Genomic DNA, 40,921 nt, shown 5'->3' with positions numbered 1-40,921 from the left:
CTAATATTCAAAGTTATTGACTCGCTGTTATTACTTATATATCCTATATATCCTATTTCCACTCAAGAATGATGCTAAACTCCATCATTAAAATAGAGCTAATCTTATAAACTTTTAAAATATGTAGGTTATAGCAGCAACTTAGTAATCAAGAAGTGCTTTTTAGTTGATAATAAAATTGATTTCTATGTTACTAAAAACTAATGATATTATGAGTTACAACATGGAAAATACACAAGAAAAACAAATAACAATATCTGAATTTAAAATTGACGAATATGAAGAAGAAAAAAGGCTAAAAGCTGAAGATTCACGAAAGCAACTTAAAGCAATATTAATAGCATTTGGTATTACTTTGACCGGTTTTTTAACTTTTACTTATTTCTTTTTTAATTATATAGAAGAAAAAGCAGAAGAATATAAAAAACAACAACAAGAAGCTCAAAATGCTAATAAAACTGAATAAAAAACCTAAATTGAGCATCTTAATTAAAGTAGATGTTGTTTCTCGAAACATCAACGATGCTGTAGCAATCTAGAAAATAACAAATTATACATCAGTTTTAGTTCTTTTTTATAGATATTACTAAGCCGATACTGCATTTCTCCTAGAAGAGCATTATTGTGTTAATTTTAAAATAGTTTTAAATACTATGCCGTAGCTTGACCTAGTATTGTATGAGCTTATTACTTACATGTTTAAAAAGGCAATTGATGTTATGCCTACGCCGCGGTAAGTAGCAGAAATAACATACAAGATTAGTATAATAACATGCTTGACCATGGTATCTCAAAAATAACTTATAGTAATATATTCTATAATGTTTTAGTTTCAGGTTGTTTGAAATTAGCTTTATCAAAATAATAGATAAAATCTTTAATGATAGGTACTATAAACTGTTTAAATTTACTTCCACTAAATACACCGTAATGTCCTACTCCTTTTTGTAAATGATATCTCTTCATTGATTCAGGTATATTTGGACAAAGTGTTAAAGCAGCTTTTGTTTGTCCTACGGCTGCAATATCATCTAATTCTCCTTCAATACCAAGGAGAGCACAATTGGTAATATTTTTTAAATTAATAGGACGCTGTTCAGAAACTAATTTACCTTTTGCTAACGCAAATTGTTGGAATACTTCATCAATAGTTTGTAGATAGAACTCTGCCGGCATATCCATACCTGCTAAATACTCATCATAAAATTTAATAGTATGATCAGCCTTTTTATAATCACAATTTAACAAGCTTTGCCATAATTCTAAATGTGAATCTATATGACGAAATAGATTTAAACTTATAAAACTGGCAAGTTGAAGAAAACCAGGATATACCTTTCTACCATGACCAGGATAGTTAGGCGGTACTTGCATTGTAAACATTTTACAGAACCATTCTAAACTTTTACTTAAGGCGAATTCATTAACTAGAGTAGGATTTTTTCTAGCATCAATAGGACCACCTATCAAAACCATTGAACTTGGCACATTAGGATTATTGGTTTCTGACATTAAACTAATAGCAGCAAGTAATGGAACGGTAGGTTGACAAACTGCCATAGTATGAACATTTTGTCCTATAAAATTGATAAATTCTATTATATAATCAATATAATTATCCATATCAAAGGACCCTGCTTCAAGCGGTACATAGCTTGCTTCTATCCAGTCCGTAATATAAACATCCGTATATGGCAATAATTCTTGTACGGTTGACCTAAGTAATGTAGCGTGATGCCCTGCCATAGGTGCTACTATTAATAACTTAGGTAATTCTTCCTTAAAACTTGTTTTAACAAAATGTCGTAATTCACAAAAAGGCTTTTTTAATATAACTTCTTCATTGATATTATAGGTTTTATTATCAACAATTGTTTCAAGAATATTAAATTTCGGTTTTTCATATTTTCTAGTCATACGCTCACAAAGCGTTAAATAAGCATGCATAATCCTTGCAAAACCATTATCTTCTAATGGCTCACGTTCACATGCTTCTTTTAAAATCTTTATGCCTAAATGCATTGGAGCGACTTGCGCTCTAAGCCCCTCTAACATATAATATGTATAATTAGTATTTAAATTACAATTAATCATAACTTATTCCTAAAATTTTAAATAATGAATCATGTACTTAATGTTTAACATTAAAAAAATTTCTATTCTATCTATTTTTAGAATTGATAACTTAAGTTTTTATAACCACGTGACAATAATAATATACTAAGAGCTGTTAAAAAAATTATTTTTTGTAGAACAATTATATAATGGGCTGTTAATCAAAGATATCCATAAAACTAAAAACATAAAATATTTTTTACTTTCTGCTTTTTAGGTAATTTAAAAAATTTTATTAATATAAAATTAAGTATAAGCAAAAACATCACTATTTTTTAGAACTCTAAAACAAACTTCATATAACTTTTAAAATTCTGTATTTTCTTTTGCTAGTCTATTAGAAATTCTATTCTACTTGCGGTCTCACTCCTATAGAAAAATAGAATGTTTTATATTTGCTAAAATAAAACCTATACAATGCCTTGCACATAGCATTTCAAGTTCATGTCTAGTATCATGTTCTCTACTTTCAGTTAAATCAGCAGCGACTAAATGACTATAATGTGCCTCTGGTGTTATAAAGCTTAGAAAAAATATTCTCGTAAATTGATACAATTAATACTTATTTTTACTTCAAAAGATTAAAGTTTAGCTTGCTTACACAATATATAGTAGCACATTCTTTTATTACCTATCCCCTCCATACTACCCAATTAGGATGTAACCACCTATTACTGTTTGTTCTTCCCTTGTTTTAAATTATGATTAATAGATATGTTATGAATTTCCAATTCATTTTCAAGGAATTCTAAAAAAATAAGAATATTCTCATTCAGTTATTTTTTTATGTTTATCTCATTTAATTTTACTATTCTAGAATGCTCTATTAATTTTTAATTATCTAGTTGACAATTAGTCTTTTGAGTATAGTAAAATCTTTTAGATTCTTGTTTTGACCCAGCAAAAAGCGTATTATTAATACACCTGTAAATATCTATATCTTCTTATCTTTATATTCTTCTTGAGTTTTTGCTTCTATCCACCTCTTATTTCTACTTGCATTTGTTTTTCTCCTAGACCATACTCAAGATAATTTGCTATAAGCTGTTTAGTTACTTTGAAAGGCGTGATTTTTTATTCTTCATATTATTTTAAAAACCTGATAATTGCACTTTTACTATCAAATTTCATATTGTGTTACTAATAATAATTGAAATCTTTTACACAATTTACACCTTATTTTAAAAATTTCAATCATGAATTATTAGCTGAGATAATTATATACTTATGTTATATATTTTTTGAATTTAGAAAACAGAACTTCAAAATTCTGAGTAGTAACATTTGCCACTTTTTTTAAAGTAATATTTTTTAATTCAGCAATTTTCTTGGCAACATATATAATAAAAGCTGGTTCGTTTTGCTTACCACGCATAGGAGCGGGAGTTAAATAAGGCGAGTCAGTTTCAATTAATAGCCTATCAAGCGGTACATATTTGACTATTTCTTGTAAATCTAGCACTTTTTTAAAAGTTAAAATACCAGAGATTGAAATATATAAACCAATATCTATCATTCTCTCTGCTAACTTTTTTGAAGATGTAAAGCAATGTATTAATCCAGAAAACTGTGCGTTTCTTATTTCTGAGGCTAAAATATCTATTGTATCTTCATCTGCATTTCTTGTATGAACTATAAGAGGTAGTTTTGTAAAAGCAGCTGTATGTATATGCTCTACAAATAAATCTTTCTGTAACTTTTTATCATATGGCTGATGATAGTAATCAAGACCTGTCTCTCCGATTCCTATAACTTTCGGATGAGCAGTAAGAGCTATAATTTCTGAAGCAATAATTAGTTTTTTGTCCATATTTATTTCGCATGGATGTACACCAACCGAAGCAAAAACATTTTCATATTTTTCAGCTATTTCTAAAATAGTTGGTAAATCGTCAAGCTTAGTACAGATAGTTTGCATATATTGCACATTATTCGCCATAGCTCTTTCAATTATGAAATCTAAATTCATAAATTCTGCAAGCAGATTAAGATGACAATGTGAATCTATTAAAATATTATTCATTTTCATATTTTGGAAATATTATAGCAGGCTTTAAAATATTAGATCCTGTAGTTAAAGCATAATTACGCGATAGATACTTAAATAATCTTTCTGCTTTACTTACTCCAAGCTGATCAAGCATTTTATTTGCTGACGTCGGCATAAAAGGCTGCAGCATTATAGCAATGTAGCGTAAAACCTCTAATAAAGCATATAGTACCTCTAGCATTTTAACAGGATCTGTTTTCTTCAAGTTCCAAGGAGCTTCACTATCAATATAAATATTTGCCTCTTCAGTTAAATTAATAATGTTCTCAAGAATTTTATTAATCTCAATTTTTTCTATTAACAAGTTATTCTGCTCAGCAAATTTAACTGCCATTTTCAGAATCGGTGACTCATATATTTTATCTATAATATTTTGCTCAATTAATGGTACTTCACCATTATTATTTTTATAAACAAAAGTAGTAGTACGTTGCAGTAGATTACCTATTTTATTCGATAGCTCACTATTAATACGGGCAATTAGATTACTAAATGCAAAATTACCATCTGCACCGAATGTTACTTCACGCATTAAAAAATATCTAACTTGATCAACCCCGAATTCATCTATCAATTTAATTGGATCAATAGTATTACCAAGTGATTTAGAAATTTTCTGTCCTTCATTAGTCCACCAACCATGAGCCATAATGGTTTTAGGTAATGGAATTTCTGCAGCCATTAAAAAAGCAGGCCAATAAACAGCATGGAAACGTAATATATCTTTACCTACTACATGCAAATCTGCTGGCCAAAACTTACTGTATTTATCAGTTTTATCAGGATAATTTAAAGCAGAAATATAATTAGTAAGTGCATCAAGCCAAACATAAATTATATGTTTTTCATCATTTGGGACTTTTATTCCCCAATTAAAAGTAGTACGCGATACGGATAAATCTTTTAAGCCTGATTTAACAAAGCTAATTACCTCATTACGCCTAGATACAGGTCTGATAAAATCAGGATTTATTTCATAAAACTCAAGTAATTTATCCTGCCATTTTGAAAGATTAAAAAAATAGCTAGGCTCTTTAACCCATTCAACTGGTGCACCAGTAGGTGCTAAATGATCACTTGTTAACTCTGATTCATCATAGAAAGCTTCATCTCGCACTGCATACCAACCTTCATAGACCCCTTTGTAAATAGACCCACTATCTAATAACTTCTTCCAAAAAATAGCAACTGCTTTTTTATGCTTATTTTGCGTTGTTCTAATAAAATCATCATTAGAAATATTCATAACAGCAATAAGATGACGGAAACTTTCTGATGTTTGATCAGTAAATTTTTGTGGATCAATATTTTTGCTAATAGCCGCTTTTTCTACTTTCTGTCCATGTTCATCAGTGCCTGTCAGAAACATCACTTCCTTACCACTAAGACGCATAAAACGAGCAATGACATCACTTGCAACACTGGTATAAGCATGACCAATATGAGGAGTATCGTTAACGTAATATATAGGAGTCGTAATGTAGTAAGTATTCTTCATGTTAATGTTAAATGTTTTTTTATTATTTCATGCACCCTAGTAGAATCAAGGTTTGATGCCTTAATTGTTACTATTCTCTCAGAAAATCTATTACTTAATTCCTTAAAACAATCATAAATTTTTTTATAAAAATCCAACCCTTTTACATCAAATTTATTATTCATATTTCGTAGATTTACCCTTTTAATTGCAATTTCTGGCTCTACATCAATAAAAAATGTAATATTAGGCATAAGAGATGGCATTAAAGTTTTGTGCAGATTATAAACTAAATCTATGCCGTTTTCTAGCTCCAATCCTTGGTAGCATGTAGTTGAATCAAGAAATCTATCGCATATTACAATATATCCTTCTTGAATAGCAGGAATAATCTTCTTAACCATATGATCATAACGTGCTGCCATAGCTTGTAATAACTCAGACATTGGCAGTAATTCCTTACACATTAGAATTTCACGCATATGTTCAGCTATTGCAGTACCACCGACTTCTCGAGTTAACATAACAGGAATATTTTTAGATTTCAAATACTCATACAACATTTGACATTGAGTCGATTTACCAACCCCTTCTCCGCCTTCAAAAGTAATAAATTTAATAGATTTTGAATTATTCATTTAATTAATAGTCACTGTTAAAACCTCATAAATTCTGTATAATCTCTATGTCATCATGTCATTCCTGCGAACGCTGGAATCCAGAATAAATAAACTTAATGTAGTTCAAATAATTACAAGTTTTGATGGAATTAAATTATTTTTTATATTTTCTACTAGATTTTCACGGGAATGACATACTAACACTCTACTTCCATAGTAATAATACACTTAAGGAAATATCAAATTATTTGTACAATAATACCTTTAAAAAAAATATTTACAAGGAGGATTACATACTTATAATCCATTATAAAATTTCCAACGATTGGCATATGAGCAACTTATTAAATAAAAGGGATATTTCTATTCTGATCGGTAATGCGATGGATCATTTTGATACTGCGCTTTATGGGTTTCTTGCACCGCTACTTGCCAGTATTTTCTTTCCAAACCATGATACAATAGTTAGCCTAATACTTACCTATAGTATTCTTGCAACCTCTTTATTTACTCGTCTCATAGGTTCTTATTTTTTTGGAGTGATTGCTAAAAAATATGGTAGGGTTTTTGCTTTGTCACATTCTTTAATCTATGTTGCTTTAAGTACTGCTCTCATCGGAGCAATACCTTCATATGCACAAATAGGATGGCTTGCGCCGCTATTATTATTGGTCATAAGAACATTGCAAGGTATATATTCTGAAGGCGAGTGCTCTATTGCTAAATTATATATTTTAGAAAATAAAGAGGAGCAAAAGGCACTTAAAGCTTCTTACCTTTATCAGACTTCTACTATGCTTGGTATTATTCTTGCTTCATTTATTAGCACTGTAGTTTTAAATGCAGATTATAATCAATATTGGCGTTTATGTTTTATATTTGGCGGATTTACTATGCTTGTTGGTTATTTTTTAAGAAAAAGTGATTCTATTATTAGTATAGAGCTATCTCAATCAAATAAATCAATATTTAGACCGTTAGTACATGATTTAAATACAATTTGGAATAATAAACTAAATATCTCACGAGTTAGTTTTGCAGTTGGCTTCTCTTATATGACTTATATTATACCTTTTGTATTTATGAATAGCTTTATTCCGCTTATCACTGATATATCCTTAGAAACAATGATGGAGTTTAATACTGAGTTTTTAATTTTTGATACAATCATGATTCTAATAATTGGGCATCTAACAAGAAAACTACATTATCTTAAAATATTAAGCATTACTCTTATTCTAATAAGTTTAACTATACTTCCCTTATGGATATTCTTAAATAATTCATCTATATGGTATGTTAATTTCATACGTATTTGGATTATAGTGCTAGGGGTTACTTTTTTAGTACCTTTAAATTGCTGGCTGAATGATTTATTTAAAACTGCTGATAAATATATATTGGTAGGTATTGGCAGTAGTATAGGCTCTTCACTAATTGGACATTCTACTCCTTCCATTTGCTTAACACTTTGGCATATAACTGGTAGTTCCTTATCAATTGCAATATATATAACTGCAATATCAATGCTAACACTTTGGGCTGTTAAAATGAAAAATTAACTATGTGTTTTAGCTAAGAACTAATCAGGTGCCATTCCTAAAATTTTTGTTAATGCTGTATAACAACCTTAATTTAAAGTATCACTAAAATAATGTTCTTGTAAAGAATGGTTACACATAAATAATATATGTTCTTGAAATATATCTTTTATCTTTAATTATAAAATTTATATTTTTTTACTAATTCATAAAAAATTCAGCTACTAATATCTTTCATTTTAATACCTATACTTTTATCTTCTAGGAAACTATATAAATATGGATTTATGATAAGGAAGAAAGGAATAAGAGATTTACAAGGATAGAGTGTTGGGTTACATAGTATTTTAATTTTAAAATATGTACTCAGCAATGAAGAAATATATATCAAGTATACTTGATACTTTTTGCAAAGTATATAAAAAATAAGAGTAACAAAATTAGTACTAACATATAGACAGCCTTAGAGAAAATTAACGCTTTATGAGTTACTGACTAAAGGTATATATCTAAAAACTTATTTAATAACTTAATATATTCTCATGTGTTACCTGATATCTACATAGGATACCGCAAAAGATGACAATCATTTGTTATATAAGTTTTATTATAAAATTGAATCTATATTTAATGTTCTAAAAAAGTCGATAAATCTTAGATACATTCAAAGCACAGATTATCTATAAACTTTTTAGTATATATCATACTTGTGTTAATACTTATAATATTAAAACTAATATTTTTAATCTCTCTATTCCTAACTTCTATCTATTTTTACCCTTAACTAACGTTAATATTCATCATCTAAGGTAAAATTTCTTATTGACTTTCACGTAGAAAAGTATAGCTTTTTTATAATTTAATTTTTTGCAAAGAGATTATGCTAGGTTATAAAAAAGAGCAAAGAAGTTTAACACGTAAGCAAAAGGAAGCAATTGGATTAGTATCTATAGGTACATTTCTTGAATATTTTGATCTTATGCTATATGTGCATATGGCAGTACTACTTAATGAGTTATTTTTCCCCAAAATTGCCCCTCAGACTGCTGCTATATATTCAGCTACTGCTTTTTGTTCAACATTTATTTTTAGACCAATAGGAGCTTTAATATTTGGTTGGCTTGGTGATAATATCGGTCGTAAGTCTACAGTTGTTATAACAACTTTTATGATGGCAGCTACATGTGTAGTTATGGCGATAATTCCAACTTACGCAGAAAAAGGCATAATTGCAACTTTATTAGTTACAATGTGTCGTATTATTCAAGGCATGGCTTCTATGGGAGAAGCCATAGGAGCAGAACTTTATTTAACTGAAACTATTTTGCCACCAGCTCAATACCCAGCAGTAACAATGGTTTCCGTTTTCGTAGCTTTTGGTATGATGGGAGCAGTAGGTTTTGCTACTTTTATAACTTCTCATGGAATTAATTGGCGTTATGCTTTTTGGATAGGAGCAATAATTGCCATAATTGGTATGGCTGCAAGAACTGCATTACAAGAAACAGCAGATTTTTCAAATGCTAAACGTCGAATAAAATTAGCCCTTGAAAAAGTAAATTATGATACTAAGATAGTAGAAAATAGCTTAGTATGGAATAAGAAGGTAAGTAAAAAAACTATTCTATCTTTGTTTTTAATACAATGTTCATGGCCTGCATGTTTTTATTTTGCATATTTTTATTGCGGTAGTATTCTCATAGATACTTTTGGTTATAGTTCAGAGCAAGTTATAAAACATAATTTTATTCTTTCAATAGTACAATTAATAAGCGTTTTATTACTAGCTTATTTAAGCTATTATATACATCCGTTAAAAATTGTTAGAACAAAATTAATAATATTTTCAATATTAACTTTAGTGTGTCCATATGTGTTAGATAATATTACTAGTGTTCATAATTTATTAATATTTCAAGCAATTTTTATTCTACTTATCTCTAGCAGTGTTCCAGCTGTACCAATATTTTTTAAGCATTTTCCAGTTTTTAAACGCTTTACTTATACTAGTGTCTCTCATGCTTTGTCACGAGCATTAATATATATTATTACTTCTTTTGGTTTTGTTTATGTAGTACAGTACTTAGGAAATTGGGGGATGCTTACTATTTTAATGCCTATAAATTTAGGATTTGCTTTTGGATTAAATCATTTTGAAAAGCTAGAAAAGAAAGCTCAAAATCATGCATAATTCTAAATTCTTGTAATCAAAGTGTTATTTATAACATTTATGCAAAGTTAAGTTAACTTATTATTTATTCCAAGATATGTAGTAAGTGTTCAAAACTTTTTAATATTTCTCTAATAGTCTTTTTAGCTTTTCTAAATAACTTATCATCTAAAGCTGTATGGTTTAAAGTATGTATATGATAAGTAAGTGAAGAAAGAAGAGGAAAAATCATGAGATTTATAAAGAAATGTATATCAAAATATATTTGATATACTTGATACTTTTTATAAAGTACATGAGAAATGAAAGTAACAAAATTAGTATCAACATATAGGAAGCCTTAGAGAAAAGGAAATTAAATGCTTTACGCGTTACTAACTATAGCATTATATTTTTATTTATCATCATACTAAAGAGCTTAAGATTACCATTTACATTTATCTATATAAATATAAAATTCTATGAATCTTAGAGCATTAAAAGTGCATCACCTATGAAATTTTTAGCCCATATCATTCTTGCATTAATGCTTATAATATTAAAACTAGTATTTTTACCTCGATTTTTCACTTCTATTTATTTTTATCATTTATTTGGAATTATAGATATACTACCTCAATATTTGACAGTAACTAAACTTTTTTTCTGAGTAATGCAATAAAAAAGCCACATGCAGTAAGAATAACTCCAAGCCAAATAAAGCTCATCATTGGTCTATAATATATTTTAGCATGAATTACATCATCGTCTATATTACTTAAAACTGCATAAAGATCGTATAATAAATAAGAATATATATTGCTTTCTTGTGATAAACTCTTCTCAACTATATATAGCCTATTCTCTGGTTTCAATATAGTTATATTATAGTTATTATCTTCAATCCAAAACTCAGTAATTTGTCTATAATAATTTTTACCTTGCGCAAACTTAACATTTTGCAATGTGACTTTAAATTTATCAAAAGTTTTACTTGTTCCAATTTTACCAGTAAAATCTAGTTCGCTTTGTAATAGCCCATTCATTGTAATACTAAATGCAATAAGTGCAAAACCAAAATGCCCAAGAATCATGCTGGCATTACTTACTTCAAGTCTATTTTTTAAAAAATCAGTTTCTACTAAAAAATAGTAAATATTATGTAGCATTAGAAATATAGAAGAGATTGTAGTCAAAATTGATATAATTCTAAATCTTACTTTAAACGATATTAAATAAGTTATTATTAAAGATAATATTAAAATGATAATATGTTTTTTTAAAGAGCTTTTAGTAGTAAAAATCCCTATAGCGAAAAGAATAGGGATAGCAAAAATAACGAAATTATTAATGAAAAATGTTTCATTAATAATAATTGGTTTATCGTTAAATAAAGAGTAGATTGGTGGATAAAGTGTAGCACATATTAATACGATAAGACTAAAAAGGAAAAGTATATTGCCAAGGAGTATACTATTTTTTTTTGTGCAGTAACAGCAGACATATGGAAAATAACTACAATAAAAGTTTTGTATATTATTTTTCTGGATGCCTGTTTTCATATGCATAATAGCAGCATGATAAGATTTGTTTTTTCTAACACTACTATATAACCCGATTGAACCAAGTGACATAATCAAAAATATAGCAAACAGATATATACCTCTCTCAGGTGAGAACGCAAAAGAATGGATAGAAGTAATACAACCTGAGCGCACTAAAAAAGTGCTAAATATTACTAATAAAAAAGTAATAATTGAGAAAATTATTGTCCAGTTTTGCATACGTTGCGTTTTTATAGTAACTATTATAAAATGATGTAGCATAATTCCTGATAGCCAAGGAAATAATGAAATATTCTCTACCGGATCAAAAAACCAAAATCCTCCCCACCCGAGTTCTCTATATGCCCACCAAGAACCAAGGCTAATTCCAATAGTAGTAAATAAAATACCGACACCAGCAAATATTCTGAGTAAATGTAAATTTTCTGATTTAAAATTCTCAGTGATTAAAATAATACAACTACAAGTAAAGGGTACTACATAACTAACATAGCCTAAGTAAAGTAGAGGGGGATGAATGCTAAGAGCAATATCTTGTAGCATTGGATTTAGTCCTAAACCTTCTTTAGGTCTGAGTAAAAAAATATTAAATGGATTAGACGTAAAATAAATAAAACTGCTAAAAAATAATTGTATTATTGATAGAATCATAATAGATAGAATTTTATCATTTTGATTTTTAAGTAGAAATGTATAACAACCACTAATGATCTGTAATAAAGAAAACCATAATAACATAGAACCTTCATGACTTGACCAGCTACCTGCTATTTTATATATTAATGGCTTTAAAGTACTAGAATTTAAGAAAACATTTTGTAATGAAAAATCAGAAATAATGAAAACATAAATTAGAATGAAAAAAGCAAATAATGTGCATAAAGTACTCAGATAAAATGTCAAAGTAATGAAGCAATGTTGATTAACATGTTTGCTGTAATTCCTGTAGAAGCGAGAACCCAGTAAATAAATAACAATAAGTGAAAAAAATTTTTTATGGATTCCCACTTTTGTATTAGCGAAATAAAAGATTACAGATAGAACAATAATTGATAAGCTACTTAAACACATTGTAGCTAGCAGTAAAAAATTGCCTATCTCACTCACTAATTGTTGCTTCCTCAATAGTAGGTAATACGGTAATTTTTACACTATCAATTTTATTAGCAATTTTCTTTAAAATAACTACCTTTAAGTTAAATATTTCAATTATCTCTCCTTGATTTGGAATTCTAGCAATTTTATGTATTATTAATCCTGCTATAGTATTCGCATCATCATCTGGTAGATTCCAATCAAGTTCTCGGTTAATATCTCTAATAGTCGTATTGCCTTTTATAACAAATTCGTAATCAGACTTTTTAATAATTTCGTTATTATGCCTATCATGCTCATCGGTAATAGGTCCTACTATTTCTTCTATTACATCTTCAAGAGTAACGATTCCTTGTATATCACCATACTCATCAACAACAGCTGCAAAATGATTATTACGCTCCCTAAATGCATGTAACTGATCTACTACAAGTGCATTTTCTGGAATAAACCAAGGTGGAGTGAGGAGTTCATTGATATTAATCTTTTTTGCATCATTGTTATTTTCATATAATGCTTTAAGTAAATCTTTTAAATTGAGAATACCAATTATATTGTCTCTGTTATCACGCCATAAAGGTATACGTGTATGAGAACCTGATAATAAAGTTTTAATTATTACTTCATAAGGCAAGTCAATATTAAGAGCTATAATATTACTCCTATGAGTCATAATTTCTGATACTGTCATATTTCGTATATCTAAAATTCCACCTAGCATATTACGATCAGATTTATAAACACCACCTTCCTGATGGTAATGCTCAATAACACCTCTCACCTCCTCAGTACCTGATATTTGAGGGTTTAAATTAATACGAAATATAAAGCAAAATATTTTTGTAATATAATCAAGAGCAGCATTTATAGGTTTAAAAAGCTTTAGAAATATTATGATAGTTGAAGCCATTTTTAATGCTAATTGTTCAGCTTTTGCAACAGCTATTGCTTTCGGCACTACTTCAGCAAAAACAATAATTATAAAAGCCATAACACCGGAGGCAATCAATGGTCCATTATCGCCAAGAAAGCTAATAAAGAGAGTAGTAGCAATAGTAGTGCAAACTGTATTGATTAGACTGTTACCGATTAGTAAAGTCCCTATAACTTTTTCTTTTTTCTTTAAAACTTCTAAAACTATTTTTGCATGCTTGTTACCAGCAATTTTAAGCTTATGAATCTTCCCAGGAGAAGAAGCAGTAATAGCAGTCTCAGTAGCAGCAAATAATGCAGATAAGGTGATCATTATTATGATAATGATTACAAGTATTGTAGTCATTCCTTGTTAGAGTATAAATTAACTATAAATAATTATATTAGTAATTATAAATTTTGCCTAATGTTTTTTTATTATTAGAGGCTTCTAGATGAATTATTTTTTCTTTGACTTATACAAGAGCCTAGAATTAGTTATTTGTGAGTTATTTTATTAGCATTGCTTTTCAAGCTTTTATACTTTTTGTTTTATTAAATCTTGTGTCAATGTTTCAGATTGAGCATTTCTTAAACTTAATCCATTTCCTTTAGATTGTTCTGTAGAGAGGATTGCCTGACCTTTAGACAATTTTATTAAATTATCGCATACAAAAACTCCACAATCATAAGCATTTTCTTGTTGTGGAGTGTTTAAATCTATTATTTTTGCACTAGGATAAATTTCAGTAATAAATTGCTTTATTTCCAAGCGTTCGCTTAATGACTTACCTATAGGATCATTATAAGTAAATATTATCTCATTTGTAGTATTTCTTTACTAAAATCATGCTCACCCAATGCTTATGTTCTGTATTAATAGGTATGAGTACAGTTTTATTATCTACAATTACATCATGATGTATTACTAAATTAAGCTTATCTTTTACGATTTTAGATTCTGTTAAAGCAATGTGATGAACTATAAAGACCTTATTTTTATCTAAATTTGCTTCTAATATGTTGATTATATCATCTCCAGTATACAAGTAACCTGGTTTTTGTATATTTTCTATATTGTTAGAACTAATTTTAGAATTCGTTTTTGTAATCAATGATAATTCTTTTTTAGGTATTTCTAGTTGTTGCCATATAGGTTTAGAATTTACCCATTGCCCTCGTTGCATTAGCTCTTTTGGAGTTTATGAATTTTCTTTTTTACCCAATATAGCTTCTTCAAAACAAGTGGGTATATTTCTTAGATAAGTAAGAACTATCCTAAAGAATCCTAGTGATTCCGATTGGCTTTCTTTTATAGTGTTATATTGTTTTATCTGTTTTATTTGTATATTATCCGGCATATTATTTTTTATCACTTTTTTTGTATCAAAATTAAAGTCAATAGGATTTATTTCCGCTTTACCTAACTCTTTTTTACATTTCTTGGATATCTGTAATACATATTTTTTCAAATTTTCTGCAGCATTACTTTGGTCTTTTAAAATTTCATTAATCTCAAGTTTCAGTCCATAAATTTGATCTTCAGAAGTAATACCGAATTTAGCTGTTATAAGATTCGTAGCTTCATCTACAGAAATAGGCCAGGTTTCTATGATCACTCTACCACCTTGATTTTTAGCAGTTTTTATTATTTTATCTAATTTGGTTTTATCAGGTATTGTACCAGAAAGCCATTGATCAATTTTGTGATTGTATATAAGATTATTAAAAACTGATAATAAATTTATATATGCATCTTTAATTGTAGTAGTTTTATCTTGGTTTACTATATTTTCACTTATAGCTAAATTTTGATCTTTTTCATTTGTAAAAAAAAATATGATCAGCTTTTTCAATAATCTGTTTCCAGTAGGCTGCTAGCTCAGGATTTTGTACTAATGAATTATATCGGTCAAAAAAAGTAATAGGTTCAGCCATCATTAACCTTCATTAAAAAAATATCAAATAATTATTATTTGAATTTTAAGACACTAAATCAAGCTATATTTAATAATCCATGCTTTAGTTGATATAATTTATCCATTTTATATGCTAACTCATGGTTATGTGTTACCATAATAACTGCTGTGTTTTGCTCTCTTGCTACTTTTAAAAATAAATTAAATACTTCATTTGTAGTTTTGGGATCCAAATTACCTGTAGGTTCATCTGCTAAAATAATTTTAGGTTTATTGACTAAACTGCGAGCTATTGCAACACGTTGTTGTTCTCCTCCTGATAATTCTCCTGGCATATTATATAGCTTTTTGTTGAGTCCTAAATTATCTAATATCTTGGTTGCGTCATCTATTGCTTCTTGTTGGTTAGTGCCACTAATAAGTCTTGGCATAATAACATTTTCAAGAGCAGTAAAATCCTTAAGTAAGTGATGCTGTTGATAGATAAAGCCTAAATAATGAAGACGAATAAGATGATTTTTCTTATGTTCACTACTTGGTATTATAACCTGACCATTAGTTGGCTTATCAAGCAAGCCAGCGATATGTAATAAAGTTGATTTGCCGCTACCTGAAGAGCCGATTATGGCAATTAATTCACCCTCATTAACTATTAAATTAAGATTATCTAATACGCTAATAATTGTCTTACCTTGGTTATATTGTTTTGAGATTTTTTTTAAAACTAGAACATTATTATTCATATCTTAAGGCGTCCACAGGATTTAATTTTGAGGCTTTATAAGAAGGATAAATTGTAGCAAAGAAGCACAATATTATAGATAAAGAAGTAATTAGAATAATATCCTTAATTCTTACTTCTGAAGGCAAGCTATAAAGAAAATAAATCGCTGCTTCAAAAATTTTAGTACCGGTTATACGCTCTAAATAGTTCTTGATAGTTTGAATATTATAGGAAAAAGTAATACCAAGAACCACTCCAAGCATTGTGCCAAGTAATCCAATAAACATTCCATTATAGATAAAAACAAGCATTATCTGCTTAGTACTGGCCCCCATTGTTTTAAGAATTGCTATATCTGATGTTTTGTCTTTAACTAACATAAATAAGCTTGAAATAATATTAAATGCAGCAACTATAATAATTAAAGAAAGAATGGTAAACATTGCAGTACGTTCAACAGCAAGTGCATTTAAAAAGTGTGAATTCATGGTTTGCCAACTAGTTACTCGCATTGTTGGTCCTAGTAATATTTGTAATTTATATGAATATGCAAGAGCTTTATCGGGATCAAAACTCTTAACTTCGATTAAATTAATATTATTGCCAAGAGATAAAAAATTTTGTGCAGCTTCTAATGGCATTAATATAGTTGCTGAATCGTAATCATACATACCGCTATTAAAAATTGCGATAACTTTAAATTCCTTTGATCTTGGCACACTGCCAAAAGTAGTAGAAATCAAATTTGGTGCAATTAATCTAATTTTATCTCCAATAGTTATGCCTAAATTCGCTGCTAACTCTCCTCCTAAAGCTATTACATGTTTGCCATGAAAATTATTAAAACTACCAAAATTTATATTTTTTAATATTTCATTTTTAAAGCTTAAATCTTTTAAGTCAATACCTTTAACAACTGCGCCACTATTGTTACTTTTACCAAGTGCGAGAGCTTGACCATAAGCAATAAATGTTATATATTCTATATAATCTTGTTTAAGAATCTTAGCTTTTATGTCTTCATAATTATCAATATTACCTTCTACTGAATTTATTACTATATCACCGTTTAAACCGATAATATTTTTAGTAAGCTCTATATGAAAACCGTTCATAACTGACATGACCACTATTAATGCTGCAACACCAATCATTACACCAAGTAAAGAAAAAGCAGAAATAATAGAAACAAATTTTTCATTTTTCTTAGCTCTAAAATATCTTAAAGCTATTTTAAAGATAAAACTTTGATTAGTCACTTTTTATTTTTACCTCACTGAAAATCTCAAAGATTTTAATTATATTTAGATAGCATTAATAAACTAAATAGCAAAATAACACATATAGTATACCAAGAGGTGCAAAATACTGTTCATAGATAGCCTTTTAATAATTATAGGCTAAATGCTATTAGAATCAATCTAGCTAAAATAGAAATAGCGGTCATACATGATTTACCACATTTTTAATAATAATAAGGCCATATGTGTTACTAGGCACTAAGTGATAATAATAGCGTAACTATTATTATGATTAAAGGATTATTAATAATAATATATAACTAATGTACTATTTCCTAGTAAGAATAGTAATTATAAATATAACTCTAAAATAGAAGCAATTTTTAATAGCGAATTTTTGAAAGCAATAGCTACTTGAAAAGCTCATGATAAAAAATAAAGATGTCATTAGTTACGGCTAAATCTTAGCATATATAAAATAGGAATGATTACAATATCCATAATATCCTTAAAGGAAGAGAAAATTATAGTAAGTATTATAATATTAATGACTTTATATGATTTGAAAATAGTTATATATTCCTTTAAAGAAATTTATATTTCCTTATTTATTTGTCTTCCAAAAAATATACTTTCATAATTATTTGCAAATATGCAAAATATACTACCAAGATTAAAAATCAATAAACCTACTATAATAATTAGCTTACATAAGTATCACCTAAATTACTAACTATAAGTAAAATAATATAAAGCAGTTAGTAGTAATTCTGTTATAAAAAGCGATAGATTAAATAATATCTTATATTTCAGAAAAACTTAGAACTAATAAATCTATTTCCTCTCTTGCTAAAATTTCTATGATAATTATAATTACAGTAAAGTGATAACTTACTAGCTTTTTTACAAAGAATATACACTATTTATTTCTAGTTATAGAAATCCTTTGTTGCATAGTTTGTTATACGTCATACTGCAATTTGATCACAGTATCTATGAAAATAAAATCACTTACGGAGAGAAATATAATAAAATAGTTGATGCGTAGTCAGATGTACTGTATATAGTAGCAAATGATATGATGAAAAGGTTGCTACACTGGTGGTTATGTGGTGCTCTGAATTCATTTGTGATATAAATTGAATACTGTATGCAAGGCAACCTTGCCCATATAATTTAGAAAACACATTTAATGTCATTCCTGTGAATGTTAGAACTCTTAAAGAATATAAAAAAAATACAAGTGTTCCATATTCCTATCGTATAAAATAAGTAATTTTCATACCACATTAAATATTTCTACTCTAGACTACAGCTTTCATAAGAATGAACCATGGAATAACACCTACAAGATCCAGGTGTGATACAGAACATTTTTCCGAACTATACAGCAATGCCATTTTTCTCTTGGTAACATTAAAAATCATAATCATTGAATAAATTATCTTTATTAAATATAAAATGAGAATAATGGAAAATTACTATAAATATACAGCAAACAGAGGATTGAATATAAGCTTTATGTATAAAAATTTAATAAATAACTTAAATGATTTATGCTAAGAATAAATGACTCTTAACATAAACCGGCCTTAAAACATTACTTTAAATACTAATGATTAATTCCTAAAGCTTTTTTCTGATCATCAGAAGTATTTTCCATTACCCATTTTTGAACGTCAGGGCTTAACATATTATATTGATCTGATGTTAAACTAGCAACCCAAGCTTTCTGATCATCTACACTCATAGCAGTTATTACAGCAGTTGTAACTGAAGTAGGATCAGACGGTATACCAGCAAATACTGGAGCTGAAAAAACTAGAATTAATAAAGCTTTTAATAAATTTTTCATTTTGTTAACCTCTTTTATTTATGTAGCCGTGATTATAACAAAGCTAATTTAGCTTTCAAGCTAAATTATAACTAACATTTAAGTTTTTTAATATAAAAGGACTCTGATTGTAACAAATATATCATTTATAATAATTGTTCTCTACAAATAGTGCGATAAATTTCTGAATTTTGTAACAAGTCATTATGAGTTCCTTTAGCCACTACTATCCCTTTATCTATTATTAGAATATGATCAGCTGATTCTATACTGCTAATTCGATGAGCAATTGATATGATAATCTTGCTTTTCATTATTTTTCTTATTGACTTTAACAGTTTTTGCTCGCTTTCATTATCTAGAGCACTCATTGCTTCATCTAGAAGTAAAATTTGCGGCTTACGTAGTAAGGCTCTTGCAAGCACTATTCTTTGTTTTTGTCCGCCTGATAATCTAACACCTTTCTCACCGATTTTAGCGTTGATACCATCATGAATTTTGCTAGCAAATTCAGCTATCCCAGTAATTTTTATTACTTCTTCTATTTCAGCATCACTTGCTCTTGGATTACCGAATATAATATTTGATTTTATTGTACCGGAAAAAATACTAGCTTCTTGAGGTACATAAGCAATTAATTTACGAATTTCGATAGGATTTAAATAAGCCATATCTTGATTGTTGATAAGAATTATGCCGCTTTCTTGATAATAAAAGCGTAATAATAGCTGCATTATAGTACTTTTTCCTGAGCCTGATCTACCTACAATACCAATAAATTTATTAGCATTTATTTTAAAAGACATATCATTGATAATTTTTAGATTAGATCGTGAAGGATAGGAAAAACTTATATTTTTGAATTCTAATGATATAGAAGTAGAGTGCTTTAATGGTAAGTAACTATTATGTATAGAAGGTATTTTATCTATAATTGTTAATATTCGTTCAAGCGCTGCAATTGGTAAGTGCACTTCACTTAACAACTCAAAAATACCACCACTGCTAACTCCAGCAATAATTGCATAATAAATAAATGATACAGTTTGCCCTGCAGATAAATGACCTGTCACTATATCTAAGCTAGCGATCCATATAACCAAATTAACACCAAGAAATATAAAAGCTATTGAAAATGCAAAGAATAAAGCACGAATTTTTAAACGAGTCCTACAGTATGTTAAATATTCTTGTAGTCTAGTGTTAAAGTCAGTAATTTTATTTGTTTGATTGTTAAAAGCATAAATAGTTCTAATATTATTAAAACTTTCATCAATGTCAGATGCTATAAGTGACTTAGATTCTAATGCTTTTTTGGATAAATCTTTAACATGCTTGCCGAATTTAATTAGAGGGATTAGCAATATAGGAATAATAATAATTACTATGAAAGCAAGTTTAAAACTTTCAAAAAACATTAATATGATACCGCCAATGAGCATCACTGAATTGCGAATAAAAAATGATAAAAAATTAACAATGAGATTAGCAGTCAAATCTATATCACTAGTTAAACGTGAAATCACATCTCCAATTTTTAGTTCTTCAAATTCTGCAATTTCATAATTAATTAAATTACTATAAGTTTCTTTTCTTATTTGATTAACTATCTTTTCAGCAACATTATTGATAAAATATGAACGAAAGAAACTAGCAATACTTAAAATAATAATTAATAAGCAAACATATAATATAGATTTATTAACTAATGTAATATGGTTTCCAGATAATCCATTATCTACTAATTTTCTAAAAACACTACCGATCAGTAATAATGAAGCTGATACACTAAATAAAGAGATCATAACAATGATCAAATCTTTTTTATAGAATCTTAAATACTTAGCTAGTCTACATAAAAGTTTGATGTCCATAACATATATTATATGCAGAAAATAGGATGGTATATATGGGGCGAATGACGGGATTTGAACCCGCGACTTTCAGAACCACAACCTGATGCTCTAACCAACTGAGCTACACTCGCCGTGAATAAAAACAACGGTTTAATCCTAGATTATTATCAGAATCTAGTCAAGAATATTCACATTGTAATAAGATTTAATTTAAGAAACATCATAATCTGGTTAATTTCATTATTTCATCAATAGACATATGTGATGTGCTTTTCTATGATGATACTTGTAATAATTTTATTCCTCCTTAACTGCTATTTTTTGTGTTTCGTTGTCTTTGTGTAAAAAAATCCTGAGTTTTAATAGTTGATCTTCTAATAGATGTTTTCATAATCATAAAATTGCTATATACTTTATATTTAAGTAAAGTATAATTGTTTTATAAGTAATGTGTAGATTAAATGAAAAAAGCAGTTATCTTAATTAGTGGTGGGGCTGATTCTGCTACAGTTCTTGCTATAATGAAAAAAATTGGTTATGAAATCTATGCTATAAGTTTTAATTATGAGCAACGTAACAATGCAGAACTTCGAAAGGTTAAACAGTTAGTCAAAGAATATAATGTCAAGCAGCATAAGATTATCCATATAGATTTGCAGGCCTTTAGCTGTTCTGCTCTTACTAACTATAACATAAATGTCCCTCATTATCATAAAGCAAGTGAGATACCTGAAGATATACCAGTTACCTATGTACCTGCGCGTAATACAATATTTTTAAGTTTTGCTCTAGGTTTTGCAGAAGTAATAGGAGCTCATGATATTTTTATAGGCGTACATACTAGTGATTCGGCACATTATCCTGATTGTTGTCCTGAATATATTAAATCTTTTGAAGTGATGGCAAATTTAGCAACTGATATGGGAATACATGGTAAAAAAATTACTATTCATACCCCTTTAATAGATATGACTAAAGAACAAATAATTAAAACAGGTCTTGAGCTTGGAGTAGATTATAAAAATACTATATCATGTTATGATCCTACTGAAGACGATTTATCTTGTGGTACATGTCTTGCTTGCACTATAAGACTTGAGGCCTTTAAAAAGAATAATGTACAAGATCCTATTAAGTATATATGATATAAATTATGATATGATAAATAAAGAATATTTATATGCACCTTTCCCTGTTTTTGACTTAAATGATATAGTTTTAAGGGAATTAACTGACGTGGATGCAGAAGATTATTTAAATTATATGATTAAGCCGGAGATGGCTATTTATATAACTGAAAGTAATAGACCTAAAAGTATAGAAGAAGCTCAAAATGAAGTACGTTATTGGTCTAGTTTATATAAAAATCATAGAAGCTTTTATTGGGGAATCGCACTCAAAACCGATAATAAATTAATAGGTACTGCGGGTTTTAATACAATAAATCTAGAACATCATAGGGCAGAAATAAGCTATGATTTAGATGTTTGTTTCTGGGGGCAAGGTATAATGTTAAAATCCATAAAAAATATCTTGAAATTTGCTGATTATATAGGAATTATAAGGGTTCAGGCCACAGTAATTATGAATAATTTCCGTTCAATTAATGTGCTAAAACGATGTGGTTTTGCTATGGAAGGTCTGCTTAAAAAATATGAAATAGTTGCAAATGAACATAAAGATTACTATATGTATGCAAGAGTAATATAAGTTCTGCACATAAAATTTAAAATAATATAATTACAGCTCTTTTTAGCCATAAATTATGAAGCTTCTTTGAAATAAATAGAAGTAACTATTCTAGCAAAAATTTTATTAATTTTCGTACAAAAGTACCTTAAATATGAATATTTAAAGTTGCAGGCATAGAACCTAGTAAGAACTGTTAAAAATAAATATAAAATAAAGAAAAATTAATGGTAGTAGAAGTTAATAAAAAAGAGTTCATTTGTTCGTTTTGCAGTAAAAAACAGCATGAGGTAAAGAAGTTAATAGCTGGTCCTGCAGTATTTATTTGTGATGAGTGTATAGACTTGTGTATGGAAATTATGAAAGAAGAAAGTAAAGTTGCATTAAAGCAGATTACTTCTTCAATTCCAACACCACAAAAAATATGTACAGTTCTAAATGATTACGTAGTAGGGCAGGATCAAGCTAAAAAGATTTTAGCAGTAGCAGTTTATAATCATTATAAAAGACTTGAATATGTACAATCTGGCAATAATGATGTTGAGCTTAATAAGTCAAATATCTTATTGATTGGTCCTACTGGTTCAGGTAAAACCTTGCTTGCTCAAACACTTGCTAAAATTTTAGATGTACCTTTCACTATGGCTGATGCTACTTCTTTAACTGAAGCTGGTTACGTTGGTGAAGATGTTGAGAATATTTTACTACGTTTATTGATAGCTGCTGAGTTTAATATAGCAAAAGCACAAAAAGGCATAATTTATATTGATGAGGTTGATAAAATTGCTCGTAAATCTGAGAACCCTTCTATTACTCGAGATGTATCTGGAGAAGGAGTACAGCAAGCACTACTTAAAATTATGGAAGGAACGGTTGCTTCCGTGCCTCCTCAAGGTGGTAGGAAACACCCACAACAGGATTTTGTACAACTAGATACTTCAAATATCTTATTTATTTGTGGTGGTGCCTTTATGGGAATTGATAGCATTATAGCTGCAAGAACTAATCACAGTTCTATAGGTTTTGCAGCTAACGTAAATATAGATAAAGAAGGAAATAATAGTGGGTTCCTTCAATCTCTAGAGATTGAAGATTTAACCAGATTTGGCTTAATTCCTGAATTTATTGGCAGGTTACCTATCGTTACGACTTTAGATGAATTAGATAAACAAGCTTTAATTACAATTCTAACTAAGCCTAAAAATGCTATAGTAAAGCAATATCAGAAACAATTCGAGCTTGATGGTGCTGAGCTTATCATTGACAATTCAGCTCTAGAAGCTATTGCTGAAAAAGCTTTAGTTAAAAAAACGGGAGCTAGAGGTTTACGTTCAATACTTGAGCATCTTTTACTTGACAGTATGTACAAAGTTGCTGAACTAAAGAAAATGCGTGTTACTATTACAAAAGATGTAGTTAACGGTTTCGTAGAACCGATAATGGCCTCTATCATCTCTACAAAATCAAACAAAAAACAATCTGTTATTGAAGACATACCTGCGTAAATATATTTCTTTTGTTTTATAACTTAATTAACTACAGAATATTTCTTGATCACTTGATATGATACGTGCACATTTTTTAGGATTTACCTGGCTCATGTATTTTTATATGTGTAGCTTGGTTTGCCTTCAATTGTATTTTGCCTGAGGCTTTTCGAAATATGCTATATTATTTTCGTAGTATATTTATTACTTCTTTTTCTTATTTCTAAATAATGAAATATTATAATAATATATCAAATTTAGGCAACGTGTAGTTTTAATTTATGCAAGGTATTTAAAATATGATTTTATAATAAGAAACAATACTTAGAAATAATGTTAAACACAGTAAATCAAAAAATATCAAGGTAAGAATATTAATGATTCTCAATATAAAAAATTTTTTTTAAAGAAGTAAATAATTATGATCATTTTTCATACATAAAACTAAAAGAGTTATTAGAAATAAGAATCTTATTGACTCTATGTTAGATATTATAGATGATATCAATTCATTAGAATTTAGTATCTTTGTTACTAAAGTTGATCGAAATAGCACAAAAAAATTAGATCATAATAGTATATCATCTATACTTCTGAGTATCTCTTGTTACGCTATGCAGAAAAATATTCTCTAATCTGCGATATGCTTATCATCTTATAAAGAAGAGTTTAGTACCAGCAAAAAACTCATTTAAGTTTTGCACGTTATCTTAATTAATTAGAACAAAACCTTGCTAAAATAGAAAAACCACTAATAATATAATAAAGATCATAAAATTGTTTCTTGGTTAACAGAAAAATTATATTTAGTAGTATATCTAGTAAGATAGCGATGACTTCTATAAAATAGAAAAATATTAATGTGTGTTTAGCAATAGTTAAAGTCAGTATTAGATTAAGTCTGTTTTACAGAAGTAGAATTCTATGAGAACCCAATGTTTTATCTTCTATTAAATTAACACATCTTACTTCTTATCACTAATAAAGTTATAGAGAATAACACCAGAGAAAAACTAACTAATGATGTATTTAAAGTTTTACTATAATAATGCGGCAGCCAACTACAGTGATATTGTCATTAATAATGTTTGAATCTATTAAAAAGTCTTGCAACTTAAATAGACGTTTCTTAAGTTGTACAGTATAATAATTAGCATATTAAAACTTAATTTACTTATTCTATCTTGGTATGTTCATTTACTTCTACTTCTATAATCTCAGATTTAGAAGCAACAATTTGATAGCGTTCTAGTGCCCCAGGCAATGTTTTACTACCTGAGTCAATACCAAGGTTTTGAATGTTCTTAACTCTTGACATAAAATTACGATTGAAAGAAGCAGCAAATTTATCATAATTAGTAACCATACTTTGTAAATTACTGCCAATCTTCTGAGAATAATCAGCTATAGTACCGATCGAACTTAATAATTTTTTGACTTCTTCAATAATGACTTTATAATTTTCTGAGCGGCGGTGATCAGTGATTTGGAACCTTGCGAATGATAGCATATTCATAAGACCTGCAGGTCCTACCGGAAAAATATTAGAACTCCAAGCTTTTTGTAGAAAATCAGGATCAACTGCTATAACTTTTTCAATAGCTTGCTCGGTAGGTAGAAACATTAATGTAATAATATTATTGTAGTTTTGTTCTTTTTTATTTAGATTAGTTAAAATATTTTCAGCATAATCCTTATTAGTCAGAGATCTTAAATGATAGTTCATAGTCTTGCTAAGATTTTGATTATTACCCTGCTCATCTACTAAAAACTTGGATGCTTTCGAATCAATAACCATTAAATTACCAGATGGCAAGAAAATAAGTGCATCAGGTCTGAGTTTGGTACTATCTATCGTAGTTAAACCATATTGCATGATAAAATCTAGATTAGGGCGCAAGCCTGAAGATTTTAAGATATTCTCAAGCGTAATCTCAGCCAGTAGACCTGCTCCAATAGGTGATAGAAGCGATTGTTTAATTAAATTAACTGTATCTTTTGATTGTTCTATATCTTTATTTAGTACTCCTATCATCGTAATTAACCGCTCGAACTCATTATTAAATTTACTCGAGGCAGTAGCAATATTTTTCTCAGCTAGCTCTCTTGCTGCTGTATTTTCCATTTTATGTATCTCAATTAACTGCTTAGATAAATCTTTTCCAAGATCAAATAAAATAGCTTTAGCTGATGAAAACGATTCCTCTCTTGTTTTTTCAGAATCTTTGATAGACTGTTCTTGATATTCTATCTTGCATCTAAGCTGTTCAATTTTTTGCAAATGCATTATTTTTTCTTGATTAAGCAATTGGTTATTATTTATCACCTCTAAATTTTGATTAGTCAGGAGTTTTAACTCGGTCTTTAGGGTCTTAATTTTTATATAAAACCAGATTAGAAGGCTAATTAAAAATAGTAAGGTAATTATGACATTAGTTAATAAATAGGACATAAAATAAAGCTAAGTTTGTTAACAAAGCTAATAATACTTAATACTAAATAATTTGCACTAATTATTTAGTATTAAGTATTAAAATATTAGGAAATTAGTAATTTCCTAATATTTTAATTTTTTAAACTAATGTATAATGCAATTTTCTTAATTAAAGGCAAAAAATTAATTAAATTATTAAGGAAAAGTTTTTATGAAAAAATTACATTATAAGCGCTAGATATTAGTTGCGAGTTAGATAATGAAAATATTGAAATATTAAAAGATGAAGAAAGTTTTAATAATTTTCTTACTTCTATAAAAAATAAGCAATCAGGAGTCAAAAAAGCTGACAAAATTAATCTAATAATGTTAAGTAAGGTACTTTAATGATATAAAATATAAATTTAAAGTAACAGCTAACTCTAATAAATAACTATTTAGAGCTAATTTACTAAATAGAAAATTTAATGTAAATGCTGCTAACTGTTATTTGTTTGGTAATATTACTTATATTTCCAATGATGAAAATTGGTTGCACTTATCAATAGCTATTAATTTCTATTCTAGAAAAATAATAGGTTGGTTAATGATTAATAGCATGAAAACCAAACTTGTTAATAACGTGTTGTTAATGACTAATGTAACCCTACTGACGGATTACTGGCCAAAAAGATAGAATTAATTTATCAATATAAATAGAATTAAATTTTATAATTATATCTGAATTCATTAGCTAATGAATTTAAACCAATCATAATAACTTTTAAACCTATTGCTGAACTGTTGGCATATCAATTACAATAAAACTCCTTTAAAAAGGAGCATTTTATATTATTTTTAAAAGCAAAAAGTATATATTTACTCGCCTCTTACTACTAACACTGATATACTTGAATGACGAACAATTTTAGAAGCATTAGGTCCAAGCATATAGTCTCTTAATTGCGGTCTTATTGCAGAAATAATTATTAAATCAGCTTTAATTTTGCTAGAATACTTAATTATTTCATCATAAACAGCACCACTAACTATGTAATAATCTACTTCAATTTCATTAGGAACATACTGCTTTATAAACTCTTTAACTTGAGCTTGATAGTTTGTTTTCTTCTCTGTTATCCAATTTTTAGGTAGATAATCGTCAACCATTTTCATACCGAAAGCAGAAATGACATATATAAAATGTAGTTTTGCTTGAAAAGTTGTAGCAAACATTAAGGCTTTAGCAAGAATCTCTTTTATAGATTTTTTATCTGTTAAATCTATAGGTATAAGTATATTTTTAAACATAGTTATTTTATGTAATTATTCTCTATTTCTTACTGCATTATGCTTTGGAAGAACAAAATTTTTAGTATCAGCAAAATAGTTAATATCAAGATTATTTAATAAATAATTAGAAAGTTTAAAATTTGTTACGTTTCTATGAAAAGCTCCAATAAATTTATCCAAAATATTATAATCTAGACTATCTCTAGTTACTAGAATTGCTGCTACTTTCACTGTAGTCTGATCACCAGTAATTCCTGGATATAAATCTTTATGAAGTACTGCCTTATGGAAGGCTCTATTTTGTTTTATCAATTCTGCTATTTTATCATTTTCAATTGAGACGAAATCAATTTCACACTTATTAGCAATTAAACTTACTAAAGGGTTAGGATGTCCAACCATCATTATAATAGCATCTATTTCTTTATTACAAAACTTATCAATGGAATCTTTGTAATTAATATTCATATCTTCAGGTTCCTTAACAAATTTATATAAAGAACACACGGCATTATGACTAACAGTACTACTAGAAAATACTGGGCCATGCGTTATTTTTTTTCTATCAAGGTCAGCAAAAACTTTTATTTTATCATCATCTTTAACAATAACTGTAAAAAACTCGTCATGTAAATTTAGTACTTGACGTAAATTTTGCATTTTTTCTTGGTTACGATAATGACCTATACCCTCATATGCTTCTACTGCGATATTAGCCTGTACTAAAGCCATATCAATTTTATTATGTTTTAATAATTCTAAATTTTCTATGCTACCGCTTGTTGGTACAACTTCACATTTATTTTTTTTATCATGTTCAATAGTTTTGCATAAATCAAGACCAATATAGTAATATGGTGTTAAAATAGAACCAGTACCGATTTTGAAGATTTTTGGGGCAGCATAAATATTACTACAAATAAGAAATATGCTAATAATAGTAGTGCATAATGATAATCTAAAATTACTCATAAAATTAATTTGCATTATTTTCAGTATTCTATTTTTCATTATGTCCATCAAATTTTAGTTCCAATAAATTGATAGAGCCAATATTTATTCCTTTATCTGAAAACTCAATATTGAACTTAGCTTTTTCTCTGTTGTTATAAGCTAAACTTGAATTATATAATTCTTTTTGAGCAGTATTTAAAATTTCATCAGCAGCATTGTCAACCGCTTTAGCAATAATTGCTTTAACTATTTTTTTAGAAAAAATAATATTATCAGGTAATAATTTATCAACTATAGAATTATAATTTTCAAGTTCAAATGATAGTTTTCCTTCCGGGAATTTATTAGCAAAGAACTGTAAAGCACCGTTTAAGTTAATTTTAGAATCATTATCACAAGTAAAAATAAATCTTTCTATAGTAAAATTTTGTAGAATATGGGAGTCTTCTTCATTTTTGACAAATTGTAATGATGCAGCTATAGCTAAATTAGCATTATTAAAATTAACAATATCTTTTTTCGAATCATAACTCATATTTAAAAATAAGGAGATATTTTCATTACTTGATAAGCTTTGCTTTTTTATAAAAAATGCTAAATCTTTAATTTTAAAGATCTCTTGATCACCTTTAAATATCAGTAATGCTTTATTATTTAATTGAATTGATTTTATTACATCTCTTAGACTATTATCTTTTGATAATTTATATAAAGGTTTATTAAACTTTCCTATTCCTTTTATATCTTCATTACTACGCATATCATATGTAAATACTTTATCACCATAACTATCAACCTCTTTAATAAAAGGTCCAAAATTTAATACAGATTTTTTAGTACTAAAAGCTATATTTAATATAATACTTTCACTAGTAAACTCTTTAGAATTGACATGATCAATTAATTTTATTTTAGGATCTATTATAGTAATTTTCCAATTAAAAGGATATCCTGAAAACTTAACAGCGCTACAAGATATTTTAAGATTATCAGATCCAGAATTTTCAATTAAACCTACAACATTATTTTTTATAGTATATGCAACCGTAAACCACATTATAGTAAAGGTTAGAAACATAAAAAGAAGTATTGTACGTATCACTTTTTAATCCATTATAATTTGATATTACGAGTAGCAGAAGGAAGACGTACTTTAATACCATCTAATTCTTCGGTTAATTCTTCAGTTAAAATAACCTGGCACCCTAACCTAGAAGTATGCGTAAGACCGAATGCTAAGTCAAGCATATCTTCTTCTGCTTCTGTAGGTTTTTTTAACTTGTTGTAGTAAAACTCTTCTTCAACAATGATATGACAAGTAGAGCAAGCAAGAGATCCTTCACAAGCTCCTTCAAGATCTATATTGTATTTATGAGCGACATCTAAAATAGAAAGCCCAAGCGGCCATTCTACTTCTATTTTCTCTTCCTTATCATTTATAATAAATATTATTTTTGGCATTACTATATTCTTTCCTTATCTAATATGATTGATATTTTTCCCTTTTAGCAAATCGTTAACTACTATATTAAATTTTGTAGTTATAGATTTTTTTGTTTTAGACTTAAAATCTTCAATAGAATTACTAATTAATTTACGATCTTTTGTATTTACTGCTTCTTTTATATTATTTAGTAAAGAATGAATTATAGCTATCTCACTTTCTGATAATAAGTTTGCTAATTCTTTAATAGTATATTCTATATCAAAAATTAACTTTTTAGCTTCAATTACTGTTTCTTGTAGTAATCTTGTAGTACAGTCTATTTTAGCATTTTTATAAGCATTTTCTAACATCATATTAATATCATTTTTATTAATACCGTAATTTGGTTTTACTTCAATAATATGTGATATATTACTTATTTTCTCATAAGCTGAGACTGATAATATACCATCAGCATCAATAGCAAAAGTAACTTCTATTCTAATACTTCCTGCTTTCATAGGCGGTAATTTATTCAACTCAAATCTTGCAAGTGTACGGCAATCTACAGCCATTTCGCGTTCACCTTGTAATATATGAAATTGTATACCGGTTTGATTATCAGCATAAGTTGTAAATTCTTTTACTACAGAAATAGGAAGTGGAGTATTACGCATAATAATTTTTTCTGCTATTCCGCCATATAATTCTACCCCAAGCGATAAAGATACAACATCAATTAACAATGAATCCATATTCGGTGTTGTTAAATTTTCTGCTTGTAGAGCGCCACCATATACAACTGCTTTATCTGGATCGATATCCGATAAAATATTTACTTTAAACGTCTTATATAATTCACTTTTAATTAAAGGAATGCGAGTTGCACCGCCTACTAAAATAATTCCGTCGATATTTGGATTTCCTGCATCTTCTAGACACCCTTTAGCTATATTAATACTGCGCTCTATTAGTGGCAAAATTAATTGTTCTAATGTTTGCTTATTAAGTGATACAGTATAATTTTTAAAATTATCATTATATGATAATGTTTCTTTTATTTTTCTTGCAAATTGCAAGGTATTTGTAGAGTCAGGTAAATCAAATTTGTTACAAATATATTGCGCAATTACTGCATCCATGTCGTCACCGCCAAGCATGTTATCGCCGCTTGTTGCTATAACTTGAAAAATACCTTCTTGTATATTAAGAATTGATACGTCAAAAGTGCCACCGCCGAGATCATATACTAAATAACAACCACTTTGATTTTTGTTTAAGCCGTAAGCATAAGCAGCAGCAGTAGGCTCAGCTATTAGTCTTAATACCTCAAAACCTGCTATTTTAGCTGCAAGCATAACTTCGCCTCTTGCTGCATCATTAAAATGTGCTGGTACTGTTATAACAGTTTTAGTTATTTTAGTTGCTAATTGCTTTTCTGCTTGATTTTTTAGATATATAAAAATTTCTGCTGCAATTTCAGCAATTCGCATCCGTTTATTTGCAAAATTTAGTTTAAGCTCACCACTATCTATATCTAGGTAATCTTTATCTAGGTAATCTTTATCTAGGTAATCTTTAACTAGTGAAAAAAGTACCGGTGCACTGAGAATTTCCTTTAATGTTTTACCAAATAATCTTTTAATAGAATGTAGACCTTTGTTATTACCTATAGTAAAATTTTTGTCTGTAAATTCTATAGTAGTTGGAATTAATTCTTTATCATCTACAGTTTTAATAACTGTAACTTTTTTATTAATTGAAATAGCTATTAGTGAATTAGTAGTGCCAAAATCGATGCCCACAGCTATTTGGTATTCTTGTTTAAGATTAGCGTGCCCTGGTTCTTGAATTTCTATTATTTGCATGATTTCATTTTTTCTTGCAGTTTATTAAGCAATGTTTGAATGTATTTAAGTTTGCTAGTCTTTATAGTAGCATCAGCTAAATCTTGCTTCTTAAAAGCTTGTTTTACAGAATTAATTTCTGTATTTTCCATTAATTCATATTTATCTTTTATTTTTTTTAGATCACTAAGCAAGCTAGTATTTTCAATTGTTTCCATTTCATCCCAAAACATGCTTAACTCTAGATTAGAAAGAGAACACTGTACCTTTTTATCATTTAAGTTTATATTTTGTAAAAGCAGCATATATTCAGCACGCTTTAAGGGATCTTTAAGAGTAACATAAGCTTTATTTAATTCAGCTGCAATAATTAGATTATGTTCTTTTCCTGTCAAAGATTTTACTTTATCAGGATGATATTTTATTTGCATAGCAAAATATTGCTTTTCTAATATTTTCAAATCAATATTATAATTCTGCTCTAGCCCTAATAATTGAAAATAATTTTGCACTTTATTACTTTTTTATAATTCTAAACTACTTTATTATATATTAAAAATTACAAAAATACAATTATGGAAGTAGACCTATTAGAATTTGAGAAAAAATATGATCAATATATTATAGCAGGTATAGATGAAGTAGGCAGAGGATCTTTAGCAGGTCCATTAGTTGCTGCTGCAGTTATAATAGATAAAGCTAATATTATACCTGGCATTAAAGATTCTAAAAAACTTTCTAAAAAGAAAAGAGAATTATTATATGAACAAATAACTAGTAATTATGCTTGGTCAACTGCTATTATTTCTCATACTGAAATTGATGAGCTTAACATATTCTGGGCAAACAAAAAGGCTTGTACTCTTGCAGTACAAAACCTTAATATTGTACCGGATATAGTCTTAGTTGATGGTAATATGCAATTTAATGATGAAAGATTTATTAGTATCGTGAACGGAGATAATTTATCACTATCAATTGCTGTAGCTTCTATCATTGCAAAAGTTACTAGAGATCGTTTGATGCTGGACTTAAGTGCTGAATTTCCACCATATTTATGGCATAAAAATTCTGGTTATGGTACCAAAGAACATATTGAAGCTATAAATTTATATGGTCTATCACCATACCACCGTAGAAGTTTTAATGTAAAGAAATAAGTTTGTATTGTAAATTGTCAAATCAAGAATAATCTTATCTACCTCTAGTATCTGATGATATACTGCTAACTGTGGCTTTTCTACTATAGATTAAAATTTATGTTGCATATTCCAAGATTTTTTGTTTACACCACTTCATGTTACCTGTATTTTGAATGTAGCTTATTGAATTTTATGCTTTCTGCTATAACATAATCTATCTTAAATAAGGTTTTTCTATATTAGCTGAAGAGAAATTTTAGTATTAATAAAGTGATTACTTATTTTGTATAAGTCAAGCTATTTATAAAAATATGCAATTTTATAACACAATTTATCTTGTTTACTGAAATCATGCATGTGGTCGCATTAATTAAATTAGTAGTTTGCTTAATATTTTCTTTCCTTTGCATACTTTAATAAGCACAATATCTTTAATCGGTAAGATGATTTTCTTTTCTCAATGCATTAAATGGTCTTATCATAAAATCCTTCAATATTCTTTCAGTATTAGGATTTGATTGGTATAATCTGTAGTTATAGCTGCTAATTTATTAGCAATATTAAAATTGCACATCTTTGTAATTATTGCACTGAAATTTTTGCACTAATTAATATCTTTAATATAATTTCTTCCAAAATCTTTTAAATTTAATTCTGTTGCAGAATTAAAAAGTGTTTTATTTTCTCTTGTTAATGCCTTATCAAATATAGGTCTTTAAATTAAACTTTTAATTATTTTGTATAATTTCAGTATATTATTTTTGCCATTTACCTTGAACATCTTTTTCCAGCATTGTTAATTAATTTTATATTTTTCTCATTTCATGAGTATGATATTTGGCTTAATAATTATTTTCATAAGCCTATTGTAGGGGGTTTTGTTCTCCGATTAGTATATTTATTGTGAGCTGCGTACATAATAGAATTTTTAATAGCAGAAGCAATAAAATCTTTTACTATAGATTATTTTTAAATTTAGGTTGATACATTAATAAATTTTGATACCATGTCGGTCCATTTTGAACCAGTACATTACAGCATAGTAATCTACATGCAACTATTACTTTTTCAAATCTTTCTAATTTTTTAGACCTTTGTTATCAGGATTCATATGTGTAGAGTGTTCCTTACGTCATTCGAAGAATTCTAAGAGTGTTATAGTATTCTCAAAGAATTTTGACCTTTTACATATTTAGAATGTTCTTGATCTAATTGTACTAATATTTCCTTTTGTGTTTTATTGTGCAATAGAAATTACTATATTGTAGAAGCTATTAATTCTTGGATACTATCTTTTAGGTCTATTACAGTTTGTTTTCTTTTTTTGTAAGTAGATATTGTTTGGATTGTAGAAGCTTTTGTTCATCTTAATTTTAAAAATTTTCTTTTATTAAGTATCAAGAGTGTTTTATTCATTTGCACCAGAATATCTAGCTTTTTCTTTATCTTCATTTATCAATTTAATATTTAAACAATTATTATATATTTTATTAAATGATTTTAGGATAAAGGTTTTACCAGTTTTTCCTTATTTAGTAATGCAACCTGCAAAAATGCCTGCTCTTTTTGATTTTTTGGATTTAACTCTTCTAATCCTTTTGTAAAGAGAAGTATCAAAATATTCTTTTAATTTCTGATTTTAGCTAGAAAAACTGTAGTTATTTTTAAAAGGTTTTTATTATTATCTAAATCTAGAATTTTTAGAGAAGCTTATATGAGTTTTCAATAATTTATGAAGGGTTATTAATACAGCAGAAAGAATATTTGTGCAAGGATGAACTATGTTATCAGCATTTTTAGAACTATTAATCATTTTCTCGAATCTTGTATAACTTTAGTTCTAGTAAAGAATTAGCAGGCATTGAAAATTATATTAACTCCAAATATATATTTGATAAGCTTCAATTAGCTACGTCATCTTAAAAGATCTCCGATGTTCACATATTAATATACGCTGTGTTCTTCATCGTGTAGGCTCATTGCTCCTTTCCCAGTGGATCTTCGTATAATACTCTTCATTGACTTGTTAATATACAAACTTATACATTATAATTTATAGTATTAGAGTTTCTTACAATATAATTTGATATTTTTTTAATGAAGGTTTTGTAATAAAAATATTTAATGTTTAACTTAATTCTAATGCTGCTTTTTCTAGGGTTTTTAGTTGATCACGAAGTTTTGCAGCTTGTTCAAATTCAAGATTGCTAGCAGCTACAAGCATTTCTTTTCTTAATTTATCAATATGCGTTTTTAATTTAGCAGGATTATCAAACAAAGTATAAGCTTGTTTTTTTTCAAATTTGTCATCGATTTTCTCGAGTGCTGTTAATGCATGGATAGTGCTGTTGACAGTTTTAGGAATTATACCATGTTTTTGATTATATTTTTCTTGGATTTTTCTTCTACGCATTGTTTCTCTAACAGCTCTATCTATAGATTTAGTAATATTGTTTGCATAAAGTATTACTTTACCTTCACTATTTCTTGCTGCTCTGCCTATAGTTTGTATTAGTGATACTTCTGAACGTAAAAATCCTTCCTTATCTGCATCAAGTATGGCAACTAAGCCGCATTCAGGTATATCAAGTCCTTCTCGTAGTAAGTTAATACCAACTAAAATATCTATAGTGCCTTGCCTTAAGTCTCTTAGTATCTCAATACGTTCAAGTGTATGAACGTTAGAATGCAAATAAGATGTTTTATATTTTAACTCCTGTAAATAAGTGGTTAAATCTTCTGCCATTTTTTTAGTTAAGGTAGTGACTAAAACACGAGAACCTTTTGCAATTGTGCTTTGAATTTCACCAATTAAATCCTCCACTTGATTAGTAGCCGGTTTTATAATACATTCTGGATCAAGTAGTCCAGTAGGTCTAATGATTAGCTCTACTACTGTGCCCCTAGTTTCCTCTAGCTCAAAAGAACCAGGGGTTGCTGATACGAAAACAGTTTGCGGTCTAAAATCCTCCCATTCTTCAAATTTCAAAGGTCTGTTATCAAGTGCTGATGGCAGGCGAAATCCATGTTCTATTAGCACCTCTTTGCGAGCTCTATCTCCATTATACATTGCTCTAATTTGTGGTACGGATACGTGACTTTCATCAACAAATAAGAGTGCATCTTTTGGTAGATACTCAAATAGGGTAGGAGGCGGCTGACCAACCTTACGTCCTGTAAAAAATCTAGAATAATTTTCAATACCTTTACAACAACCAGTTTCTATTAGCATCTCAAGATCATATTGTGTACGCTGGTTAAGTCTTTGTGCTTCAAGTAATTTGTTTTGTGATTTTAATAACTCAAGGTGTTGCTGTAATTCCTCTTTAATGTTGGATATGGCCTTATTTACTATTTCTTTTGGCATCACAAAGTGTGAATTACCATATATCATAGCTTTATTGAGTTTAGCAAGTTTTTCACCAGTGAGTGGATCGAATTCATTTATACATTCTAATTCATTGCCAAAAAATGATAAACGCCAAGCTTTATCACTATAATGCGAAGGGAAAATATCGATATTATCACCTTTTACTCTAAAGCAGCCGCGTTCAAAACCAATGTTATTACGCTTATATTGTAGATTTACTAAATCATTTAATAGCTTATTACGAGGATAGCTCTTACCTGGTTCTAAATTAATGGTCATCTGACAATATAGCTCAGGAGAGCCAAGACCATAAATACATGAAACAGAAGAAACAACTATGACATCACGGCGTTCTAATAATGATCTTGTAGCAGAATGACGCATTAAATCGATCTGTTCATTAATTGATGAATCTTTTTCTATAAAAGTATCAGTAGATGCTATATAGGCTTCAGGTTGATAATAATCATAATATGATACAAAATATTCAACAGCATTATTGGGGAAAATTGACTTCATCTCTAAATAAATTTGTGCAGCCAGTGTTTTATTGTGTGCCATAATCAGAGTAGGACGGTTTGTTCTTGCAATAATATTTGCTATAGTAAATGTTTTACCAGATCCTGTAATACCAAGTAGCATTTGTGAGCGTGCATTTGTAATGAGTCCTTTTATGATTTCATCAATTGCTTTTGGCTGATCACCTGCCGGCTTATATTCTGAGATAATAGAAAAATTATTCATTCATTTTTACTTGCTTTAAAAACTATAGTCTTAGATAATACATTAAAATCTAATAAAAAAATATAACATTATGAATAAAACTATATTACACACAATAATTATTTATACTCTTACTCATTGCCCTTTTTGTATTAAAGCTAAAGAGCTACTTGATAAAAAAAATGTTGCTTATGAGGAAATTGAGGTAAGTAATTTTACCTCAGAAGAAAAAGATAAATTAATTGAAAAAGCTGGTGGTCAAAAGACTGTACCTCAGATATTTATAGATAATATGCACATTGGTGGTTGTGATGATTTATTTGAGCTTGAAAAAGAGGGAAGATTAGACAAATTATTAGAAGGAAAGCTAAAGAAAAATCTATCTGCACCACCTGCGGCGTGATTGATTATCTTACTCATTGTTACACTGTAATTAAGCCAATAAATATACGGACAACATCATTATAACAACAAATCACTTTCATAAATTTTATAATGTTAACACAAAATCAGCATAAAAATACGTTCTATTTATTATGTCCTTATTTATGGCCAAAAGATTTTAATATTCGTTTGCGGGTTATTACTTCACTCATTTGTTTAGTGCTAGCTAAAATTACTAATGTTTTTGTCCCAGTATTCTATAAGGATGTAATAGATGGGCTTAATAAGAATTTCACTCTTTCTATTATTATTGGGATGGTTATTGTATATGGCGGTACTAAAATACAAGTACAAATTTTCAGTGAGCTACGAAACATAATTTTTTCAAAAGTATCACATAGAGCAACTCGTCTTATTGCTTTGAATGTCTTTAAGCATATGCATAATTTGAGTATGCGTTTTCATATTACTCGTAAAACAGGAGGACTTAGTAGATCAATAGAGCGTGGTACTAAAGGTATTGAGGCAGTGCTGCGTTATTCATTATTTAATATTTTCCCGACAAGTGTTGAAATAATATTTGTTAGTGCAGTGTTATGGTATATTTATAGTATTTGGTTTGCTATGACTATTTTAGTAACTATGATAGTTTATGTTGTATATACTTTTCTAATTAGTACTTGGCGTATTTCTTTTATCAGAGAAATGAATCAAAGTGATAATATAGCAAATAATAGAGCAATCGATAGTTTGCTGAATTTTGAAACCATTAAATATTTCGGTAATGAAGAATATGAAGCAATAAAGTTTGATGAAGCATTACAAAGTTATCAGGAATCAGCTACTAAAACTACTAACAGTTTATCTATTTTAAATATAGGACAAGAAGTTATTATATCACTTGGGCTTATGGCTCTTATGATACTCTCTGTTGCTAATATTAATCAACACAAAATGACAGTTGGTGATTTGATCATGGTTAATACTTATCTTTTTCAGTTATCAATTCCACTTTCAGTTCTTGGTTTTGCTTATAGAGAGATTAAGAATGCCTTAGTCAGTATGGAAGATATGTTTAATCTTCTATATATTCAGGCTGAGGTGTATGATTTGCCAAATGCTAAAGAGTTGCAAATTTCTAAAGGTGAAGTTGTTTTTGAAAATGTTAGCTTTGCTTATAACAGTGAGCGCCCGATTTTACATAATATAAATTTTACAATTGGGAGTGGTAAAACTTTAGCAGTAGTTGGTAGTAGCGGTGCTGGTAAATCAACTATATCACGTTTACTTTTTAGGTTTTATGATATTAATAGCGGTAAAATTACTATAGATGGTCAAGATATAAGAGAAGTTACGCAAAGTTCACTCCGTAAATCAATAGGCATTGTCCCGCAAGATATTGTTCTATTTAATGATAAGATATATTACAATATTGCTTATGGCAATAATTTAGCGAGTTATGATGAAGTTATAGCCGCTTCAAAAAATACTCACATCCATGAGTTTATTATTATGCTTCCTGAAGGTTACAATACTATTGTAGGTGAGAGAGGTTTAAAGCTGTCCGGCGGTGAAAAGCAGCGGATTGCTATTGCTCGTACACTTCTAAAAAATCCCTCGATATATATTTTTGATGAAGCAACCAGCTCGCTTGATACTAAAACTGAAAAGCTAATTCAAGCAAGCCTTAAGGACATATCAACGCATTATACTACATTAATTATTGCACATAGATTATCAACAATTATTGATGCAGACGAGATTATTGTTTTAGATAATAGCTATATAGTTGAGAGGGGTAATCATAAAACTTTGCTGAAACAAAAAGGTCATTATGCAGAATTATGGTATAAACAGCAAGAAGAGCAAGAAAAATAAATCATAATATACTTTCTTAGTAATTAAATTATAAATAGGAAATGAATTATGCTACATTGTGTAGCTACTAATGGTAATATAGTAATACTGATTTAAATGTTTTAGAAGATTAAATTGCTGCTCACTATGAAGTGATATTATTACTTTTTATAATATAGCAATGAATATAAGACAAGTACTTCAATTTTAGATATTAATAATGCAGTATTAGGGGTTATTATTGCTAATTCTATTATCAATATTATAGTGGAAGCTAATGTTAATTTCTCTATTACCAATCTAGCAATAGCAATCATAAATTTAGGAGATTAGACTAATATTAGTCTTATAAATATAGATATTAGTAATAGGTACAAGATCAGAAAAGTTTTTGTGGATATGCTATATCAATGATCGTAATTACTAATAATTTTGTGAGTAATGACTCATAGACAACAGTAACACTTGATCTTATTTTTATTGAAAAAGAATAAAAGTAAATTTTAATAGCTTAATAAAAATTAATAATAATTTGGAATTTAGTGAAGCTAAACTTAATAAACTATAATAATCAAAAAATAATAATATAAGCTGATTCTCAAGCAAATATTAACTATCAAATTAGAAATACTATTATTAAGTAACTTCCTTACTTTCTTATGTTTTTCTAAAACTACCATAATTATGATAGTAATAAGATGGGAATTCTGATTAGTACAAAATTCTTTATTTACTATGAAGGCTTGGTAATGTAGTCAACTCATAATTTTTGTATAGATTGTTAATATGCATTATTACTTCTAATTTGTAATTCCTATGAAAATATGAATTTAGGATAAGGAATGAAAGGAGAAGAGAAACAATAAGAGATTTCAAAGAGATTGCTAAGTTACAGATAAAGAATCTAGATATGGCTAAGATTAGTTCTACCGCTTGTTATGATGTCGCAACTATTTAGAGAGAAAGATACTGCTGCTTACTTTATTGATTCAACTAAACTATCTATATACTACACAAAACTTACAAGTAATAATTAAATATTTGGTAATCTTGTTAAAATAGCAATAAGCAGTTATAGGGAATCTATAGAGTATTCATTACATCTTGTAATTAATCATAAAGAAATAATTATGACAATTAAATTACTAAAGCTAATAGTACTAATTTATCAACAATAGGTGATATAATAACTGAATTACAAAACAAAATCTTTGATGATAAAAGATATATATCCAAAG

Annotated in this window: 27 protein-coding genes, 1 tRNA gene and 2 pseudogenes; 9 read left to right on the top strand and 21 right to left on the bottom strand. The window is 28.2% G+C overall.

All coding sequences use genetic code 11. From position 1 onward, the window contains the following. Nucleotides 1-223: 223 nt before the first annotated feature. Nucleotides 224-466: an RP671a family tick cell line-upregulated protein gene (locus AC27F4_RS02880; RefSeq protein ID WP_487061916.1), complete on the top strand. Its 243-nt coding sequence runs from the start codon at nt 224-226 to the stop codon at nt 464-466. Nucleotides 467-816: 350 nt separating this feature from the next. Here the strand turns inward: AC27F4_RS02880 and phaZ are convergent, their stop codons facing one another. From phaZ to tmk, 4 genes are all read right to left on the bottom strand, one after another. Continuing rightward, on the bottom strand, nt 817-2,094 hold the full coding sequence (gene phaZ / locus AC27F4_RS02875; protein WP_487061914.1) for a polyhydroxyalkanoate depolymerase: 1,278 nt from the start codon (nt 2,092-2,094) through the stop codon (nt 817-819). Between the two features lie 1,246 nt (nt 2,095-3,340). After that, nucleotides 3,341-4,129: a TatD family hydrolase gene (locus tag AC27F4_RS02870; protein WP_487061920.1), complete on the bottom strand. Its 789-nt coding sequence runs from the start codon at nt 4,127-4,129 to the stop codon at nt 3,341-3,343. 1 nt (nt 4,130) lies between these two features. Further along, nucleotides 4,131-5,663, bottom strand: a complete 1,533-nt coding sequence (gene metG / locus AC27F4_RS02865) for a methionine--tRNA ligase (RefSeq protein ID WP_487061912.1) — start codon at nt 5,661-5,663, stop codon at nt 4,131-4,133. Beyond that, nucleotides 5,660-6,280, bottom strand: a complete 621-nt coding sequence (tmk, locus tag AC27F4_RS02860) for a dTMP kinase (protein WP_487061910.1) — start codon at nt 6,278-6,280, stop codon at nt 5,660-5,662. Before tmk ends, metG begins: the two co-directional genes overlap by 4 nt. A 314-nt stretch (nt 6,281-6,594) precedes the next feature. Between tmk and AC27F4_RS02855 the strand changes: the two genes are divergently transcribed. Further along, nucleotides 6,595-7,824 carry an MFS transporter gene (locus tag AC27F4_RS02855; RefSeq protein WP_487061908.1) on the top strand — a complete coding sequence of 410 codons (1,230 nt, stop codon included), beginning with the start codon at nt 6,595-6,597 and terminating at the stop codon, nt 7,822-7,824. 859 nt (nt 7,825-8,683) lie between these two features. Beyond that, the gene (locus AC27F4_RS02850) at nt 8,684-9,994 is read left to right on the top strand and encodes an MFS transporter (RefSeq protein ID WP_487061906.1); all 1,311 of its coding nucleotides are present in this window, start codon (nt 8,684-8,686) and stop codon (nt 9,992-9,994) included. 611 nt (nt 9,995-10,605) lie between these two features. On the opposite strand, the gene AC27F4_RS02845 is transcribed toward AC27F4_RS02850, so the two are convergent. From AC27F4_RS02845 to AC27F4_RS02805, 9 genes and pseudogenes are all read right to left on the bottom strand, one after another. Further along, on the bottom strand, nt 10,606-12,588 hold the full coding sequence (locus AC27F4_RS02845) for a heme lyase CcmF/NrfE family subunit (protein WP_487061918.1): 1,983 nt from the start codon (nt 12,586-12,588) through the stop codon (nt 10,606-10,608). Between the two features lie 28 nt (nt 12,589-12,616). Continuing rightward, the gene (locus AC27F4_RS02840; protein ID WP_487061904.1) at nt 12,617-13,891 is read right to left on the bottom strand and encodes an HlyC/CorC family transporter; all 1,275 of its coding nucleotides are present in this window, start codon (nt 13,889-13,891) and stop codon (nt 12,617-12,619) included. 171 nt (nt 13,892-14,062) lie between these two features. Then, nucleotides 14,063-15,441 (bottom strand): annotated as a pseudogene (locus AC27F4_RS02835) (Ulp1 family isopeptidase); the annotation flags it as partial. Between the two features lie 79 nt (nt 15,442-15,520). Beyond that, a complete protein-coding gene (locus AC27F4_RS02830; protein WP_487061902.1) occupies nt 15,521-16,186 on the bottom strand; it encodes an ABC transporter ATP-binding protein in 666 nt (221 codons plus the stop codon). Beyond that, nucleotides 16,179-17,426 carry a lipoprotein-releasing ABC transporter permease subunit gene (locus AC27F4_RS02825; RefSeq protein WP_487061900.1) on the bottom strand — a complete coding sequence of 416 codons (1,248 nt, stop codon included), beginning with the start codon at nt 17,424-17,426 and terminating at the stop codon, nt 16,179-16,181. The genes AC27F4_RS02830 and AC27F4_RS02825 overlap by 8 nt, the downstream gene beginning before the upstream one ends. A gap of 242 nt (nt 17,427-17,668) precedes the next feature. Continuing rightward, nucleotides 17,669-18,282, bottom strand: a pseudogene (locus AC27F4_RS02820) (hypothetical protein); the annotation flags it as partial. Nucleotides 18,283-19,020: 738 nt separating this feature from the next. Continuing rightward, nucleotides 19,021-19,263, bottom strand: coding sequence for a DUF2673 domain-containing protein (locus AC27F4_RS02815; protein ID WP_487061898.1), 243 nt, complete (start codon nt 19,261-19,263; stop codon nt 19,021-19,023). Nucleotides 19,264-19,388: 125 nt separating this feature from the next. Then, nucleotides 19,389-21,116, bottom strand: coding sequence for an ABC transporter ATP-binding protein (locus AC27F4_RS02810; RefSeq protein WP_487061896.1), 1,728 nt, complete (start codon nt 21,114-21,116; stop codon nt 19,389-19,391). 36 nt (nt 21,117-21,152) lie between these two features. Beyond that, nucleotides 21,153-21,229 (bottom strand) — tRNA-His (locus AC27F4_RS02805). A gap of 330 nt (nt 21,230-21,559) precedes the next feature. Between AC27F4_RS02805 and queC the strand changes: the two genes are divergently transcribed. The 3 genes from queC (at nt 21,560) to clpX (ending at nt 24,292) form a co-directional block, all read left to right on the top strand. Continuing rightward, nucleotides 21,560-22,243 (top strand): 7-cyano-7-deazaguanine synthase QueC, encoded by a 684-nt coding sequence (queC, locus tag AC27F4_RS02800; protein ID WP_487061894.1) that lies wholly within the window; start codon nt 21,560-21,562, stop codon nt 22,241-22,243. A gap of 13 nt (nt 22,244-22,256) precedes the next feature. Then, nucleotides 22,257-22,808 carry a GNAT family N-acetyltransferase gene (locus tag AC27F4_RS02795; protein WP_487061892.1) on the top strand — a complete coding sequence of 184 codons (552 nt, stop codon included), beginning with the start codon at nt 22,257-22,259 and terminating at the stop codon, nt 22,806-22,808. A gap of 206 nt (nt 22,809-23,014) precedes the next feature. Then, on the top strand, nt 23,015-24,292 hold the full coding sequence (clpX, locus tag AC27F4_RS02790; RefSeq protein ID WP_487061890.1) for an ATP-dependent Clp protease ATP-binding subunit ClpX: 1,278 nt from the start codon (nt 23,015-23,017) through the stop codon (nt 24,290-24,292). Between the two features lie 1,156 nt (nt 24,293-25,448). Here the strand turns inward: clpX and AC27F4_RS02785 are convergent. The 7 genes from AC27F4_RS02785 to hscB all read right to left on the bottom strand — a co-directional run bounded on the left by AC27F4_RS02785 (nt 25,449) and on the right by hscB (nt 32,719). Next, a complete protein-coding gene (locus AC27F4_RS02785) occupies nt 25,449-26,726 on the bottom strand; it encodes a DNA recombination protein RmuC (RefSeq protein ID WP_487061888.1) in 1,278 nt (425 codons plus the stop codon). A gap of 840 nt (nt 26,727-27,566) precedes the next feature. Continuing rightward, on the bottom strand, nt 27,567-27,998 hold the full coding sequence (locus tag AC27F4_RS02780) for a universal stress protein (RefSeq protein WP_487061886.1): 432 nt from the start codon (nt 27,996-27,998) through the stop codon (nt 27,567-27,569). Between the two features lie 15 nt (nt 27,999-28,013). Then, complete coding sequence (locus AC27F4_RS02775) at nt 28,014-28,952, bottom strand: TAXI family TRAP transporter solute-binding subunit (RefSeq protein ID WP_487061884.1); 939 nt, start codon at nt 28,950-28,952, stop codon at nt 28,014-28,016. Between the two features lie 28 nt (nt 28,953-28,980). Next, nucleotides 28,981-30,036 (bottom strand): RP198 family tick cell line-upregulated protein, encoded by a 1,056-nt coding sequence (locus AC27F4_RS02770; protein WP_487061882.1) that lies wholly within the window; start codon nt 30,034-30,036, stop codon nt 28,981-28,983. An 11-nt stretch (nt 30,037-30,047) separates the two neighbouring features. Continuing rightward, nucleotides 30,048-30,395: a ferredoxin family 2Fe-2S iron-sulfur cluster binding protein gene (locus AC27F4_RS02765; protein WP_487061880.1), complete on the bottom strand. Its 348-nt coding sequence runs from the start codon at nt 30,393-30,395 to the stop codon at nt 30,048-30,050. A gap of 15 nt (nt 30,396-30,410) precedes the next feature. Beyond that, nucleotides 30,411-32,228, bottom strand: a complete 1,818-nt coding sequence (gene hscA / locus AC27F4_RS02760; protein ID WP_487061878.1) for a Fe-S protein assembly chaperone HscA — start codon at nt 32,226-32,228, stop codon at nt 30,411-30,413. Then, nucleotides 32,219-32,719, bottom strand: coding sequence for a Fe-S protein assembly co-chaperone HscB (gene hscB, locus AC27F4_RS02755; protein WP_487061876.1), 501 nt, complete (start codon nt 32,717-32,719; stop codon nt 32,219-32,221). Before hscB ends, hscA begins: the two co-directional genes overlap by 10 nt. Before the next feature lie 63 nt (nt 32,720-32,782). Here hscB and AC27F4_RS02750 point away from each other — a divergent pair, with 63 nt between their 5' ends. After that, nucleotides 32,783-33,367 (top strand): ribonuclease HII, encoded by a 585-nt coding sequence (locus tag AC27F4_RS02750; RefSeq protein WP_487061874.1) that lies wholly within the window; start codon nt 32,783-32,785, stop codon nt 33,365-33,367. 2,110 nt (nt 33,368-35,477) lie between these two features. Here AC27F4_RS02750 and uvrB read toward each other — a convergent pair. Further along, nucleotides 35,478-37,463 (bottom strand): excinuclease ABC subunit UvrB, encoded by a 1,986-nt coding sequence (uvrB, locus tag AC27F4_RS02745; RefSeq protein ID WP_487061872.1) that lies wholly within the window; start codon nt 37,461-37,463, stop codon nt 35,478-35,480. Nucleotides 37,464-37,533: 70 nt separating this feature from the next. Here uvrB and grxC point away from each other — a divergent pair, with 70 nt between their 5' ends. Beyond that, nucleotides 37,534-37,845 carry a glutaredoxin 3 gene (gene grxC / locus AC27F4_RS02740; protein ID WP_487061870.1) on the top strand — a complete coding sequence of 104 codons (312 nt, stop codon included), beginning with the start codon at nt 37,534-37,536 and terminating at the stop codon, nt 37,843-37,845. 92 nt (nt 37,846-37,937) lie between these two features. Next, nucleotides 37,938-39,704, top strand: coding sequence for an ABCB family ABC transporter ATP-binding protein/permease (locus tag AC27F4_RS02735; RefSeq protein WP_487061868.1), 1,767 nt, complete (start codon nt 37,938-37,940; stop codon nt 39,702-39,704). Nucleotides 39,705-40,921: the final 1,217 nt, after the last annotated feature.

The organism is Candidatus Rickettsia mendelii (genome assembly GCF_057543435.1).
This window is presented reverse-complemented; position numbering and strand designations above follow the sequence as displayed.

Coding starts and splice junctions, on each gene's coding strand:
- AC27F4_RS02880 (WP_487061916.1), top strand. CDS start 224: ATGGAAAATACACAAGAAAAACAAATAACAATATCTGAATTTAAAATT.
- phaZ (WP_487061914.1), bottom strand. CDS start 2,094: ATGATTAATTGTAATTTAAATACTAATTATACATATTATATGTTAGAG.
- metG (WP_487061912.1), bottom strand. CDS start 5,663: ATGAAGAATACTTACTACATTACGACTCCTATATATTACGTTAACGAT.
- tmk (WP_487061910.1), bottom strand. CDS start 6,280: ATGAATAATTCAAAATCTATTAAATTTATTACTTTTGAAGGCGGAGAA.
- AC27F4_RS02855 (WP_487061908.1), top strand. CDS start 6,595: ATGAGCAACTTATTAAATAAAAGGGATATTTCTATTCTGATCGGTAAT.
- AC27F4_RS02850 (WP_487061906.1), top strand. CDS start 8,684: ATGCTAGGTTATAAAAAAGAGCAAAGAAGTTTAACACGTAAGCAAAAG.
- AC27F4_RS02845 (WP_487061918.1), bottom strand. CDS start 12,588: ATGTGTTTAAGTAGCTTATCAATTATTGTTCTATCTGTAATCTTTTAT.
- AC27F4_RS02840 (WP_487061904.1), bottom strand. CDS start 13,891: ATGACTACAATACTTGTAATCATTATCATAATAATGATCACCTTATCT.
- AC27F4_RS02830 (WP_487061902.1), bottom strand. CDS start 16,186: ATGAATAATAATGTTCTAGTTTTAAAAAAAATCTCAAAACAATATAAC.
- AC27F4_RS02815 (WP_487061898.1), bottom strand. CDS start 19,263: ATGAAAAATTTATTAAAAGCTTTATTAATTCTAGTTTTTTCAGCTCCA.
- AC27F4_RS02810 (WP_487061896.1), bottom strand. CDS start 21,116: ATGGACATCAAACTTTTATGTAGACTAGCTAAGTATTTAAGATTCTAT.
- queC (WP_487061894.1), top strand. CDS start 21,560: ATGAAAAAAGCAGTTATCTTAATTAGTGGTGGGGCTGATTCTGCTACA.
- AC27F4_RS02795 (WP_487061892.1), top strand. CDS start 22,257: ATGATAAATAAAGAATATTTATATGCACCTTTCCCTGTTTTTGACTTA.
- clpX (WP_487061890.1), top strand. CDS start 23,015: ATGGTAGTAGAAGTTAATAAAAAAGAGTTCATTTGTTCGTTTTGCAGT.
- AC27F4_RS02785 (WP_487061888.1), bottom strand. CDS start 26,726: ATGTCCTATTTATTAACTAATGTCATAATTACCTTACTATTTTTAATT.
- AC27F4_RS02780 (WP_487061886.1), bottom strand. CDS start 27,998: ATGTTTAAAAATATACTTATACCTATAGATTTAACAGATAAAAAATCT.
- AC27F4_RS02775 (WP_487061884.1), bottom strand. CDS start 28,952: ATGAGTAATTTTAGATTATCATTATGCACTACTATTATTAGCATATTT.
- AC27F4_RS02765 (WP_487061880.1), bottom strand. CDS start 30,395: ATGCCAAAAATAATATTTATTATAAATGATAAGGAAGAGAAAATAGAA.
- hscA (WP_487061878.1), bottom strand. CDS start 32,228: ATGCAAATAATAGAAATTCAAGAACCAGGGCACGCTAATCTTAAACAA.
- AC27F4_RS02750 (WP_487061874.1), top strand. CDS start 32,783: ATGGAAGTAGACCTATTAGAATTTGAGAAAAAATATGATCAATATATT.
- uvrB (WP_487061872.1), bottom strand. CDS start 37,463: ATGAATAATTTTTCTATTATCTCAGAATATAAGCCGGCAGGTGATCAG.
- grxC (WP_487061870.1), top strand. CDS start 37,534: ATGAATAAAACTATATTACACACAATAATTATTTATACTCTTACTCAT.
- AC27F4_RS02735 (WP_487061868.1), top strand. CDS start 37,938: ATGTTAACACAAAATCAGCATAAAAATACGTTCTATTTATTATGTCCT.